The sequence below is a fragment of the Gillisia hiemivivida genome (assembly GCF_007997295.1).
Taxonomy (GTDB): domain Bacteria; phylum Bacteroidota; class Bacteroidia; order Flavobacteriales; family Flavobacteriaceae; genus Gillisia; species Gillisia hiemivivida.
Window position 1 is genome coordinate 57,672 of sequence record NZ_VORY01000004.1, and the last position, 57,671, is coordinate 115,342.

General features: G+C 36.0%; 42 protein-coding genes (2 of these 42 cut by a window edge). 10 read left to right on the forward strand and 32 right to left on the reverse strand.

Annotated features, from left to right (window positions below; translation table 11 throughout):
- The 27 genes from ilvA to ES724_RS05830 all read right to left on the reverse strand — a co-directional run.
- On the reverse strand, positions 1-1,068 hold the 5' portion of the coding sequence (gene ilvA, locus ES724_RS05700) for a threonine ammonia-lyase IlvA (RefSeq protein ID WP_146930780.1). Its footprint begins 207 nt before the window's first position; 1,068 of the gene's 1,275 nt are visible here — the first part of the coding sequence; it begins with the start codon at positions 1,066-1,068; its stop codon lies off the left edge, out of view.
- Positions 1,068-2,543: a ketol-acid reductoisomerase gene (gene ilvC, locus ES724_RS05705; protein WP_146930782.1), complete on the reverse strand. Its 1,476-nt coding sequence runs from the start codon at positions 2,541-2,543 to the stop codon at positions 1,068-1,070. The genes ilvA and ilvC overlap by 1 nt, the downstream gene beginning before the upstream one ends.
- Complete coding sequence (gene ilvN, locus ES724_RS05710) at positions 2,540-3,079, reverse strand: acetolactate synthase small subunit (protein WP_146930785.1); 540 nt, start codon at positions 3,077-3,079, stop codon at positions 2,540-2,542. The genes ilvC and ilvN overlap by 4 nt, the downstream gene beginning before the upstream one ends.
- On the reverse strand, positions 3,079-4,812 hold the full coding sequence (ilvB, locus tag ES724_RS05715; protein WP_146930788.1) for a biosynthetic-type acetolactate synthase large subunit: 1,734 nt from the start codon (positions 4,810-4,812) through the stop codon (positions 3,079-3,081). Before ilvB ends, ilvN begins: the two co-directional genes overlap by 1 nt.
- An 11-nt stretch (positions 4,813-4,823) precedes the next feature.
- Entirely contained in the window at positions 4,824-6,497 is a 1,674-nt protein-coding gene (gene ilvD / locus ES724_RS05720) for a dihydroxy-acid dehydratase (RefSeq protein WP_146930791.1), read from the reverse strand.
- A 638-nt stretch (positions 6,498-7,135) separates the two neighbouring features.
- On the reverse strand, positions 7,136-8,674 hold the full coding sequence (locus ES724_RS05725) for a bifunctional GNAT family N-acetyltransferase/carbon-nitrogen hydrolase family protein (RefSeq protein WP_026837996.1): 1,539 nt from the start codon (positions 8,672-8,674) through the stop codon (positions 7,136-7,138).
- A 370-nt stretch (positions 8,675-9,044) separates the two neighbouring features.
- Positions 9,045-9,674, reverse strand: coding sequence for a response regulator transcription factor (locus ES724_RS05730; RefSeq protein WP_026837995.1), 630 nt, complete (start codon positions 9,672-9,674; stop codon positions 9,045-9,047).
- Positions 9,671-10,456, reverse strand: coding sequence for a sensor histidine kinase (locus tag ES724_RS05735; RefSeq protein ID WP_246136827.1), 786 nt, complete (start codon positions 10,454-10,456; stop codon positions 9,671-9,673). Before ES724_RS05735 ends, ES724_RS05730 begins: the two co-directional genes overlap by 4 nt.
- A 69-nt stretch (positions 10,457-10,525) precedes the next feature.
- Complete coding sequence (locus tag ES724_RS05740) at positions 10,526-11,263, reverse strand: hypothetical protein (protein ID WP_146930794.1); 738 nt, start codon at positions 11,261-11,263, stop codon at positions 10,526-10,528.
- A gap of 87 nt (positions 11,264-11,350) precedes the next feature.
- Complete coding sequence (locus tag ES724_RS05745; protein WP_146930796.1) at positions 11,351-12,103, reverse strand: hypothetical protein; 753 nt, start codon at positions 12,101-12,103, stop codon at positions 11,351-11,353.
- A gap of 15 nt (positions 12,104-12,118) precedes the next feature.
- Complete coding sequence (locus ES724_RS05750; RefSeq protein ID WP_146930799.1) at positions 12,119-12,493, reverse strand: hypothetical protein; 375 nt, start codon at positions 12,491-12,493, stop codon at positions 12,119-12,121.
- Between the two features lie 734 nt (positions 12,494-13,227).
- A complete protein-coding gene (locus tag ES724_RS05755) occupies positions 13,228-14,088 on the reverse strand; it encodes a 5-oxoprolinase subunit C family protein (protein WP_146930802.1) in 861 nt (286 codons plus the stop codon).
- A complete protein-coding gene (pxpB, locus tag ES724_RS05760; RefSeq protein ID WP_146930805.1) occupies positions 14,081-14,815 on the reverse strand; it encodes a 5-oxoprolinase subunit PxpB in 735 nt (244 codons plus the stop codon). Before pxpB ends, ES724_RS05755 begins: the two co-directional genes overlap by 8 nt.
- 2 nt (positions 14,816-14,817) lie before the next feature.
- Complete coding sequence (gene pxpA / locus ES724_RS05765; protein ID WP_146930808.1) at positions 14,818-15,549, reverse strand: 5-oxoprolinase subunit PxpA; 732 nt, start codon at positions 15,547-15,549, stop codon at positions 14,818-14,820.
- 10 nt (positions 15,550-15,559) lie between these two features.
- The gene (locus ES724_RS05770) at positions 15,560-16,786 is read right to left on the reverse strand and encodes an Nramp family divalent metal transporter (protein WP_146930811.1); all 1,227 of its coding nucleotides are present in this window, start codon (positions 16,784-16,786) and stop codon (positions 15,560-15,562) included.
- The gene (locus ES724_RS05775) at positions 16,783-17,949 is read right to left on the reverse strand and encodes a DUF2891 domain-containing protein (RefSeq protein WP_246136828.1); all 1,167 of its coding nucleotides are present in this window, start codon (positions 17,947-17,949) and stop codon (positions 16,783-16,785) included. Before ES724_RS05775 ends, ES724_RS05770 begins: the two co-directional genes overlap by 4 nt.
- 72 nt (positions 17,950-18,021) lie before the next feature.
- Complete coding sequence (locus ES724_RS05780; protein ID WP_146930814.1) at positions 18,022-19,560, reverse strand: YifB family Mg chelatase-like AAA ATPase; 1,539 nt, start codon at positions 19,558-19,560, stop codon at positions 18,022-18,024.
- An 87-nt stretch (positions 19,561-19,647) separates the two neighbouring features.
- Positions 19,648-20,505 carry an N-acetylglucosamine kinase gene (locus ES724_RS05785; RefSeq protein WP_146930817.1) on the reverse strand — a complete coding sequence of 286 codons (858 nt, stop codon included), beginning with the start codon at positions 20,503-20,505 and terminating at the stop codon, positions 19,648-19,650.
- A gap of 72 nt (positions 20,506-20,577) precedes the next feature.
- Positions 20,578-21,576 carry a type I glyceraldehyde-3-phosphate dehydrogenase gene (gene gap / locus ES724_RS05790; protein WP_146930820.1) on the reverse strand — a complete coding sequence of 333 codons (999 nt, stop codon included), beginning with the start codon at positions 21,574-21,576 and terminating at the stop codon, positions 20,578-20,580.
- Between the two features lie 18 nt (positions 21,577-21,594).
- A complete protein-coding gene (gene pfkA / locus ES724_RS05795; protein ID WP_146930823.1) occupies positions 21,595-22,581 on the reverse strand; it encodes a 6-phosphofructokinase in 987 nt (328 codons plus the stop codon).
- A gap of 124 nt (positions 22,582-22,705) precedes the next feature.
- The gene (locus ES724_RS05800; RefSeq protein WP_246136829.1) at positions 22,706-24,136 is read right to left on the reverse strand and encodes an alpha-amylase family glycosyl hydrolase; all 1,431 of its coding nucleotides are present in this window, start codon (positions 24,134-24,136) and stop codon (positions 22,706-22,708) included.
- A gap of 29 nt (positions 24,137-24,165) precedes the next feature.
- The gene (locus ES724_RS05805) at positions 24,166-26,517 is read right to left on the reverse strand and encodes a glycoside hydrolase family 31 protein (protein ID WP_246136830.1); all 2,352 of its coding nucleotides are present in this window, start codon (positions 26,515-26,517) and stop codon (positions 24,166-24,168) included.
- 513 nt (positions 26,518-27,030) lie between these two features.
- A complete protein-coding gene (locus ES724_RS05810) occupies positions 27,031-28,872 on the reverse strand; it encodes a glycoside hydrolase family 13 protein (protein WP_146930832.1) in 1,842 nt (613 codons plus the stop codon).
- 43 nt (positions 28,873-28,915) lie between these two features.
- Positions 28,916-31,222 carry a glycoside hydrolase family 65 protein gene (locus ES724_RS05815; protein ID WP_146930835.1) on the reverse strand — a complete coding sequence of 769 codons (2,307 nt, stop codon included), beginning with the start codon at positions 31,220-31,222 and terminating at the stop codon, positions 28,916-28,918.
- On the reverse strand, positions 31,219-31,884 hold the full coding sequence (pgmB, locus tag ES724_RS05820) for a beta-phosphoglucomutase (protein WP_146930838.1): 666 nt from the start codon (positions 31,882-31,884) through the stop codon (positions 31,219-31,221). The genes ES724_RS05815 and pgmB overlap by 4 nt, the downstream gene beginning before the upstream one ends.
- The gene (locus tag ES724_RS05825) at positions 31,871-33,391 is read right to left on the reverse strand and encodes an MFS transporter (RefSeq protein ID WP_146930843.1); all 1,521 of its coding nucleotides are present in this window, start codon (positions 33,389-33,391) and stop codon (positions 31,871-31,873) included. The genes pgmB and ES724_RS05825 overlap by 14 nt, the downstream gene beginning before the upstream one ends.
- A gap of 134 nt (positions 33,392-33,525) precedes the next feature.
- A complete protein-coding gene (locus ES724_RS05830; RefSeq protein WP_146930846.1) occupies positions 33,526-34,548 on the reverse strand; it encodes a LacI family DNA-binding transcriptional regulator in 1,023 nt (340 codons plus the stop codon).
- Positions 34,549-34,764: 216 nt separating this feature from the next.
- On the opposite strand from ES724_RS05830, the gene ES724_RS05835 reads away from it, so the two are divergent.
- The 4 genes from ES724_RS05835 to ES724_RS05850 all read left to right on the forward strand — a co-directional run bounded on the left by ES724_RS05835 (position 34,765) and on the right by ES724_RS05850 (position 42,044).
- Positions 34,765-37,686 carry a SusC/RagA family TonB-linked outer membrane protein gene (locus ES724_RS05835; RefSeq protein ID WP_146930848.1) on the forward strand — a complete coding sequence of 974 codons (2,922 nt, stop codon included), beginning with the start codon at positions 34,765-34,767 and terminating at the stop codon, positions 37,684-37,686.
- A 23-nt stretch (positions 37,687-37,709) separates the two neighbouring features.
- Entirely contained in the window at positions 37,710-39,311 is a 1,602-nt protein-coding gene (locus ES724_RS05840; protein ID WP_146930851.1) for a RagB/SusD family nutrient uptake outer membrane protein, read from the forward strand.
- Between the two features lie 16 nt (positions 39,312-39,327).
- Positions 39,328-40,479 carry a SusF/SusE family outer membrane protein gene (locus ES724_RS05845; protein WP_146930854.1) on the forward strand — a complete coding sequence of 384 codons (1,152 nt, stop codon included), beginning with the start codon at positions 39,328-39,330 and terminating at the stop codon, positions 40,477-40,479.
- Positions 40,480-40,601: 122 nt separating this feature from the next.
- Positions 40,602-42,044, forward strand: a complete 1,443-nt coding sequence (locus tag ES724_RS05850; protein WP_146930857.1) for an alpha-amylase — start codon at positions 40,602-40,604, stop codon at positions 42,042-42,044.
- Between the two features lie 62 nt (positions 42,045-42,106).
- Here the strand turns inward: ES724_RS05850 and ES724_RS05855 are convergent, their stop codons facing one another.
- From ES724_RS05855 to gltB, 3 genes are all read right to left on the reverse strand, one after another.
- On the reverse strand, positions 42,107-43,096 hold the full coding sequence (locus ES724_RS05855) for an aldose epimerase family protein (protein WP_146930860.1): 990 nt from the start codon (positions 43,094-43,096) through the stop codon (positions 42,107-42,109).
- A gap of 207 nt (positions 43,097-43,303) precedes the next feature.
- The gene (locus ES724_RS05860) at positions 43,304-44,770 is read right to left on the reverse strand and encodes a glutamate synthase subunit beta (RefSeq protein ID WP_146930863.1); all 1,467 of its coding nucleotides are present in this window, start codon (positions 44,768-44,770) and stop codon (positions 43,304-43,306) included.
- A gap of 4 nt (positions 44,771-44,774) precedes the next feature.
- On the reverse strand, positions 44,775-49,283 hold the full coding sequence (gene gltB / locus ES724_RS05865; protein WP_146930866.1) for a glutamate synthase large subunit: 4,509 nt from the start codon (positions 49,281-49,283) through the stop codon (positions 44,775-44,777).
- Positions 49,284-49,750: 467 nt separating this feature from the next.
- Between gltB and ES724_RS05870 the strand changes: the two genes are divergently transcribed.
- Genes ES724_RS05870 through ES724_RS05885 form a run of 4 tightly spaced genes read left to right on the forward strand, consistent with a single transcriptional unit; the run spans position 49,751 to position 52,833 of the window.
- The gene (locus tag ES724_RS05870) at positions 49,751-50,896 is read left to right on the forward strand and encodes a porin (RefSeq protein WP_146930869.1); all 1,146 of its coding nucleotides are present in this window, start codon (positions 49,751-49,753) and stop codon (positions 50,894-50,896) included.
- A 16-nt stretch (positions 50,897-50,912) separates the two neighbouring features.
- On the forward strand, positions 50,913-51,251 hold the full coding sequence (locus tag ES724_RS05875) for a P-II family nitrogen regulator (RefSeq protein ID WP_026837968.1): 339 nt from the start codon (positions 50,913-50,915) through the stop codon (positions 51,249-51,251).
- Between the two features lie 26 nt (positions 51,252-51,277).
- Positions 51,278-52,516, forward strand: coding sequence for an ammonium transporter (locus ES724_RS05880; protein ID WP_146930872.1), 1,239 nt, complete (start codon positions 51,278-51,280; stop codon positions 52,514-52,516).
- 56 nt (positions 52,517-52,572) lie between these two features.
- Positions 52,573-52,833 carry a DUF1456 family protein gene (locus ES724_RS05885; protein WP_026837966.1) on the forward strand — a complete coding sequence of 87 codons (261 nt, stop codon included), beginning with the start codon at positions 52,573-52,575 and terminating at the stop codon, positions 52,831-52,833.
- A 74-nt stretch (positions 52,834-52,907) separates the two neighbouring features.
- On the opposite strand, the gene sucC is transcribed toward ES724_RS05885, so the two are convergent.
- Entirely contained in the window at positions 52,908-54,098 is a 1,191-nt protein-coding gene (gene sucC, locus ES724_RS05890; protein ID WP_146930875.1) for an ADP-forming succinate--CoA ligase subunit beta, read from the reverse strand.
- A gap of 367 nt (positions 54,099-54,465) precedes the next feature.
- On the opposite strand from sucC, the gene lysA reads away from it, so the two are divergent.
- Complete coding sequence (gene lysA / locus ES724_RS05895; RefSeq protein ID WP_146930878.1) at positions 54,466-55,704, forward strand: diaminopimelate decarboxylase; 1,239 nt, start codon at positions 54,466-54,468, stop codon at positions 55,702-55,704.
- Between the two features lie 31 nt (positions 55,705-55,735).
- Here lysA and ES724_RS05900 read toward each other — a convergent pair whose 3' ends face one another.
- A complete protein-coding gene (locus ES724_RS05900) occupies positions 55,736-56,770 on the reverse strand; it encodes a hypothetical protein (RefSeq protein ID WP_146930881.1) in 1,035 nt (344 codons plus the stop codon).
- Between the two features lie 284 nt (positions 56,771-57,054).
- On the opposite strand from ES724_RS05900, the gene ES724_RS05905 reads away from it, so the two are divergent.
- Positions 57,055-57,671 carry the 5' end (the start) of a TIGR00341 family protein gene (locus tag ES724_RS05905; RefSeq protein ID WP_146930884.1) on the forward strand. It continues 1,252 nt past the right edge of the window, so only the first 617 of its 1,869 coding nucleotides appear in the window; its start codon is at positions 57,055-57,057; its stop codon lies beyond the right edge, outside the window.

Here is a 57,671-nt window from a genome sequence, read left to right on the forward strand (position 1 = left end):
TTGCTTCAATGCTCCTGCCCGCTGAGGGAAAGGAACAATGAAATAATGTTTAAGTCCTGCATATAGCAGGGCTTTTTCTTTAATTTCAGCAGTTCGCGTAATATCGTTATTACTTCCACTTACAACACAAACCACATTTTTCCCTTTGATATCTTCTGCAAAAGTATCTAATGCCGTAATAGACATGGCTCCTGCAGGTTCTACTACAATCGCATCCTGATTGTACAAATCCAGAATTGTCTGGCATATTTTACCTTCCGGCACTGTTATCATTTCATCCAGAAAATTTTTGCATATTTCGAAATTTCTACTTCCTACCTTTTGCACAGCAGCTCCATCCACAAATCTATCTATCTCTTTGAGCTCTATAAGTTTGCCGATTTTTAGTGATGCACTCATAGAAGGGGCACCCTCCGGTTCCACTCCAATAATCTTGGTATTAGGAGATATTTGTTTAAAGACAGAAGATAGCCCGGCAAGTAAACCTCCTCCTCCAAGGGGTGCAAAAATATAATCTATTGGCCCGTCGGCTTGATCCAAAATTTCCAGACCAATAGTCGCCTGGCCTTCTATTACTTTTTCATCATCAAAAGGATGAATAAATACCATATTGTACTTGTCCCCATATTTTATGGCATTTTTATAAGAATCATCAAAAGTATCACCCTTCAAGATCACCTCAACCCATTTTCCACCAAACATTCTTGTTTGCTCCACCTTTTGTTTAGGAGTCGTTATTGGCATAAAGATCACGCCTTTCGCCTCGAGATTATTGCATGCAAAAGCTACACCCTGTGCATGATTCCCAGCGCTTGCACAAATCACGCCTTTGCTTAATTCATCCTTTGGCAAACTCGAGATCTTATTATATGCGCCACGAATCTTATAGGATCTAACCTGCTGCAAATCTTCCCTTTTCAAAAAAACATTGGCTTCATACTTTTTACTGTAGGTAAAAGATGGAGCTAATGGAGTCTTGATCACAACCTTTGAGATTCGTTCTGCGGCTTGCTGTACCGCCTCAATTTGTGGAATATAAATGTCTTTTTTAACTAAGGAATTACTCATTACACGTGTATCTTTTTCATTTCGGTCATTGCCTCTCTCAGCTGCTCCCCTATAATTTCTACTGGATGTTTTCTAATTGAGGCATTGACTTTGATTAGTTTTTTATTATCTACCCCGGAATCCTTTGTCCCATATGCTTTTCCTATTAATCCAGATTCTAAATTATCAATATAATCTTTGATCAATGGCTTACAGGAATGATCAAAAAGATAACAACCGTATTCAGCAGTATCAGAAATAATCCTGTTCATCTCATAAAGCTTTTTACGAGCTATGGTATTTGCAATAAGCGGAGTTTCATGCAAAGATTCATAATATGCAGATTCTGCAATGATTCCTGCTTCTACCATAGTTTCAAAAGCCAACTCTACCCCAGACTTCACAAAGGCAACTAATAAAAGTCCTTTGTCAAAATATTCCTGTTCTGAAATTTCTTCTTGAGTCGCTTCTGTTTTTTCAAAGGCGGTGTTTTCTGTGGCTGCTCGCCATTCTAATAATTCCTTATCGTCCTTGTCCCAATCTTTCATCATTCTGGTGCTAAACGCCCCAGATATGATGTCGTCCATATGTTTTTGAAAAAGAGGACGCATGATAGTTTTTAATTCTTCTGATATTTCCGCCGCTTTTATTTTGGCCGGATTAGAAAGTCTATCCATCATATTGGTGATCCCTCCATGCTTCAAGGCTTCGGTAATGGTTTCCCAACCATACTGAATTAATTTTGCGGCATATGCCGGCTCCATTCCTTCAGCAACCATTTTATCAAAACTTAAGATAGATCCAGTTTGGAGCACACCACATAAAATAGTTTGTTCTCCCATCAGGTCCGATTTTACTTCGGCCACAAAAGAGGAATCCAACACACCAGCCCTATGGCCTCCTGTTGCGAAAGCATATGCTTTTGCCCAATCGTATCCTTTTCCTTCAGGATCGTTCTCTGGATGAACGGCTATTAGGGTAGGAACTCCAAAGCCTCTCTTATATTCTTCTCTCACTTCAGATCCAGGGCATTTAGGAGCAACCATTATTACCGTAATATCTTCCCTAATCTTCATTCCCTCTTCCACAATATTAAAACCGTGAGAATAGGACAAAGCAGCACCTTTTTTGATAAGAGGCACTATTTTCTTTATAACTGAAGTATGTTGTTTATCTGGAGTTAAATTAATAACAAGGTCTGCAGAAGGAATAAACTCTTCGTAAGTGCCAACTTTAAAATTGTTTGAAGAAGCGTTCTTATAAGATTGTCTTTGATCTTTTATAGCATCTTCTCTTAAAGCATATGTGATATCTAGTCCGCTGTCGCGCATGTTCAAACCTTGATTTAAACCTTGGGCACCACAACCTACTATAACTATTTTTTTGTCTTTTAACGCGTTAATTCCTTCGCTAAATTCTTCACTGAGCATAAATCTACAAGTCCCCAATTGGGCTAATTGATCTCTTAAGGAAAGGCTATTAAAATAATTTGTCATGAGTTTATATTTATGGTATTAAAATCTTCAAGAATACTTGAAATTGGCATTTCATTTTTTGATACTGCAATTTTTCCGGAGCGAACAAATTGCATTAATCCATAGGGTTTTAATTTATCGTATAAATTATCTATTTCGTGACGTTTGCCTGTTTTCTCAATTACAAAGAATTTAGGTGTCACCGTAACAATTCGTGCATTGGTCTCTTTTATGAAATCCTGAATAGTTAGGTCTTCAACAAATTCGGCTGAATTCACTTTGTATAGTGCCGTTTCCTGAAAGATTAGCTCTTCGTCGGTATGATAATATGCGCGTATAACTTCTATTTGTTTCTCTATCTGGCCAGCGACTTTCTTCACTTGTTCTTCTGTAACCTCAACCACAATTATAAACCGCATCACCTCATTCACCTCGCTTTTGGAAGCTGTGATACTTTCTATATTGATGTGTCGCTTCAAAAAGATCGCTGCGATCCTGCTCAATAATCCTATGTTGTTTTCCGTATATATGGAAACTGTATAGTTTTTCTTTTCCATTATTCTAGTCTTATGTCTGAAACTGAAGCTCCCGTTGGAATCATAGGAAAAACATTTTCTTCTTGTTCTACTTTTACCTCTAAGAAATATGCCTCTGGAGAATCCATCATTTCCTTTATTGCTTCTTGTAATTGACTACGCTCAGTCACTTGTTTAGCTTTTATATAATATCCTTTGGCTATTGCCACAAAATCAGGATTTATTAACTCTGTGCTAGCATAGCGTTTATCAAAGAACATTTGTTGCCATTGCCTAACCATTCCAAGAAAACCATTGTTAAGCACTACAATTTTTACGGGAACTTTAGTTTGAAAAATGGTTCCCAACTCCTGAATGGTCATTTGAAATCCCCCATCTCCAATAATTGCCACAACTTGCCTGTTTGGCATTCCCATCTTTGCACCTATAGCGGCTGGCAATGCAAAGCCCATAGTCCCTAAGCCTCCTGACGTAACGTTACTTCTTGATTGGTTGAATTTAGCATATCTGCAGGCTACCATTTGGTGCTGGCCAACGTCTGAAACTATAATAGCATCTCCCTTAGAATAAGTATTAATTTCATCTATTACCTCTGCCATCCCAAGTTTCTCCTGTTTGCCGTTTAGTTCATTTTTAATGATTTTATCATATTCAATTTTATATAGATCCTTAAATTTCTGGTGCCAAGCATCATGATTCTTCGGCTGTAAAAACCCTAATAACAATTGCAAGGTCTCTTTTACATCTCCCAATACAGCAACATCTGCTTTTACATTTTTATCGATCTCAGAAGGATCAATTTCAAAATGGATCACCTTGGCCTGTTTTGCATAATGTTCAAGATTTCCAGTTACCCTATCGTCAAATCGCATCCCTATAGCTATAAGGACATCACAATCATTGGTGAGGACATTTGGCCCATAATTACCATGCATTCCAACCATCCCTACATTTAAAGGGTGATCTGTATCCATCGCGGATAGTCCAAGAATGGTCCATGCAGCAGGAATTCCTGCTTTCTCTACAACTTTTTGAAATAGGGCCTCTGCACCTCCTAAAATCACCCCTTGACCAAAAACGATCATCGGTTTTTTTGCTGAATTAATTAAATCTGCAGCTCGTTCTACTTGCGAAAGATCTACTTTGGGGAAAGGTTTATAGCTTCTAATCCCGGTACATTTTTTATAAGTGAAATCCAAGCTTGCAAACTGAGCATCTTTGGTAATATCTATCAATACAGGTCCCGGTCGTCCAGATCTGGCAATGTAAAATGCCTTTGCTAAAACTTCTGGAATCTCTGAAGCTTTTGTTACCTGATAGTTCCATTTGGTCACTGGTGTCGAGATCCCAACGATATCGGTCTCCTGGAAAGCATCACTTCCCAGTAGATGTGAACCTACTTGTCCCGTAATACAAACCATAGGAGTAGAATCTATCTGTGCATCGGCAATTCCAGTCACCAAATTAGTAGCTCCAGGACCAGAAGTGGCGATACATACACCTACTTTCCCGGTTACTCTTGCATAGCCCTGAGCTGCATGCGTAGCACCTTGCTCATGTCTGGTGAGCACATGATGTATTTTATCTTGATATTTATACAATTCGTCATAAACAGGCATAATTGCCCCTCCAGGATATCCATATATGGTATTTATCCCCTCTTCCAACAAACATTTTATCACAGCTTCTGCTCCAGTAACCGTGGTTGGAGCTTGAATGGCTTTATTCTCCTTTTTGGCTGTTTTAACTTCCATAATTCAACTAATTAAAATTCATCTGTAACACATCCCTGAGAGGCAGAGGAAACTGTCCTTGCATATTTATAAAGCACTCCTTTACTGAATTTAAGTGCCGGTGCCTCCCAATTTTTTTTCCTGTTCTCTATTTCTGAATCACTTAAATCCACACTTATAGTATTGTTTTCGGCATTTATGGTAATTTCATCTCCATCTTTAACAAATGCAATTAATCCTCCTTCCTGAGCTTCCGGGGTAATGTGTCCTACCACAAAACCATGAGTCCCTCCAGAAAATCTTCCATCGGTAATAAGAGCAACGTCCTTTCCTAATTTCGCACCCATTATTGCTGCAGTAGGCTTAAGCATTTCAGGCATTCCGGGTCCTCCTTTTGGGCCCTCAAAACGGATCACTATTACATCTCCTTTGCTTACTTTTCCTTGTGAAATTCCATCATTAGCTTCATATTCAGAATTATAAACCTTTGCTTTACCCTTAAATTTCAAGCCTTCTTTTCCCGTGATCTTTGCTACGGAACCTTCTGTGGCTAAATTCCCGTAAAGGATGCGGATGTGTCCAGACTTCTTAATAGGATTATTAATGGGAAAGATCACATCTTGTCCCTTTTCCAGATCTGGAACATTCTCCAGGTTTTCTGCCAATGTCTTTCCGGTTACCGTTAAGCAATCTCCATGAAGCATTCCTTCTTTCAGCATATATTTAAGAACGGCAGGAATTCCTCCAACCCTGTGTATATCTTCCATCAGATATTTTCCGCTAGGTTTTAGATCTGCTAAAAAAGGAGTGGAATCACATATTTTTTCAAAATCATCCATTCCAAATTCTACCTCTGCTGCTTTCGCTATTGCTAAATAATGAAGCACTGCGTTGGTAGACCCTCCAAGTACAGTAAGTAATCTTATGGCATTTTCCATAGATTTTCTGGTAACTATATCCTTTGGTTTTATATCTCTTTCTATCAATAAACGTATTGCCTTTCCGGCTTCTTTGCTTTCTTCTTTCTTTTCATTACCAATTGCAGGATTAGATGAGTTGTAAGGCAGCGCCATTCCCAAAGCTTCAATAGTAGAAGCCATCGTATTTGCTGTATACATTCCTCCACATGCTCCAGCTCCCGGACATGCTTTCTCTATTACCATATTATAATCCTCATCGCTAATATCGTCGGCAACCTTTGCTCCCCATGCTTCAAATGCTGAAACTACATCCAGTTTTTCACCTTTATGACATCCTGAAGCTATAGTGCCACCATATACCAAAATAGCAGGACGGTTAACTCGCAACATTGCCATCAAGGCTCCCGGCATATTCTTATCGCATCCTACCACGGTGATCATAGCATCATATGACATTGCTTGAACCACAGTTTCCATTGAGTCGGCTATAAGGTCTCGGGAAGGCAAGGAATATCTCATTCCTGGAGTGCCCATAGAAATTCCATCGCTTACTCCAATGGTGTTGAAGATAAGACCCACCATTTTATTGGAATTACACCCTTCTTTAACCAGTTTCGCCAGGTCGTTCAGATGCATATTACAAGGATTCCCCTCATAACCTGTACTTGCAATCCCTACAAAAGGCTTTTTAAAATCCTCTTTTGTTAAGCCAATGGCATGTAACATGGCCTGGGCTGCAGGGTTGGAATCGTTTTGTGTTAAAATCTGACTATATTTATTATCCATCGTTTTTTATCAATCAATATATTTAAATCAAGAACCTCGGGGCAAGCCTAGCAGTTGTGTCCTGACAGCTCGGGAGGAAATAATTTTAAAATTTCGAGGCAAGCCCGCCTGAATGAAATTCTTTTCGGGCAAGCCTCGGGGAATTAACCCCTCAATGAGGGATTAAAAGTAGTTTCTTAGGTGTAGAAGGATAGATATAGTCCTAGATGAAAATTAATTCCAAAGAAAGAATTAATATTTTAAAATATTGATTATCAGTATTTTAACCTTGGTTGTTTTACGATAGCTGAAGGATTCAAGTTTTTATGACACAAAAATCTGTGAATACAGCAAGATTCTCAACTTGATTAGACATCGATATTTCAATTATCTGTAATTTATTAGTCATGAAAATGAATAATTCCTTTTTTGAAGAGATGTTTCAGTTTTAAGCGATATCCGAAGTAAACTAATTTATTTACTTTTTTTATTTTTTGTAAACAATTCAGTTTACTTTGTAATGTTCCATTAGTTGAATTTGCTAAAAACTAAAGTCAACATCGGCTAACATTTTTTCACATAAAAAAGGGAACATCCTTAAATGTTCCCTTTAGCTTTACACCTAGCGGTAATAAAGTAAATTTAATTAATTAGTATAATTATTCAGAAATTTTAATATTCTTCCTTTTTAGAGAATAAAGATCCAATCTTCGGTCCTTCATGTTTCGTACACTTCCAAAACTGTGAAGTTCTTTTAGTAAATCTAGATCCACGTCTACCAATAAAGTACTTTCTGTATTTGGAGTAGCCTCAGCTTTAATTCCGTTTACGGGAAAAGCAAAATCTGATGGTGTAAATACAGCAGATTGCGAATACTGAATATCCATGTTGTTCACCTTTGGCAAGTTTCCAACAGATCCGGCAACAGCCACATAACATTCATTCTCTACAGCTCTGGCCTGAGCACAAATTTTTACACGAGAATATCCATTTTGAGTATCTGTCATAAACGGAACAAAAAGAATATTCATCCCATCTTCTGCCAATAATCTTGGCAATTCTGGAAATTCCACGTCATAACAAATAAGTACTCCAATCTTACCACAATCAGTATCGAAAGTTCTTAATTGCGTTCCACCTTTCATTCCCCATGCAGATTCTTCAGCTGGAGTAATGTGCAATTTCTCATATCGTTCTACACTACCATCTCTTCGGCATAAAAAGCCCACATTATGCATGTGTTCTCCCACAGCTTGCGGCATACTTCCGGTAATAATGTTAATGTTATAATTAATAGCAAAGTTTCTAAAGGTTTCCAGCAACCTATCTGTATAACTGGAAAGGCCACGAATAGCCTCGGCTTCATTTAAATGATTGAACTGTGCCATCAACGGAGCATTGAACAATTCTGGAAATAAAATGAAATCACTTTGGTAATCACTTACGGCATCTACAAAAAATTCGATCTGTTCCACCAAGGAGTCATAATCCTTAAATAAACGCATCTGCCATTGCACTAAACCTAGTCTTACCACCTTCTTCTTGGTGTTAATTAATCTTTCAGGTTTTGTATAGTAAATGTTATGCCATTCCATTAATGTAGCGAACTCCTTGCTTTCATGATCTCCTGGCAAATAACCTTTGATCACCTTTTTTACATGAAAATCATTAGACAACTGAAATGAAAGTACAGGGTCGTGGATCTCCTTTAATTTTACTTTATCTATGTATTTTTTTGGAGTTAATGTTTCAGCGTATTCCCCATAATTTGGAATTCTACCACCAAAGATGATAGATTTTAGATTTAATTGTTCACAAAGTTCTTTTCGCGCTTCATACAATCTACGTCCAAGCCTCATTCCGCGATAATCTGGAAGAATAAAAACATCTATCCCGTAGAGTACATTTCCATCTTCATTATGATTGGCAAATTCATGACCTCCAATAATATCATTGTATTTATGATCGTCATCATAATTATCGTAATCTACGATCATAGATAAGGCACATCCTGCAATTTTACCATCTATAACAATGCAAAATTGCCCGTCGGGAAACTTGTTTACCAAGGTAGAAATATCTGCTTTGCTCCAATAGGAATTGGACATCGCACTATATACCTGTACCATGGATTTTTTAAACTCTACATAATCTTTAACTCTTAAATTTCTTAATTCTATTGTAGCTGAATCTAACACAGGATTTTTTTTTAATTTATCGCGAAGATACTAAGGAAATCAATCAATTAGAAATGAATAACACGAATTTAGCAATGTAGGAAACGACTAAGAAAAATTCGAGATTGTCATCCTGATGGCAGCGAAGGATCTCAAAGGAGTAATAAATTTATTTAATAAGAGATCCCTCCTTCGTCGGGATGACAAAGTCAATGACCTTATTAGCGCAGCGAAGAATCTCAATTGAGCAGAATCAAGAACCTCGAGGCAAGCCCACGAGATACTGTCCCGATGGTTCGGGAGGAAAATACTTTTAAAAGTTCGAGGCAAGCCCGCCTGAATGTTTCGGGCAGGCCTCGGGGAATTAAACCCTCAATGAGGGATTAAAATCTTAAATCTTTACAATTTCATTTTTTACTGCGAAAAGTACCATTCCTACCCTACTTTTCACTTGAAGTTTAGAAAATAGGCTTTCACGATATCCGTCTATGGTCTTCGGACTTAGGTTCATTTCTTCAGCAACCTCTTTGTATGTTTTCTCTGAACAGGCATGATTTAAGAATTCCATTTCTCGATTACTCAGATCGCCATAATTTTTTGAGGAAGAATGATCCATTACTTCTACAATTTCCTCACTAAAATAAAAGCCACTGGTAGCAACAGATTCTAAGGCATATAGAAATTCCTCTGGCTCAATATCCTTTAATAAATAGCCTCTGCACCCCATTCTAATCATTTTAATAATGATCTCCTCATCATGCTCCATAGTAAGAGCCAATGTTTTTTGCTCAGGAAAATGTTCTTTTAACCAAGACATTGTAGCCATTCCGTCCATTACAGGCATTCTAATATCTAACAATAAAATATCCGGGCGTTTATGATTTGCGTTAAAATAATCTACAAGCTCCTGTCCGTTTTTTAAGACTTTTATTACCTCATATTCTTGAAAAGAATTTACAAGACCTTGGAGTGACAATGCAAATAATGTGTGGTCATCAACGATTAGTATCGTTTTCTTCATATAGCGAGGGGCTTTATTGGGTAATTTAAGATTAAAGAGGTTCCTTCTCCTTGTACAGAATTTAAGCTGAACTTAGAATTTATAAGTGCTGCCCGACTTTCCATATTTAGCAAGCCAGAACTTTTTTTAACTTCTTCCTGGTTGAATCCATCTCCATTATCTTTAATTTCTATGTGCAATTCTTCGGAAAGATATTCAATTAACACACTAATTTTAGTGGCATGTGAGTGTTTAATTATATTGGAGAAAAATTCCTGAATTATCCTAAAAAGTATTATTGAGTCTTTTTCGATAATATCAAAAGATTCGCCTTCAGTAAGTATTTCAGTTTTAAGATTATTAAGTCTTTCAAACCTTGCCAATTCATTATTTATGGAAGCTTCTATTCCTGTATAACTAATTACCTCGCTATTTAAAGATTTGGAAAGCGAACGTACTTCTTTTAGGGAATTGGAAACAACCTCTTTGATATCCTGTACAGATTGCTTTGCTGATGCATCTACAGTTCCAGATAAAATATTTAATTGCATATTGGCCACAGACAGTAATTGGCCAATATTATCGTGCAATTCCCAACCTACATTCTTCAATGTTTGCTCCTGAATCTCGATTTTGGATTGCGCCAGCTCATTTTCGAAACGAATTTCAGCTTCAATTTTTTCAAGTAGTAGTTTATTCTTACGCTTTTGGAAGGTAATAAAGAAGATTATTGCAAAACTGGTCAGAAATAGAATGACCACGATAAAATAAACTATTAATAAAAGTTCTTCCTTGGCAAGCATGCAATATTATTAGTTAATACAAGTTTACGCTATTTTTATTGACTTTTAAATAGATTGAAAAGTGAGATGCTATTTGACTACAGTTTTTAGCTTTAAATTAGACTTCCCATTAGCGCAATAGATAAAAGCAAATGAAAATAAACCGTACATAAAAATATTGCTATACCTTAAAATAGCAGCGTAGAGTAAAATAAAATCTTCATTTTTAGTGTTAAAATAACTATCATAAATAAATATGGGGGTTACACACAAATTCCAAACTAAATATCCTACCGCAATATAAAATGTTAAGTCTCTAGAAAAGTTTAAAACATCATCGCTTTGTGTTAGTTTTCGAAAATAAGCACCAACACAAATTAATAACAGAATAGTTCCCATAAAAATATTCTCGATGATATATGCATAAAACACCTTCCCCGAGAATAAAATCTCAGCCACACCTATTATAAAATATAAGACCACCGCAAAGTTCAATCTACTTTTAAGTTTTGAGGTTTCTAAGGAACTTATTAAGATAGAGCTTATAATTATGTAGGTAATCAGCTTCAAACAGTTATAAAGCCACTCATTTCGAACAAACACAGAATCTTCCAACCATGGAAAAGTTTCATAATCATCAAAATAATTCCAAATTGTATATCCGCCAAACATATCTACAAAAAAGATCAACCATAAAAACCATGCAAAAAATTTAAATCTGCGTGCTGCGTTTTTATTTTTTAAAAAATAATAACTGCCACTGAGCGCCGCTATAAATTCAAATAAATAACTTATATACAGCTTATAATGTAAAATATATTCTAGCAATTGTTTTGTTTGATTTGTTATTCTAAGGATGCCGATATAGCCGAATTTTTCAAATAGCTCTTGATTATTTGAAATTAGTCGACTCTTTCATTTATTTTCCGCATATTTTCCACCTTCTAATTTTTTCGAATTCCCTTCTCCTTTTGCACAATAGATAAAAGCAAATGAAAATAAGCCGTACATAAAAATATTGCTATACCTTAAAATAGCAGCGTAGAGTAAAATAAAATCTTCATTTTTCGTATTGAAATAACTATCATAAATAAATATGGGCGTTACACACAAATTCCAAACTAAATATCCTACCGCAATATAAAAAGTTAAGTCTCTAGAAAAGTTTAAAACATCATCGCTTTGTGTTAGTTTTCGAAAATAAGCACCAACACAAATTAATAACAGAATAGTTCCCATAAAAATATTCTCGATGATATATGCATAAAACACCTTCCCCGAGAATAAAATCTCAGCCACACCTATTATAAAATATAAGACCACCGCAAACTTCAATCTACTTTTAAGTTTTGAGGTTTCTAAGGAACTTATTAAGATAGAGCTTATAATTATGTAGGTAATTAGCTTCAAACAGTTATACAGCCACTCATTCCGAACAAATACAGAATCTTCCAACCATGGAAAAGTTTTATAATCATCAAAATAATTCCATAATGCATAAGATCCAGAAATATCCACAAAAAAGACAAACCATAAAAACCACACAAAATATTTGAATCTGCGTGCTGCGTTTTTACCTTTTAAAAGATAATAACTACCACATAAGCATGCTATTAATACAGACAGATTTCCTATATATAATTTTTGTTCTATAAAATAATCAAACATTATACATATAGAATATTAGTAAATAGTTGGAGGCCACTTTCCTTGTGTTTCATTTATTGGTTCTATCTCATCGTTGGCAACATCTTCAAATTCCATCTCCGGATCATCAGATTTTACTCTTTTGGTTGGTGCTAAAAATACCGTCGCCAAACTTGGTTTATCTGCTGTTTCATCATAAGCACCAAACCAAATATTAATTCCGGGAGTTTCCACTCCCTGCTGTAAAGATTTGGTCTTTACTTCAGCCAAATATGTCTGTAATTCTTCTACCGTAAAATAGAACTGGCAAGTGTCTTCATGTTCTTTACCATTTGTGGTAACCATAGATCTGGTATCCCACCATTTTTTTTGAAGTTTTTTAGCTTTCGCAACTGTGATTTTTTTACCCATTTTATCTAATTTCTATTAATTCAAGATTCATTAACACAGAATTTTGTTAAAAATAGATTTTTTATGCAACAATCTAGTATAATTGCTTCAAAAAGGGGCAAAACCCCCTTGAGGACATATAAAGCTATACTTACTTTTGAAATATTATTTTAGTTAATCTAAAATGTTGAAGACTAAAATGTGCTTAATGTGTGCGATTTATTATTAGGTAGGGCTTTTAATACTTCAATATGCAAATCGGCAGTTTTTTTTCTTTAAACTAATTTAAAAATTAATAATTGGAAGGAAATAGGATCTAAAGAAAAAGGGGGAAAATCCCCTTGTTAAGATCTAATTGCTGAAGTAATTTTGTTTAATAAGTTAAAAACTTGTTGTTGTTTTAAAAAAAAGTGTCGTTTAAGGTGTGATTTATTACTAGGTGGGGCTAATAATAGATCGAAGAACACTAAAACGACACCTTTTTATTTAAATTTCAAAATGAGTTTAGGATAGTCAATTTCTCAAAAAGCAGGTATAAATATCAATATTGTGAAAAAGGGGAAAAACCCCCTTGTGAGAATTTAGAGTCAAGCTTATTTTTGAGTATTCATTTAGTTAGCTTTTATAAGTTAAGGTTAAAAAAGTGTCGTTAAAGGTGTAAATCGATTTTTAGGTAGGGCTTTAAATCTTTTGACCACTATTAATTGACACTTTTTCTTTTTTAACCTTTTAGTGTTTTTTAAACGCTCATTGCTTCATTTTATTTCAATAAGCTTAAATAAAATCTGATCGCCTATTACTTTTTGAGCTATTGTATTAATTCCATTTTCAGAAAGCTGCAAAACCCTTGGATACCCCCCCGTGGTTTGGCAATCCCGCATCAACACAATTAATTTTCCCGATGGAGTTAACTGCAGCGTTCCAGGCAACACAGGGCCGGTGATAACAGGATCTAAATCGTTATCCAAAGGCTCTTTAATCTGAATAGCCATTCTATTATTGTTTATATCAATATGGAATGCGGATTCCATAAGCACCTTTTTCTGAAAAGAGGATAACAACTCATATTCTGGTCCTGGAAATACCTGAATAACATTTTCATTTAAATACTCGTCCTTCACTTTCACCGTTGCATTTAAACTATGTAATGAACGCTCTGCGCTGGAATACTTAATAGTACTTCCTTTTTTAAGCATCTCAAATTTAGTAATTCCGTTATACCAACTATAACTCCCTAAAACTTTTTTAGAAATGAAACCACCAACAATCGCAATATATGCCCTGCAACCTATAACTCTCTTGCCAAAAGACAAAACATCTCCTTTTTCAAGTGAGATAATTCGATTATTCCGAACCACAGATTCATTAATTTTCGGATTTAAATAAGCCCCACAAATTGCTAATTGAGTGGGTTCAGAAAATTTCAATTTAGGTCCTAATTGTGTAATTTCTAAAACGGGGGCAGCTTCTGAATTAGACAAAATAAGATTTGCTTTTTTAGCGGCATAAGAATCCATTACCCCACTTTGAGGCACTCCATATTTAAGGAAATTATGCCTCCCCAAATCTTGAAGAGAAGAGTATAATCCCGGATGTAGAACCTCGATTTTACCCATGATATTTTTCTCTTTTTAATTGAAAATTATTAACCTTTATCTCTTCAGAAATTTGAAAATATTGAGACTTGCTAACCGAATAAAATTTTACTTTATCTCCGGACGAAATTATACAAGGAGGATTCCTATTTTTGTCAAAAAAAGTCATTGGAGAATTTCCTATTATCTGCCATCCACCCGGACTGGTTTTTGGATAAATTCCAGTCTGTTTTTCACCTATGCCAACAGCCCCTTTTTCAACCTTCATTCTAGGGGATGATTTTCTAGAAATTTGAAGCTTTTCATCAAGACCTCCCAAGTATAAAAATCCGGGTAAAAAACCAGTAAAATAAACTGTGTATATTGGGGTAGTATGTAATTGAATTATGTCCGGAATTTTCAAATTATTCTCCATAGAAATGAGCTCAAGATCCAATCCAAATTCTTCGTCATAACACACTGGGATATGAAAAATTTGTGAGTTGATATTTTTTCCTATATTAGCCTTGGAAACAAGCTCTTTTAGTGCAAAAACCTTATCATAGATGTTTTCTATAGTGGATACATAAACAATTAATAATGAGTGATATGTATTAATCACCTCAACCTTATCTTCAATTAGTTCCTTTTCTATAATTTCCTTAAAACTTAGAAGTTTATTAAGGGATTTTTCATTGATTTCTGGTTGAAACTCTATCAAGATAGCTCTATCCCCCATCGGTTTTATTTGTGGGTATTTATGTTTCATACTTACGCTATTTTAATATTCAAAGTATTAAATTTTTCAACTAAAAATTCTAATATTTCTATCGAATTTGGGGTGTCACTATGAAGACAAAAAGTAGCTGCAGCAGATGATATTTTTAGGTTATTTTCACAGGCTATTTCACCTTCAGAAAACATAGAAAAAAGATGCTTAAAAACAGCTTCTTTTTGAGTGATCAAGGCATTGTTTTTTGTTCTAGAAACTAGACTGAAATCAGGGTTGTAATTTCGGTCTGCAAAGGCTTCGAAAACAACTTCTATTTTGCCATTTGCAAGCTCTGAAATAGTAGAATTCTGAGGAGCATAAAGCTTCAAATCTAAGTCAGATTCTGCTATAGAATTCAAAATTATCTGAGCTATTTTTTCATCCTTTGCGGCATCATTATAAAGTGCTCCATGAGGTTTAATATGAGTTAATTTACCACCCTCTTTTTTTACTATTTCATGAAGCGAAAAAAGCTGTTCCTGGATGGATCTTTTAAGTTCATTTTCTGAGATCTTTAAAGACCGTCTTCCAAAATTTTCTTTGTCCGGATAAGAAGGATGTGCTCCAATTTCTACATTAAATTCCATAGCCAACAAGACTGTTTTCAGCATCGTTTCCTCATCTCCAGCATGCCCTCCACAGGCGATATTACATGCCGAGATATGTGGCATCAATTGGGCATCATACTTTCCACCCTCTCCTAGATCGCAGTTAAGATGAATTGTTTTCATAGTATTAGTTTTAGAAATTTTGAAGCACTGAATAAATGGACTTTGCACCCAGGAATATAGAAATCACAATAATTATGGTACCTAAAATATTTTGGAGTAAGGAGTTCTTATACTTTCCCATTACAGATGTTTTGTTAACTATCCAGAAAAGGAACATCGCAATAACGGGTAATAGTAAACCATTAGCTATTTGCGCAAACCGAATGATCTCTATAGGACTAAACCGCAGTGAGGAGAACAACACTCCTAAACTTAATATACTTATCCATACAGCTCTAAATTTAGCAGATTTAATTCCACTCTCCCAACCAAAACATCCCTTTACCACATAGGCAGAAGCCAATGGTGCTGTGATAGCAGAGGTGATTCCGGCTGCTAACAAACCAATTGCTATAAACCAAGTGGCATATTCTCCAAACAAAGGGTTTAAACCAACTGCCAGATCTGCTGCAGAAGACACGTTTACCAGATTTGGAGCAGCGGCACAGATTACGATTGCCATAGACACAATTCCGCCCAAAATTATGGCGGCTGTAAGCTCTTTTCTTGCTGTTTTAATTTTAGAAGCATCCTTCCATTTCTCACTAACCAAAGATGCGTGTAAAAATAAATTATAAGGAACTACAGTAGTTCCAACAAGGGCTATTACAGTTAAGATTCCGTCGGTCCCCATTTTTGGAACGAACATTCCTTCTAAAATAGCCGAAAAATCAGGCTGAGTAAGAAAAGCGGTGATTATAAAAGATATGCTCATTAGAGCCACCAATCCTATAAAAACCCGTTCTAAAATTTTATAATTACCTATATAGAGCAAACTAAAAGCAATTGCACCTATCAAAACGCTCCAAATATTAAGGCTAAATGAAGAACCAAGCTGAACTTCTAAAGGAGACAAAACTGCTGTAATACCTAAAACCGCACCGGTAATATTTCCAGCTTCATAAGCTGCATTTCCTATTACAATAGCTGAAAGTACCAAGGTTATGGCTAAACCTCTAAGAATTGGGTGCTGAATTTCTTTTCTTATGCTTTCACTTAAACCAGCTTGAGATACAATCCCCAATCTCGCAGCCATTTCTTGAAGCACAATACATGAGATAATTGATAATAATAGTGCCCATAATAATGCAAATTGAAAATTCACACCGGCCAGTGTACAAACGGTAACAGTTCCCGGACCAATAAATGCAGCCGACACCAAAACTCCCGGACCTACATTTTTAAACCAATTTTTCACTTTTGCGCCTTAGATTCCTGCAAGGCGTATAATGCAAAACTACCTAACCAATGACCTCCTTCATAACTGTCCCCCACTAAATTAGGGAACGATTTGGAGACGTGACGATCTGCTACTGCTCTTAAATGGGAATATTTATCTGGGTATTTATTAGCAAGTCCATATAACACCCATGCTCTGCTAAAATTAAGTCCATCTAGATGCACCAACTTTCCATCGGTTCTATCAGACACTTCTCCAACAGCCATATCGAAATCTTTATTCTTTAATTCTGGCATAAAATCTTCTATCCATAATGGAAAAGCAGCATTTGGCAATACCTTTCGCATAATATCTATCTCTTGTAAACAAGGAGATAAAAAGTCAAATCCGCTTGGCTCCCAGGTTACAGGGCAATTATCATCTTTTAGATAAAACTCCTTTGCTCTCACCGATATTAGTTCTTGAAATTCAGAATTTTCAACTGCTTCAGCATAATCGTAAGCAAAACTTAATGCGAATGCTGTGTTGGTATGCTCTCCAACTCGAATAGGATAGATCAGCTTCGGAAGAAATTCCGTGAAATTAGCAACCATAAGATCTGTTAACGGCTTTAAGTTTCCGGCCAATTCATTTCCTAAATCAGAATCCCAAGTTTGAAGCTCTTGAGCCAATTTAAGCAACCAGGCCCATCCATAAGTACGTTCGTAATCCTTATTGTTTTCAGTTTTAAAATACTTTACCTCTGCTGCGATATTCTCTTTAGAGAGAGATTCTTCTAATTTCGCCTTGATCTCCTCTGCTTTTTCAAGTTTAGGGAATTGTTTCAACAATTTTACTAAAGTCCAATGCGCATGTACCGAAGAATGCCAATCGAAACATCCATAAAATGCAGGATGTAACTCTTTTGGCGTTTTAAGATCTTGTTTACTACCTAAAGTTTGACCTAACTTGTTAGGATATTCGGTATTGATGCAGGCTAATGGTAAAGCCGCAAGTTTATTTGCCTGATCGAGGTTAAGTTCTACACTTTCTGTACCCAGGATAGAATCCATTGAAATATCCGAATTATTGACACTATCAGATTCTTCATTTTTGTTTATATCTGCCTTATTTCGCTCTTCTCCTTTGCAACCTATCAAAAAGATAAGCAATAGACTCAATAGTGTTATTTTTGTTTTCAAGTAGGTGTGTCTTTAAGTATATTTCTCAAATGTATTAAAATCTTATGTAAGCGATAGTTATGTAGGAAAATTTTAACCTAACCAACCTTCTCTATCTAAACTTCTATATTGAATAGCTTCGGAAATATGACTTCCTTGAATGTTTTCACTTTCGGAAAGATCGGCAATAGTGCGAGAAACTTTAAGTATTCTGTCATAAGCTCTTGCTGAAAGATTTAGACGTTCCATTGCGGATTTCAGGAGCGCTTTTGAAGAATCCTCCAGTTTGCAATATTCGGAAATCTGCTTCACACTCATTTGAGCATTGTAATGCACTTTTTCATTATCTTTAAAACGCTCTGTCTGAAGCTGCCTGGCCTGAGTAACTCTTTTTCTTATATCTACGCTTTTTTCTCCCGTACGCTCCTCACTTAATTTTTCAAAAGGAACTGGAGTTACTTCAATATGGATATCTATCCTGTCTAATAATGGGCCGCTTATTTTACTAAGGTAGCGCTGCATTTCTCCTGGAGAAGAAGACATAGGAGAACCAGGATCATTAAAGAAACCACTAGGACTAGGATTCATACTTGCCACCAACATAAAACTTGAAGGATAAGTTACCGTAAATTTCGCTCTGGAGATTGTCACTTCCCTATCTTCTAATGGTTGCCTCATAACCTCTAAGACACCTCTTTTAAACTCAGGTAATTCATCCAGAAATAAAACTCCATTATGGGATAGAGAAATTTCACCAGGTTGTGGGTACGCACCGCCTCCAACTAATGCTACATCCGAAATTGTATGATGCGGACTTCTGAAAGGTCTTTGAGACATCAATCCAACATGCTCTTTCAACTTCCCAACCACACTATGAATTTTAGTTGTTTCCAGTGCCTCTTGAAGCGTCATTGGCGGAAGAATACTAGGTAGCCTTTTAGCTAGCATGGTCTTTCCCGCTCCCGGAGGACCAATAAGAATTATATTATGCCCACCCGCTGCTGCGATCTCCATGCAGCGTTTTATACTTTCTTGGCCTTTTACATCGGCAAAATCATGCTCCAAATGATCCAGATTATTATAGAATTCCTTCTTAGTGTCTATAATGGTTCTTTCCAGCGGAGTTCCTTTATCGAAGTAATTTATCACCTCCAAAATATTTGAAACCCCATATACTTCAAGTCCGCTGACAATAGCAGCTTCCTTTACATTTTGGATTGGCAGAATAAATCCTTTATAACCTTCCTCTTTTGCTTTTATCGCGATTGGCAAGGCTCCTTTAATGGGTTGTAAGCTTCCATCTAGAGAAAGTTCTCCCATGATAAGAAAATCTCCAATATCTGTGGCTTTAATTTGATTGGATGCTGCAAGAATACCCAGTGCTAGGGTTAGATCATAAGCAGATCCTTCTTTGCGAAGGTCGGCTGGTGCCATATTAATGGTGATCTTTTTACCTGGGAATTTATAAGAATTGTTTTGAAGTGCAGCAGCAATTCTAAAACTGCTTTCTTTAATGGCGTTATCTGGAAGACCTACCAAATGATAACCGATACCAGTTGCTACATTTACTTCTACAGTAATTGTGGTAGCCTCTACTCCAAAAACAGCGCTACCATAAACTTTTACTAGCATCTAATATCATTTTAATCACTCATTGATGGTTTAATTCCCCGAGGTTCCTGATTTTAAATATAGTAAAAATTTATGGTAGATTGACTGTTAGTTATTTAACACGTTTTTTCTATAGTGTTCAATAAGAGCATCTATAGGTCTGCGAATAATATTTCCTATTTCAAGATTATAAGGTTGGGCAACCGCTTTAATAATATCCTGACTAAAATAGGCGATGCTTCCTATAAAATGAATGGGCACTGTTTGAGCTTGTTTAAATGAAAGTACACGTGTATGCATAAATTCCTTTATTCCCTCATGTACTAATTTGTAGAAATACCCATTTCGCTCATTAGTAAAAATGAATTCAGCAAAAGAAGCTAAATACGTATTTGGATTTTCTTTCTTGTAAAGATTCCTCTTGATCTCGTCACTATTCAAATTGAAATCTTTTTCAAATTTAGCAGCGATATCTGGTGGCATTCTTTTGTAGTAATAATCTCTTATTAAACGTTTTCCGAAGTAATTCCCACTAGCTTCATCCATAAGGATATATCCTAAGGATTCTACAGCCATGTGAACATCTTTTCCATCGAAATAACAGCTATTAGAACCCGTACCCAAAATACAAACGATCCCGGGCTCAGTGGTAGCGGCATATGCTGCAGCAACCATATCTTCTTTAACCATTACATCAGAAGCATTGGTAAAGAAATTAGCAATTATATCTTGCAAAAGTTTACGCGGAATTTCAGTTCCGCAACCTGCTCCAAAAAAATGAACTTTTTCAATCTCATTCCTAACTTCAAATAAATCAGGGTTTTCTTCAATTCTTTGTTCCAACATCGCTTCTGGAAAAACAGCAGGATTTAATCCTTTAGTTCGAGTTTGGAAAACCAATTCTCCCTTATTATTCAGCAGGATCCAGTCACATTTGGTGGAACCACCATCAGCAATTAATATCATTTTAATTTCTTTATAAGATAAAATTCGCCATTTATTTTCAACTTATCGCATTAATAAATGGCAAATTATAATTTAAATTGAAGCTACGTGTGCTGCAAGTTCAACTAATTTAGCAGAATATGCATATTCATTATCATACCAAGCTATTAACTTAAAGAAGTTATCGTTTAGAGCTATCCCTGCTTCAGCATCAAAATTACAAGTGTAAGGATTAGATACAAAATCTTGAGAAACTACCATGTCTTCAGTATAAGAAACGACACCTTTGTAAGCTCCTTCTGAAGCCTTTCTGAATACAGCTTTTATCTCTTCATAAGTAGCAGATTTTTCAGTTCTCACTGTAAGATCAACAACAGAAACATCTACCGTAGGTACTCTAAAAGCCATTCCAGTAAGTTTTCCTTTTAAAGAAGGGATCACTTTAGTTACCGCCACGGCCGCTCCTGTAGAAGTAGGAATAATGTTATTTAAAGCACTTCTTCCTAATCTATGATTCTTCTTATCTGGAGAATCTACTGTATACTCAGATGCTGTGGTTGCATGAACAGTGGTCATTAAACCTTCTATCAATCCAAACTCATCATCTATAATTTTAGCTAAAGGCGCTAAACAGTTAGTTGTACATGATGCATTAGACACAATAGTATCTTCCGCTTTTACGTCCATATGGTTAACTCCCATTACAAACATTGGTATATCCTTAGATGGTGCAGAGATCACAACCTTTTTTGCTCCTGCTTTAAGGTGTGCTCCAGCAGATTCTTTAGTTGTAAATATTCCAGTACAATCTAGAACTACCTCTACTTTTGCTGCATCCCATTTCAAATCTTCAGGGTTGCGCTCTGCAGTAACTCTAATTGTCTTTCCATTAACCACTAAATGACCATCCTTCACTTCAACTTCTCCGTCAAATCTTCCGTGAACAGAATCGTACTTTAATAGGTATGCCAGTTGATCTACATCTAAAAGATCATTAACAGCTACCACTTCTACTGCATCATTTAAAATAGCATTTCTAAAAGCTATTCGTCCAATTCGGCCAAAGCCGTTTATTCCAATTTTAGTACTCATAATATGTGTTTTCAATTATTATACTGAAGTAATATCAGCGACTCTTCTTAAATTCTTATCGTATTTAGCACCATTTTTGATTGCTATTTCCAATGGTACCGAAACTACTTTTTGATGATGGATTCCAACCATAATGGTACGTTCTCCATTTATAAGTGCGTCAACAGCGCCAATTCCTAGTTTACTTGCCAAAACCCTGTCAAAACAACTTGGAGATCCTCCACGCTGAATGTGCCCTAGCACAGAAACTCTAATTTCATAATCTTCAAGGTGCTCTTCTATGTACTCGGCGAGTTCAAAAATATTTTTCCCACTTTTGTCTCCTTCAGCTACCACAATGATACTAGAGGTCTTTCCTGATTTTCTGCTTTTCTTCAGAGATTCTACTAAACGCTCTATCCCTCTATCTTCCTCCGGAATTAAGATTTCCTCTGCTCCTGCTCCAATTCCGCTATTCAAGGCTATATCTCCTGCGTCTCTCCCCATTACCTCAATCAAGAATAATCTATTATGGGAGCTAGCAGTATCTCTAATCTTATCTATTGCTTCTACTACGGTATTTAAAGCCGTATCGTACCCAATCGTAAAATCGGTACCATTAATATCATTATCTATTGTTGCAGGAATTCCTATTACCGGAAAATTGTGTTCTTCGTTAAAGATCAATGCTCCTGTAAAAGTTCCATCTCCGCCAATAACCACCAATGCATCGATATCAGCATTTATTAAATTCTCGTATGCTTTTCTTCTTCCTTCTTTGGTTTGAAATTCCTTTGACCTGGCAGATTTTAAAAAAGTACCACCTCGGCTTATAATATTTCGAACAGATCTCGCATTTAGCTCTTCAAAATCATTCTCTATTAAGCCTTGATATCCTCTATAAATACCTACGCATTCAATTTCTTGAAAGGCACAACCTCGCACCACCGCGCGGATTGCGGCATTCATTCCTGGAGCATCGCCCCCTGAAGTAAGTACTCCTATTTTCTTAATTTTTACTTGCATTACTGTAAAGCTATCTGATTTGTTCCTTAATTCCTAATGAACTCTTTTACTAAAACGTTTTCGGTTAATAACTCATAAAAAAAGCCTCAATATTGAGGCTTTTTTAAAGATTTTGTAAAATTACTTAGTTGTTTATCAATATTTTGTATTCCCAAGGCTTAAATTCCAATTCCATATCCTTCTCAAGTTCTACCTCTCCAGAGCTCATATAATCCTGAAATTTACCATCCAACTCCATCTTGAATTTTACAGGAGCTTTTGTAAGATTTGCAACATAGATCAACATATCATCTCCACTTCCTCTTGAGAAAGCTAATACTTGATCATCTTTTGTTGTTTTTAATCTAGTGTACGCTGCAGCTTCTTTTCCACCAGCAAGAGCTGAGTTGGTGTTTTTAAGCTCACCAAATTTTACCATTAACGGCCAAACTTTACCCTTAGTTTTTGGAATACTATCTTTTTCAAAGAATAATAGTCTGTGATCCATGTCATATTCCTGCCCACTATAGATCAATGGCATTCCCGGCAATGTGTAAGAAAGTGCCAACATAGCTTCTCCTGCGTCTCCCATTCTTTCGTTAACCGTACCATTCCATGAATTCTCATCGTGATTGGTGATAAAGTTCATTAAGAAATCGTCTTTTTGATATAAAGTGTCAATTTTGGTCATATACTCGTCCCAAGCGGCAACAGTTTTCTTTCCTTGAGCCATCTCATTCATGATATGATGTCCTTCCCAGTTGTATCCCATATCGAAAGCATCATGAAAAAGATCTTTCTTTTCAGATTCTGCCAACATAAATACCGGCTTTACTTCCTTAATAGCTGATACCGCTTGTTTCCAGAATTCCGTTGGAACTTCTCCGGCAACATCTGCTCTAAACCCATCTATACCATGATTCTCTACCCAATATTTCATTTCCTTTGTCATAGCTGTCCAAAGCTCTTTATTGTCGTAGTTAAGATCTGCAGTATCTGTCCATCCCCAAGATTCTCCAGTTTCCGGGTTTAGAGGATCTACAATTTCTCCCGCTTCATTTTGAGTATAATATTCTGGATGCTGCTCAATCCAAGGATGATCCCATCCTGTGTGATTTGCTACCCAATCCATGATCACGAACATTCCATTCTCATGAGCTACGTCTACCATGTTTTGAAAATCTTCAATAGTTCCAAACTCAGGATTCACTTTAGTGTAGTCTGCAATCGCATAATAACTACCTAAATATTTCTCACGTTCCTTTTCATCCTCAATTTCACTAACCATTTTTCCACCTGTAGCTTTTCTATTCTTCATAGAAATAGGATATACCGGCATTACCCAGATCACTTTTACACCTAATTCTTTCAACTTCGGAATATCTTGCGTAAATGCATTAAAAGTCCCTTCTGGAGAATATTGACGAATATTCGCCTCATAGATCACAGCATTCTCAAGATCGCTGTCTTCAATACTAACTTTTTGCTCCTCGTTTGGAGTTTCTGAATCTCTCTTTTCTTTATTTTCATCTTTACAAGATGCCATTACAGCAACCATGCAAAATGCTAATGCCATTTTTTTAATCATAGTATATTAAGTTTAAATTAATTGAATTCTATTTTTATAATCGTTTCGTTTTGATCAAATCTCACAGGGATGTTTAATTTTTCTAAGTGCATATAATTCTTACCTGTATATTTTATTCCGTTCACATAAACAAACTGCACTTCTTTTTCAAGGTTCTCTATATGGAGATCTATTAATTTTATTTCTGAAGTGGCATTTTTCCCTACTTCCTTTTTAATCTTAATAGTTACTGCATCAACATCTAATTCAGATTCCAATTTCACTAATTCGAACATGCCTTTCTCGAATGCATCCGGAGTTTTACCGTCGTCATTAAATATAACAGCATCGCTTTTTTTAGCCTGCTCATCGTAATAAAAATAAACATCTAGAGTTGAAGCATCATAGTTCGCAGTGGTTTGCATAGGCCTTGCCATAGGAATAAAAGCGCCACCTCTAACAAATACCGGAATATGATCTTCTACTACATTTACAGAAGCTACCGTTCCTTTTGCATATTTCTTGCTCGTATAGAAATCGAACCAATTATTGGTTGATGGAAAAATCACTTCCTTGGAAGTAACTCCCGGGTTTAAAACTGGTGAAACCAAGAAACTATCTCCCCATAAATAGGTGTTGGAAACAGCATACATCTTATAATTTTCAGGCTCTTCAAAGAATAAAGGTCTCATTAATGGTTTCCCTGAAATATGATTTTCGAAGGCCAAGCTATAATTATAAGGCAATAATTTATATCTCAATTCAATGGCTTTTTTAGCCAATGCTTTAGTCTTCTCATTTTTAAAAACTGGTTCCGAAGCCACGTCTTCTTGCGCATGTGGACGGAATATTGGCTGAAAAACTCCATACTGTAACCATCTGATATATAACTCATCATCTTCAAGAGCACCAGCAAAACCACCCAAATCGGAGTGCATATATGCCAAGCCTTGTAATCCCATTTGTAAGCTTATCTCTGGTTGTGGTTTCAAACCATTCCAACCTCTATTAACATCTCCAGACCAAGGTATTAATCCGAAGCGTTGTGATCCTGCTGCACCCGCTCTCATTAAAATAAAAGGACGCTCTTCAGGAAAATCGGCTTCAGATCCTTCCTTTATCATTTTCGCCCAATAATGTCCGTAGATATTATGAACCTCATCTGCAGATCCAATACTGTGTTGTAGTTTTGTTGGATGTACCTCTGGTTCTCCAAGATCTCCCCACCATCCAGCTACTCCCAAAGATTTAAGATCTTTATAGATATTCCAAAACCAATCTTGTGCTTTTGGTTTAAAAATATCTACCAATCCTGTATTCCCAAAGTAAAAATCGTATTTGAACGGATTCCCTACAGAATCTGTAGCTAATACATTTTTCTCTACTGCCTCGTCCCATTTTTTGGAAGTGGTTAGGATAAATGGCTCTGTAACTAGGATCGTTTTTACTCCTTGATCTGCTAATTTTGAGATCATTTGTTTTGGTTCCGGGAAAGAATCTTTCACAAACTCCAGATTTCCCATGGTCCCTTTTATATCGTGTCCAAACCAATAAAGATCAAGAATAACGGCATCTACCGGAATGCTGTCTTTTTTGAATTTAGCAATCGTTTTTTCGACTTCTTTTTGGGAATGATATCCAAATCTACTTGAGAAATTACCAAAGGCCCATCTTGGTGGTAATGGCTGGCGCCCGGTTAAAAGTGTATAATTCTCAATGATCTTCTCCCATGTTTTCCCAACAATTAGTTGATAGGTCTTTCTCCCACTAATCGTTTCATAGCTTAAGGTGTTAGAATGATCACTATCCAGATCTAAAAATCCTATAGGTGCATTATCAAAATGCAACATATATTTTTCTGAAGACAACACGATTGGTAAGGTATAGTTCAGTAAAGCAGATTTTGTACCGTAGCCATAATCTGCTCGGTTGTATAATTCTAATCTATTTCCCCTTCTGTCCATGCCCAAAGCGCGGGCTCCTCCTCCAAATAGCATTTCATATTCCGCTATATTGAAATCGAGCTTTTCATGAGTTTCAGATTTGGAATAACCGGTTTTTTCTGAAATTACCTCTTCTCCTTCATAGAAATACTTTACCTGAAAAGGTTTTTTATTGATAATCACTGTAATACCAGAAGTTGCAATTTTAATTGAATTAGCTTCTTCTGTAACCGTTGGTGCTATTTCTGAAGGCTTTAGAACTACAGAATATGAATCTTCGGTATAGGTTTCTCCAGATGGGATAAAACTCGTTTCCAGAATCTCTGGCGTGAATGCCTGAAATCTATAAGTTCCATCATTGGTACTAACCTTTACAACATCTGAATTCTGTTGGATACTCTTAAAAGTTCTATTTGCATTTTGAGCAGAAATAAACCCTGAATTCATTCCAATGAAAATCAAAAGAAACAGGCATTTTATATGTTTTAGATGGATCTTCATGACCTTATTTCAGTTTTATAAATTATTATAAATGTCTTTTTATCGATACTAATTTGAACAAATCGTTACCCTGTCTTTAACTACCAAGACATTGTGTTGTCATCCCGACGGAAGGAGGGATCTCTTATCGAAGAGATTCTACTCCATTGAAATCCCTCGACCTTAGTTTACCCTGAGCGAAGCAGAACGGCTCGAACTCATATTAATCTGTTTTGAGCGTCACCCTGTCCCGAACTATCGGGAGTTTCAGGGTCTCCCCCCGAAGGAAGAAGGGATCTCTTATCGAAGAGATTCTGCTCCATTGATCTTTCTAGACTTTAGTTTATCCTGAGCGAAGCCGAACCGCTCGAACATACATTGATCTGTTTTGAGCGTCACCCTGTCCCGAACTATCGGGAGTTTCAGGGTCTTCCCCCGACTTACAGGAATGCTGAAACAAGTTCAGCATGACGTAAAAAATTATCTCAATTCTATCACCATCGAAGATTTCCCTTCAATTTTCAAAGTCTTATCTAAAGAGATCTCACTACCAGACAATATTTCCTTTCCAGTAGTTATTCCATCTAAACCCTCAGCATAACGAGTGAGCTCTAATTCCTGTGCTTCAGGATTATTATTTATCACCACCATAACCCGCTCATTTTCATCATATCTAAAATAAACGTACACGTTGTTTTCTGGTAAGAACTGGAGCAATTTCCCGAAGTGCAGCACTTCCTTCTCTTTTCTATAATTCAGTAATTTCTTGGTAAAAGCATGATAAGCTTCTTGATCCTGATTTCTTCCTGTTTCAGTAAAAGCATTGTTATCGTCTCCTATCCAGCCTCCTGGAAAATCTCTACGAATATCGCCATCACCAAGTTTTTCTTTATTTCCAACCATCCCTATTTCATCTCCGTAATACAATTGTGGAATTCCATGTGTAGTCAGCACCAAAGTCATTACTAGTTTGTATTTATTAAGATCGCTTTTGTAAATCCCATTAATCCTATTGGTATCATGGTTTCCGGCAAAGACCAACAAATTATTGATATCGGCATATAAAAAATCATTCACGAAATTCTCGTAAACCTTGATCATTCCGGTGTCCCAGCCAGGATTTTCTTCATCAAAAACCGTCATCAAGGCATCATGCAAAGTGAAATCCATTACAGAGGGTAAATTGGAATTATAGCTTTGGATCGCTCCAATTGGGCTATCTTTTTGCCAATAAGAGATTTGTGCCTGATCGTGCATCCAAACTTCCCCAACAATATTGAAATTAGGATATTCATCCATGATTGCTTTTGTCCACTTGGCAATTCCATCTTTATCATTAAAAGAATAAGTGTCCACACGAAAACCATCCAAATTGGCATACTCAATCCACCAAATAGCATTTTGGGTAAGATAGTTCAACACCAATGGATTACTCTGATTTAGATCTGGCATAGTACTTACAAACCAACCATCTACACAGTATCTCCAATCTATCTGAGACCTATTGGGATCATTCTGAGTAGACATTCTGTAGTTAGAATTCGCATATCCGGGGAATTGATGGATCCAATCGTAAGTTGGAAGATCCTTGATCATCCAATGCTCTGCCCCCCAATGATTGGTAACATAATCCATTACCAGTTTCATATCGCGCTTATGCATCTCTGCAGCCAATTTTTTATAATCCTCATTAGAACCATATCTCGGATCTATATTATAAACATCACTTTGTGCGTAGGTATGGTAAGAATAAGCTTTATCATTATCTTCTAAAAGAGGTGTGCTCCATAAAGCTGTCACTCCCAGGTCTTCCAAATAATCCAAATTATTGATCACTCCTTGAAGATCCCCACCATGGCGACCTCCGGGTAATTCCCTATTTGCTTTTTCTGTAAGATTAACGTTAGAATCGTTATCTGGATTTCCATTCGCGAAACGATCTGGCATAATTAAATACATCGCATCGCTGGCATCAAAACCTTTTCTGATAGTAGATCCTTCCCTTCTTTCTTTCAACTCATAAGCCTTAGAAAATCCTTTAGTTCCTTTTTTGCTGAAATTAAAAGTATAAGAACCTGTGGGAAGATCTTTAGTTTTGATAGTTACAAATATGTAATTAGAATTCTCTGTTTTAAGCACATTTTCTATCACCACATCTTTTGGAGCAGACACTTCATGTTGCGAAATATCTTTACCATAGAACATGATTTGTAGATTCTCCTGATGCATATCACTCCACCAAAATGGAGGCTCTACTTTATCTATCTGTGCAAATGTTGAAAGGCTAAAAAATACCGAAAAAAGAAAAAATAACTGCTTCATTAAATTGATTTAATATTATAACGGACTCACTTAAAAAATCTACCTATACCTCAACCTCGTTATTTGGCTGAACTTCTATAGATTTACCTTTTACTAAAATATTAATCGGCTCGGTTCCTTCTAATTTAAAAGTAGTTTTCGCCTTGGTTACATTAACTTTTACAATCTGGTTTCTAAAATTCACTTTAAAAGAATAAGCATCCCATTGGTCTGGAATTCTTGTATCAAAGGATAATTGATCATTCACCACACGCATTCCGCCAAAACCTTCAACAATGCTTATCCAGGTGCCGGCCATACTAGTGATATGACAACCTTCTTTTACTTCATTATTATAATCATCCAGATCCAGTCTAGAAGTTCTCACATAAAACTCATAGGCCTGCTCCATTCTTCCCAACTTGGCAGCCTGTATACTGTGAACACAAGGAGAAAGTGAAGATTCATGAACCGTTAGCGGCTCGTAGAAATCGAAATGTTTGGCTAGTTCTGCATCATTAAAACGATCTTCAAAAAAGTAGAATCCTTGTAATACATCTGCTTGCTTTATATAGCAAGATCTCAAAATCCTATCCCAACTCCATTTCTGGTTTATAGGTCTGCTTGTTTTTTCTAATTTTTCAACAGGAATTAATTCCTTATCTAAAAATCCATCTTGTTGCAGAAATACCCCAAATTCTTCTGAATATGGGAAATACATGTTTTCAGCAACTTCTTTCCATTTCATCAATTCGGCTTCAGAAAGATTGGTTAAACCATAAATTCTGTCATAATCCTCTGAATGTCCATCTTTTACTTTATTCAATGTTTCCAAACAATATTCGATACACCATTTAGCTAGATAATTGGTATACCAGTTGTTATTCACATTGTTCTCATATTCATTAGGACCTGTAACCCCAAGGATCACAAACTTATTCTTGTCTTTACTAAAGTTTGCTCGTTGTTGCCAAAATCTAGCAATCGCAATCATCACTTCAAGTCCTTTTTCCGGGATATAATCGAAATCGCCAGTATATCTCACATAATTATAGATAGCGAACACCATTGCGCCATTTCGGTGAATTTCCTCAAAAGTGATCTCCCATTCGTTATGGCTTTCTTCCCCATTCATAGTAACCATAGGATACAATGCTGCTCCATTAGTAAAACCTAATTTTTCGGCATTTTCAATAGCCTTATCTAAATGATTGTATCTATAGGCCAACAAATTTCTTGCTACCTGTTGATCTTTGGTAGCCATATAAAATGGAATACAATAAGCTTCGGTATCCCAATAAGTACTCCCTCCATATTTCTCTCCTGTAAAACCTTTTGGACCAATATTCAAGCGTTCATCTTTCCCTGAATAGGTCTGATTTAGCTGAAAAATATTGAAACGAATTCCTTGTTGGGCTTTTACGTCTCCAGAAATAGAGATATCTGCCATTTCCCAAGTTTTGGCCCAAGCATCTTTTTGATCCTGAAGCATGCCGTTATATCCTTTGCCAACCGCTTTGGATAATACATTTTTGGCAGCAACGACTAGATCATTTCTATCATGATTCATATCTGTAACATAACCTGCAAATTTCTGCAAACTCACTACATCCCCTTTTTCTGCTGAAATCTCATAGGTGAAGATAATCTTATCCTGCTCTTTCTCTTCTTTATGATCAAGCTCAACTTTTTTACCATTTAGTAAAATTTCAGACTGCATGAAGGTACAAGCATGAAATTCTGTCTTTAATGTTTTTGAAACTATAAAGCCTTGATTTTCTGTAGAACTAATCTCAATGGTTTTCCAGAATTTCTCTTCCCAGTTAGCATCGATGTTGGAAACACCACTATCCAAGTAGGGTTGGAAAGTGATTTTTGCGTCTCCAGAAATTAATTCTACTTGATAATCTATAGCTCCAGTTTCATCCAATTCTAAAGATAAAAATCTGGTTGCTATTACTTTAATTGTAATGTCATTTGGTAAGGTGGCAACAAAACTACGTTGGTACCAACCTTCCTTCATATTCAGCTCCCTGCGATAATCTGCAACCTTAGTACACGTGTTTAGATCTAGAGCTTCTCCATTTACAAAGACATTGATCCCAATCCAGTTGGGAGCATTCAGCACTTTTGCGAAATATTCTGGATAGCCATTCTTCCACCAACCAACTTTGGTTTTATCTGGATAATAGATTCCTGCGATATAGCTTCCTTGGAAGGTTTCTCCAGTATATTGTTCTTCAAAATTGGCACGCTGGCCCATTTTCCCGTTTCCTATACTGAATAAACTTTCTGAAGATTCTACTCGATCCTTATCGAATCCTTCTTCTATGATAGACCAATTGTCTGGTTTTATATAATCTTGATTCATGCTTTTGGTGTCAATAAATTTTTTATAAAGTCTATTTCAATTTCTTCAAAACTGCTAAAAACATAATCTGCTCCATGCAGAACATCTTTATCACCAATTCCTATACTTAGCATTTCTGCAATATTAGCAGCTTGTACTCCTGCAACAGAATCTTCAAAGACGAGGCAGTTTTCTTGAGCCACTCCAATTTTTTCAGCAGCAATAAGGAATACCTCCGGATCTGGCTTGGCTTTACTTACATCGTTCCCATCTACAATCGCTTGAAATTTTTCCATCAATCCTGTTTTCTTTAAGATTGGACGTGCATTTTTACTTGCAGAGCCTAATGAGATTGGAATATTTTGTTCAGAAAGAAAATTTATAATTTTGGGAACTCCTGGCAAGATATCTTTACTGTTAAGATTGGTGATATAAGAAAGATAGTTGTCATTCTTCTCCGCCATTTTCTCCTTGAATTCATCTTCAGATAAACTCGTGTTTCCCCATTTTAATATTTTCTCAAGAGATCGCACTCGACTAACCCCTTTTAGTTCTTCATTTTGAAGCTCTGTAAAATCGAAACCCAGATCATTAGCCAGTTTTTTCCAAGCTAAGAAGTGGAATTTCGCAGTATCTACAATTACTCCATCCAAATCGAAAATTACTCCTTTAATTTTGCTCACTGATATTAATTTTTCGTTGTGTTTGAACTCTTAGGGTTAAGATTCCCGCCAAGATCATTGAGAAACCTCCTATTAACAAAGCGTAGATAGGTTCGTTCCCAAAAAATTCTTTTACTAAAAATCCTAAAATTGTGGCTGCCACAATTTGAGGTATCACTATAAAGAAGTTAAAAACTCCCATATAATATCCCATTTTATTAGAAGGTAAAGATCCAGACAACATAGCATAAGGTATAGATAGAATACTCGCCCAAGCGATCCCTACTCCTACCATAGCTAACAATAATCCTATTTTATCTGAAAGAAAATAAATAGAAATAAGTCCTAAACCTCCCGCACAAAGTGCTAGCATATGGGTGAATTTATTGCTTGTTCTTCTTGCCAATACTGGTAATAGAAATGCTACAGCTGCAGCAACTCCATTATAAACAGTGAACATTACTGTTACCCAGTCTGCTGCATCGTTGTAAAGTTCTGAAGTAGTGTCTGAAGTATTAAATACATGTCCTGTCACGGCTTGAGTAGTATAGATCCACATAGAAAATAATGCAAACCAAGAAAAAAATTGTACCCATGCCAACTGCTTCATAGCACGTGGCATATTAAGCATATCGGTAATAATTACAGTAAATCCATTTCGGACCTGTTTTTTGCGCAGCTGAGAAGCTATCATAAACAGAATTCCAGCTATTAATAACCCTATAAAAAGGATATATAGCTCTTTAGTTAAATCTTCAAAATAAATAATGCCTGAGAATAAAGCTCCTATTACAGACATACCAAAACCTATCTTAAATTGGGATTTAATATTTTTCTGCTTGTCAACAATCTCATCATTTATAGTCGAAATTGCCTTATCGGCTTTATCGAAAGCAGCTAATTCCTCTGGTGAGTATTCCTTAGATTTAAATACCGTCCAGAGTACTGCGAGTAAAAATACCACGCCACCTACATAGAAAGACCATTTTACAGAATCAGGAATAATTCCTTCTGCTGCTGTATTGCTTACACCAAACCAGTTGGTAAACATATAGGGTAATAAAGAACCTACTACGGCACCTATCCCAATAAAGAAACTTTGCATGGAAAACCCAAGGGTGCGCTGCCTTTCAGGAAGATTATCACCTACAAAAGCCCTAAATGGTTCCATAGAAATATTTATGGAAGCATCCATGATCCATAAAGTTCCTGCTGCAACCCAAAGCGTTGGGGAATTGGGCATAATAAATAAGGCTAAAGAAGAAAGAATTGCTCCAACTAAAAAATATGGGCGTCTCCTCCCTAGTTTTGTCCAAGTTCTATCGCTAAAATATCCAACTATTGGTTGTACTATTAGTCCGGTTACCGGGGCAGCTATCCATAGAATGGGAATATCCTCTACTTGTGCTCCAAGAGTTTCAAAGATCCTCGAGGTATTAGCATTTTGTAAAGCAAATCCAAATTGAATCCCTAGGAATCCAAAACTCATGTTCCAGATCTCCCAGAAACTAAGATTGCGTTTTTGCATATCGTAAGATTAAATTTCTACTACGACAAGCGCTATGACTCGTCAAAACGTATTAACAGGAAGTGAAAATATCAGTTTTGACTAAAATTATAAGGTGGTAAAGATATATAAAATTTTAAATGTTCAAAGAGAAATTAGCGTTTTGTAGAATTGCGCTCTACCAAACCAGTCTCAATTATGATCGTTTCAAAAGGCTCATCTTCAGAATCATCATTCTCCAATTTCTTTATAAGCAATCGGGCTGCCTGTGCACCCATTTCTTCTCCATGCTGATTAATAGTGGTTAAACTTGGAATAAATCTTTTGGAAAGCTCTCCATCTGTAAATGCAATTACCGAAACATCCTTTGGCACATCTAAGCCTTGTTCCTTAAAGGCTTTTATGGCATAAATCGCAAAATGCTCATTCACGGCAAAGACTGCATCCATTGATTTATCACTTAAAAATCTGCTTATTTCTTCTTCACTTTGATCAAAGTCATCCACCTTTAAGATCAAAGATTCATTTAGCTCTAGATTGTTTTCAGATAATGCTTCTAAATACCCCTGAGTTCTAAGCTTTCCAACACTTACGTAATCTATGGTACTTATAAGTCCAATTTTTTTACAGCCTAAGTTTACCAAGTGTTGCACTGCTTTTTTAGCACCCAAGGTATCATCAATAATAACCTTATCACAGTTGATTTCTTCTATAACCCTATCAAACATTACCAAAGGCATCCCCTGTTCTATGACTTCAGTTAAATGATGATAATCCCCTTTTTGCTGAGTCTCCTTTGCTACTGAAAGAATGAATCCATCTGTACTCCCATTCGCCAAGATTTCCATATTTATCACTTCTTTATCGAAGGAATTATTGGAGGTGCAAATTATTACATGATAGCCCTTTTCATTGGCTACTTGCTCTATTCCGCTTATCACAGTAGTAAAATAATGATGTACGATTTCAGGAATAATTACTCCAATGGTTTTTGATTTCCTGTTCTTTAAGCTTAGTGCTATATTATTTGGCTTGTAATTATACAACTTAGCAAAGGCCTTTATTTTTTGACGGGTATCTTCACTAATTTCAGCACTATCACGCAAAGCTTTAGAAACGGTAGAAATTGAAACGTCCAACTCTTTGGCAATTAATTTAAGGGTTAATCTTTTTTTCATAGGGTATTAATAGTAGGACGTGGTAGTTTCTTGTAATCTACAACAAAATTACAAAAAACCGCTTAATTCAATTAAATACAAAAGTTGTCAACACGAAAACGTTTTCGTGGTGGTCATCAAGCAAATACGCAAGAAATTAACATATCGTTTACATACATTTAACCCCAGGAAGTGATAATATACAGTTAAATTTTATTCAAATCAATCAAATTATTTATGGAAAAATTACTTAAAAGTTCGTTGTTTTTGCTGTTAATGCTACCGATGAGCTTTTTTGCCCAACAAAGCGTAAGCGGTACTGTCACTGAAAGTGCAACCGGATTACCAGTGCCCGGGGTGAATATAATCGTAAAGGGAACTAATAATGGAACAATTACCGATTTTGATGGTAATTACACTTTAACTAGTGTTGAAAGCGAAAACGTTTTAGTATTCTCCTTTTTAGGATTTACTACTCAAGAAATCCCTTATCAGGGGCAATCTTCGATTAATGTGCTTTTAGACGAAAGTCAGAATGCACTGGAAGAAATCGTACTTATAGGATATGGTTCTACTACAAAGCAAGATGCAACTGGAGCTGTAGAAAAAATAAATCGTGAACAATTCAACAAGGGAGCCGTTATCTCGCCAGAACAACTTATAGCAGGTAAATCCGCTGGGGTTAGAATTACACCAAGTAGTGAACCAGGTGGTGGTGGTGAAATAAGAATTCGTGGAGGTTCTTCCTTATCTGGAAACAACTCCCCATTAATTGTTGTTGATGGAATTCCATTGGACCAAGGAGGTGTGCAAGGTGTAAGAAATCAGTTAAATGTTATTAACCCAAATGAAATAGAAGATTTTGTAATACTTAAAGATGCCGCCGCAACTTCTATTTATGGTTCGAGAGCTTCCAACGGTGTTATTCTAATCACCACTAAAAAAGGAACTATAAATTCAGAGTTTACTGCTGAATATGATCTTAAATTTTCTGGAGGAGAAATTACAGACAAAATTAATGTACTTAACGCTGCACAATTCAGAAATATTATTGAAAGCACTGCAGGGACAGACGTAAGCCTTTTAGGAACCTCTGATACAGATTGGCAAGATCAAATATACAGAAGAGCTTATGGAGCAATACATAATATTACTGTAGGACAGGGATTTGATAATTTCACCTATCGCTTGAATTTTAACCATACAGAACAACAAGGAGTTTTAAAAACAGATTTTTATGAGCGTAATGCCTTGAATTTAACTCTGACTCAAAACTTTTTAGATAACAATTTAAAAGTTACGTTGAACTCTAAAGGAATTTTAGACGACAACAGTTTTGCAGATCAAGGTGCAATTGGGAGAGCGGTAGCTTTTGACCCTACTCAATCTGTTTTTGATCCTACAAGCCCTTTTGATGGTTATTTTGAATTTAGAGGAGGAGATACTACCGATGATGAATTTAGACAGGCTACAAGAAATCCATTAGCTTTATTAGAACAAAGGTCTAACGATGCTCAGAATAAAAGAAACATCTCAAATCTAAATATAGATTACAGGTTTTCTTTCTTACCTGAGTTAAGATTCAATTTGAATGCCGGATTTGATTACGCAGAACTAGAAGGTTATGAAACACGGCCTATAACTTCTGCAGAAAATAATCAGTCTGTGCGTTTCGATAATTTTTATGGAGGAATAAATAGAAACACATTATTAGATTTTTATTTTAACTACAATAATAGCCTAGATGCCATCAACACAAAGCTAGATTTGACTGCAGGGCATTCTTATCAAGAATTCTATGTAAACAGTAGAACTAGAACTACTCAAAATAATGCACTCATTACCAATCCTACAAACATTAACCGTAACTCTTTAGAGTCTTATTTTGCGAGAGCTAGTTTTGATATTGCAAATAGATATTTGATATCTGCCAGTTACCGTAGAGATGGTTCTTCTAGATTTTCTGAAGATAATAGATGGAGTAGTTTCCCTTCTTTATCTGTTGGTTGGAAAATCATGAACGAATCTTTCATGGAAAACAGTAGCGTTTTTAGCAACTTAAAATTAAGAGCCGGATACGGTATTACCGGGAATCAAGAGATTGGAACAAATTATGGGTATTTAGGAATTTATACTCCTAGTCAACGTGGTGCATTGGTTCAATATGGAAATACTTTTGTAAATACCCTAAGACCTGAGGAATTTGACGAAGATCTTAAATGGGAAGAATTAAAAACTTATAACGTTGGATTGGATTTCGGATTCTTCGACAATAGGTTATCTGGTAGCGTAGATGCTTACTACAGGGAAACTGAAGATCTTTTGGCAACAGTGCCAGTTCCTGCAGGAGCAAACCTTTCAGATCTTTTGACAACCAATGTTGGTGAAACTGTAAGTCGTGGTTTAGAAGTTGGACTAGATGCCGCAATAATTAGAACTGAAGATTTTAACTGGAATGTTAATTATAACATTTCTTTTCAAGATTTAGAAATTACAGCTTTATCTTTAGGGAACGACCCTAATTTCTTTATTCCTCAAGGAGGCATTGCAGGTGGTACTGGAAATAATATCCAGATCTGGAAAGAAGGATTCGACCCAACTACATTCTTTGTATACCGCCAGGTTTACAATGAACAAGGACAACCTATAGAAGGTGCATATGTAGATGTGAATGGAGATAACCAAATTACAGAAGCAGACCGTCAGGCGTATAAAAAAGCAACACCAGACTATTTTATGGGATTGACAAATACTATTAATTATAAGAATTTGGATTTCAGTTTTACTTTTAGGGGAAATTTTGGAAACTATGTATATAACAACACACAGTCCGGAATCGGATTTGTGGGTGCTGGAACGGTTACTCCACAAGCCTATTACTCTAATCTAAATGCAAATGTTTTAGAATCTAATTTTGAAGCTGCTCAACTATTTTCAGATTATTATGTGAGAAGTGCAGATTTTGTGAGACTAGACAACGTTTCTTTGGGTTATTTATTCCCTGGAGATGAAGTAGATGTAAGAGCAAGTATTACAGGTTCTAACTTATTTGTAATTACAGATTATGAAGGTTTGGATCCTGAAATTGGAAATGGGATAGATAATAATTTTTATCCTAGAACAAGAAGTGTTGTGTTAGGACTTAATCTTTCTTTTTAGAAAATAAAAAAATAAATACTACTATGTATAAAAAAATTAAACCAGTCTTATTTCTTTTTGTGAGTACAGTGTTACTGTGGTCATGCCAAGACGACTTAGAATTAAAGCCCGAAGATAATCGGGAAACTTCTGCAACGGTTTTTGATGATCCAGCTTCCTATAGAGAGTTTTCAGCAAAATTGTATGCTGGCCTTTCACTAAGTGGACAACAAGGACCTTCAGGAAATGCAGATCTTGCAGGACTGGATGAAGGCTTCTCAAATTATATGAGACTTTTCTTCAAACTTCAAGAATTAACTACAGATGAAGCTGTAATTGGATGGAATGATGGTACAATTAAAGATCTTCATTCTCAAACTTGGACTTCAGGAAATGAGTTTATTAGAACTATGTACAGCAGAATAATGTATCAAATAGCTCTAACAAATGAATTCTTACGCCAAACTACCGATGCTAAATTAGATGGTCGTGGAGTGAACGGAGATTTAAAATCTGAAATTGCTGAATATCGCGCTGAAGCAAGGTTTTTAAGAGCCTTGAGTTATTATCATGCGATGGATCTTTTTGGAAATCCTCCTTTCGTAACAGAGGAAGATCCAATTGGAGCTTTCTTACCACAGCAAATACAGCGAGCAGATCTATTTAGTTATATTGAAGGTGAGTTGTTAGCAATTGAGAGTACGATAGTACCAGCAAGACAAAATGAATATGGAAGGGCAGATCAAGCAGCAGTTTGGATGTTACTTTCTAAACTATATTTGAATGCTGAGGTATATACAAGTCAAGATAGATACGCAGATGTAATTAATTACACAACTAAAGTAATTCAAGCCGGATATTCTATTCCAGATGTACCTTACCAGTACTCATTTTTAGCGGATAATGATTCTAATGGTGCACAAGATGAGGTAATCTTCACTATACCTTTCGATGGATTAAACACACAAGCTTATGGAGGGATGACCTTTATCATCCATGCCTCTATTGGAGGTTCAATGGATCCTGATAATTTTGGAGTAAGTAGTGGTTGGGCCGGTTTAAGAACCACTCCACAATTTGTAAATCTTTTCCCTGAAGGAGCAGAATCTTTAGATAGTAGAGCTATTTTTTATACAGAGGGTCAGAAAAAAGAAATAAATAATATCTCTGTATTTACAGATGGGTATGCAGTAGCAAAATTTAAAAATGTTACAGTAAATGGAGAGCAAGGAAGCGATTCTACAGGAGAATTTCCAGATACAGATTTCCCAATGTTCAGACTTGCAGATGCTTACCTGATGTATGCTGAAGCAGTACTAAAAGGTGGTGGAGGAAACGAAGGTCAGGCGGTTACTTATATTAATGAACTTAGAAAAAGAGCTTATGGAGATGCTAGCGGAAACATTTCTGCTTCCGATCTTAAAGAAGAAGATTTTATATTAGATGAAAGAGGCAGAGAATTATATTGGGAAGCTCATAGAAGGACAGACCTTGTAAGATTCAACAAATTTACAGAGAATGGTGTTTGGGCCTTTAAAGGAGGAGTTCCACAAGGAACTACGACAGCACCTTTCAGAAATATTATGCCTATCCCTGCTTCAGATCTAGGGGTAAACACCAATTTAACACAAAATCTAGGTTACTAATTTTAAAAAAATAAAAATGAAAAAATTATTAATGTTATTATTTGCCGTTGTTGCTTTAGTTGGATTAAATTCCTGTTCAAGTGATGATGATGTAGTTTTTATTGCCCAACCAGACCCGGAAGGCATTAATTTCATGAATTCTTTTAATGATACTTATGTATTAACTCCTGCTACTTCTGGAAATGTAGCAGAAAGATTTGTGTGGAATACTGTGAACTTAGATGTTCCAACTAATATCACTTATGAACTTCAAGCATCAACTGACGGAGATTTCACGAGTTTTGATGTTATCGGGAGCACCGGTGAAAATAACTTAGCTGTTAAAGTAAGCCAATTGATCACGCTTGCAACAGATGCAGGTTTAGATGCTGATGCAGAAACGGATTCTCCTAACACAGGTCCAGTTTATTTTAGAATAAAAGCTTATGCAGGGAATGATGGAGGAAATGCTCTAAATACTACTTCAGAGATAAAATCTATTACAGTACTGATGCCTGAAGCTGCTGTAGAAGAAGAAGTAATACCTGCTTTCAAACAACTTTATTTAGTTGGAGATGCTACCGCAGCAGGATGGAATCCAGACAATAATAACACTCCATTGTTTAGAGATTCTGAAAACCCAAATATCTTCTACTTTACAGGTATATTCAATGCCGGTTCATTCAAAATAGTTGGTGGACAAGCTTGGGCTCCAAGCTATGGTAAGGATGGTAATTCTTTACAATTTAGAGAAACTGAAGATGATCCAGATCCAGCGAATTTTGATGTTGCAACTGCAGGATACTATAGTCTAACTGTAAATATTGATGACTTAACTTATACTTTTGAGCCTTACGATGCTAGTGGAGCAACTGCATACACAGTGATTGGTATAGTTGGTGACGGAACAACTGTTGGATGGCCTGGTGATGATAATCCTACACCAGATATTCAAATGACTCCATCTTCTATAAATCCTCATATCTGGAATGCACAAAACGTAGAGCTTAATGGAGCTAATGCTAAATTTAGAGCTAACTTGGCGTGGGATGCCGCATGGGCTGGACCATTCCCGGCTGGGCAAGGCGTTTCTGATGGTGATATTCCAACCGTAGAGGGAACTTACAATGTTTGGTTTAATGATATCACTAAGAGATATGTTTTTATACCTATAGTAGTGACTGAATAATTTTCAGAATTCAATAATACTAAAGCTGTCTAAAGATTAAGGCTTAACCTATTTCTAATTACTAGAAGTTAAGTTAAATCTTAATAATCCATAGACAGCTTTTTCATTTTAAAAATTAAAAGATGATAAAAAAAATAATATTTGGTGCTGCAGTTTCTGTATTAATATTTGGGACTTCATGTTCTTCAGATAATGATCCTGTAAATCCTACAGACGATGTAATTGGTGTTGGAACACCAGAGCCTGCGACGTCTAAGCCTTTGAATTTATCCAGCTACGATAATGGATCTGGTGTTATGATGCAGACTTTTTATTGGGATGTAGAGCCAAGAGGAGAATGGTGGAAAATATTGAACGATAAAGTTGCTGGATGGGCAGATGCAGGAGTAGATAGAATATGGTTACCAGTGGTAAGCAAAGGACAATCTGGAGGGTATTCTATGGGGTACGATCCTTCAGATTATTTCGATTTCGGGGAATATTTTCAGCATGGTACCACACCAACTAGATTTGGAACGCGTGTAGAATTGGAAACTTTAATTGCCAGTGCACACAATGCTGATCTAGAAGTAATAGCAGATATCGTTTTAAATCATAACTCTGGGGGTGGAAATGAATTGAACCCTTTCAGAAACAAGGATACTTATACCCTATTTAACGAAACGAATGGAAATGCTTCAGGGATGTTTAATCGTGATTTTAACGATTATCACCCTAACGATATTCATGAACGGGATGCAGGAGATCTTTTCTTTTCTGAACAAGATGTGTGTCACGATCAGGAACACGTTCAACAGTGGTTTTGGAAAAAAGAAAATTCTGTTGCCAAGTATTACAAGAATGTAATGGGGTTTGACGGTTGGAGATTCGATTACGTCAAAGGTTTTGCTCCCTGGGTAATCAAAGAATGGATGGCCTCTGTTGGCGGTTTTGCCGTTGGAGAAAATTTCGATGGTAATTCAGCTGTACTAGAACAATGGGTTGAGGACACCGGTGTATCTGCATTCGATTTTGCCTGTTTTTATAAAATGGAAGAAGCATTCGATAGAAACAATGATCTCACCTTATTAGGGCAAGATATGTTACGTAAAACCTATCCAGAGAAGGCTGTAACTTTTGTTGCCAATCATGATACAGAAAAAGATGATAATGAAGATAACCGTATAGAAGAGAGTAATAAAATGAAAGCCTACGCCTATATTTTAACGCACGATGGCTATCCTACTATTTTCTATTCAGATTATGAAAATGCTGATTTCCAAGAGGAGATCAAAAATATGATCTTATTGCATAATACTTTAGCAACTGGGGATGTAGAAGTGCTTTATAATGATAATGATGAATATATAATGAAACGAGCTGGAAATACAAATAATCCGGGTTTGATCTTATATATAAATACAAGTGGAAATACAAAACGCAGAGAAATAGTAACTAATTGGACCTCCAAAAAGTTAATGGATTATGGAAATAATTCTTCCTATTCTCCTACTACTGGTGGAGATGGCACAGTGAGTTTAGAAGCTCCTGCTAATTCTTATAGCATCTACTCCATTATGGAGTAAGTTGATAAATTATTTATAATGCAAAGGCCGGATGAAATATCATCCGGCCTTTATTTATTGAATTAATCTTTTACTAAATTGAATTTGTATGAGATCTTATTTAAATATGTTTCACCAGCATTTAGAATACTAGAAGGGAAATTTGAATGATTAGGAGCATCTGGAAAGTTCTGTGCTTCCAAGCAAAAAGACGGAAATTTCTTACTTATTTTGGTATTATATTCCCAATGATCTGGTAATTGGACTGGTATAAAAGTTACTACCGCTGGCTGATTGGTTTTTAAGATCATCTCAATTTTAGATTTAGATGAATAAATTCTTGCGGCAATATTATTATGTTGATTCAAAACATAAGTATCGTCCACATTAATATTTTTAATCCTTTTGGAAACTAAAAAGTCCTTCTCTTCTGAAATCAGATCTCTCAGCGTTCCAGTTGGTCTTAATTTGGAATCTACCTCGAGAATTTTTGGAGCATTGATTTGTAATTTGTGATCCTTGACACTCCCTTCTCCATTTAAATTGAAGTAGGTGTGATTGGTAAGATTTATTATTGTTTGCTTATCACTTTTAGCAGTGTACTCTATTTTTAATTCATTCTCTTCAGTAAGCTTATAGAAAACCTCAACATTTAAATTTCCGGGATAACCTTCCTCTCCATCTTTAGAAGAACAGCTTAGTCTAATAGAAGGATTTGCACCTTTTGTTTGAGATATCATATCCCAAACCTTGTGCTGAAGCCCTTTCTTACCTCCATGTAAATGCACTCCATTCTTTTGAAACAGTTTTAAAGCTTTTCCATCAAGTATAAACTCTCCTTCAGAAATTCTTCCTGCATACCTCCCTATAGAAGCTCCAAAACACATGTTTTTTTGCCGGTATTCCTCAGTTACGTAATCTTCTTTATTCTTTGGGCCAACCACAACATTTATCAAATTTCCTTCTGCATCTTTAATTTTTAGGCTGAAGATCGTAGCGCCTAAATTCAGAATTTCTAAAGATGTTCCGGCTGTATTAGTAAGTGTAAATAATTGAAGATCTTCTGTAAACATGAAAATTATTTCTGAGTCAAATAAAAATTTAAAGGAACTTCAAAGATCGGAATTATTTACTTCTGAATATTTCGCTTTGACCAACAGATCTTCTTATTATTTGTTTAATACTTTAAAAACCCGAGTGATTGCTCACTCAGGGTTTAATTATAATGTTTTTGATTATTCAGAAACTCAGGGAATGAAATCCTCAATGAGGATGAGGAATTAAATTCTAGGTAGATCTCCTTCTCCTTTAAGTGGCAGTTCTGAAGTGCCCATTAAATATTTATCTACATAATACGCAGCCTCACGTCCTTCTGAAATTGCCCAAACTATTAAAGATTGCCCCCGTCTCATATCTCCGGCTACAAAAATTCCGGGTACATTGCTCTGATAATCGTCTAAAGAAGCATGAATATTGGTTCTGGCATCCATCTTTAACCCTAGTTGTTCTGCCAAAGTTGTTTCACTCCCTGTAAAACCCAAAGCCAACAAAGCAAGATCACAATCCCATCGTTTATCTGTCCCGGGAATTTCCTCTAACAGAGGTCTTTCTCCTAGTTTATGAGTCCATTCTACCTCTGTGGTGATCAAGCCAACAAGGTTACCTTGTGCATCCCCCAAAAACTCTTTGGTAGAAATACTCCATTCTCTTTCAGCACCTTCAGCGTGAGAAGAAGTTGTTCTAAGCTTCATTGGCCAATATGGCCAAGGCTGATCTGCTGTGCGATCTACGGAAGCTTTTTTCAAAATTTCGAAGTTAAGAACGCTTTCTGCTCCTTGCCGGAATGATGTTCCAATACAATCGCTTCCCGTATCTCCTCCCCCAATAACAACTACATTTTTACCTTTAGCTGAAATTTCATTTTCAGAAAATTTAAGCCCGTCTACTCTTCTGTTATTTTGGGAAAGAAAGTCCATCGCTTGATGTACTCCTTTTAAATGTGCTCCTTTAATTGGTAGTTGCCTGTTAACCGTGGCACCTCCACAAAGCACAATTGAATCATGATTTAATTTCACCTCCTCTATAGCAATATTCTTGCCTACATGAGCATTAGTTATAAATTTAATACCTTCCTGCTCCAAGACTTCCAGACGACGATCTATGACATTTTTCTCCATCTTAAAATCTGGGATTCCATAACGAAGTAAGCCCCCAACTTTCTCATCCCTTTCATAAACCGTCACCTCATGTCCAGCTCTATTTAGTTGTTGTGCTGCAGCTAATCCGGCCGGTCCAGACCCAATAACTGCTACTTTTTTTCCGGTTCTATGCTCTGGAATTTGAGGCTTCACCCAGCCATTTTTAAAGGCTTCTTCAGCAATGTTCTTCTCTATATTTTCAATAGTTACCGGATCTTCGTTGATGTTAAGCACACATGCTTCTTCACATGGAGCGGGACATAATCTTCCTGTAAACTCCGGAAAGTTGTTGGTACCATGTAAAATCTCGGCTGCTTTTTGCCATTTACCCTGGTAAACCGCATCATTAAAATCTGGAATTAGATTACCTAAAGGACATCCACTATGGCAAAAAGGAATACCACAATCCATACATCTGGCTCCCTGATCTTTTAATTCAGACTCTTTTAGCTTTACCGTAAATTCTTTATAATTCTCAACTCTTTTTTCAACCGGTTCATAATCTTCTGACTTACTTTTGAATTCTAAGAATCCTGTTATCTTTCCCATTATCTTACTCCGTTATATCTGTTAATTTTTCCTCTTCCAGCCTTATCAATGCCAGTCTATATTCTTCAGGAAGTACTTTCACGAATTTACTCAGACTGCCTTCCCAGTTCTCTAAAATTCTTTGAGCATGCCTGCTTTGTGTATAATTGTAATGATTGGTAATCAAGAGATGTAATTGCTCCTGATCTTCACTTTCAGTAACTGGCTCCAAGTTTAGATCGCTTAAATTGCAATTCTTTTTAAACGAATCATTTTCATCAAAAACATATGCAATTCCTCCACTCATACCTGCTCCAAAGTTCCTTCCTGTTTCACCTAGAATAACAGCAACTCCTCCGGTCATATATTCACAACCATGATCTCCAATTCCTTCAACTACAGCCTGGGCTCCACTATTTCTCACACAAAAACGCTCTCCTGCCATGCCGTTAAAATATGCTTCCCCCTCTATGGCGCCGTATAAAGCAACATTACCAATAATGATATTTTTCTCCGCTTGTAGCGTGGATTCTTCTGGGATCTTTACAATTATTCTACCTCCAGAAAGTCCTTTCCCTACATAATCATTGGCATTACCATCTATTTTTAAAGTTAAACCTCGGGTTGCGAATGCTCCAAAACTTTGACCGGCAGCACCTTTAAAATTGATCTTTAAAGTATTGTCAGGCAAGCCCTGTTCTCCATAGATCTTAGAAATCTCATTGCTTAAGATAGCACCTACAGCTCTGTCTGTATTATGAATTTCAAGATCCAATATTGTCTTTTCTTTTCTAAATAGAGCGGTATGTGCCAACTCGATAATTTCAAAATCAATAGATTTTTCCAGTTGATGATCTTGAGATCCTGTATTGTAAATATCTACACCTTTTGGAGCTTCAATTTTATGAAGAATCGGAGAAAGGTCTATTCCTGCTGCTTTAAAATGATCAATTGCTTTATTTCTATTCAATTTATGCACCTGACCCACCATTTCATCTACAGTTCTAAAACCGAGTTGTGCCATGATCTCTCTTAATTCTTCAGCAATAAAGTACATGTAGTTCACTACATGCTCTGGTTTACCCTTAAATTTCTTTCTTAAGTCCGGATTTTGAGTAGCAATACCAACCGGGCATGTATTTAAATGACAAACTCTCATCATTATACATCCTGAAGCTACCAGCGGGGCTGTTGCAAAACCAAATTCTTCGGCACCTAAAAGACAAGCTACAGCTACATCTCTCCCGGTTTTTAACTGTCCGTCACATTCAAGTCTTATTCTGCTTCTAAGATCATTCAAAACCAAAGTTTGCTGAGCTTCAGCAATTCCTAATTCCCAAGGTAAGCCTGCGTGCCTAAGTGATGTCAAAGGAGCTGCACCGGTACCACCATCATAACCTGAAATCAAAATTACATCTGCTTTAGCCTTAGCAACTCCAGCAGCCACGGTTCCAACCCCGACTTCAGAAACCAGTTTTACGTTTATTCTAGCTGCTCTGTTAGCTGATTTTAGATCGTAAATCAATTGTGCCAGATCTTCAATAGAATAAATATCGTGATGAGGTGGCGGCGAAATAAGACCTACATAGGGCGTACTATTCCTGGTCTTAGCAATAAATTTATTCACTTTAGATCCTGGCAAATGCCCTCCCTCTCCTGGCTTCGCACCTTGAGCCATCTTGATCTGAATTTCGGTGGCATTGGTAAGATAATTACTTGAAACTCCAAATCTTCCTGAAGCCACTTGCTTTATAGCACTATTTGCCCAATCTCCATTGGCGTTCTTATAAAATCTGTTAGAATCTTCTCCTCCTTCTCCACTATTGCTCTTTCCTCCTATTCTATTCATCGCAATAGCAAGATTCTCATGAGCTTCTTTACTTATGGAACCATAAGACATAGCGCCGGTTTTAAACCTTTTTACGATCTCTGTCCAGGGCTCCACTTCAGCTAACGGAATGGGATCATAATTTGAGAATTCGAACATTCCTCTAATAGTCATTAACTGTTTAGACTGCTCATTAACAAGTGCCGCATATTCTTTATAGGTTGCTGGATTGTTGGTCCTCACAGATTCCTGCAATTTTGCAATGCTAATTGGATTAAACATATGCTTTTCACCATTTCTTCTCCAACGGTAATCACCTCCTATTTCCATTCCTATAGAACCAGGGATGTTTCTCTCTTTAAATGTCCTTAAATGTCTTTTTGCTACTTCTTTTTCTACTTCGTACAAGCCAATACCTTCAATTCTACTTGGGGTGTTTGGAAAGTATTTGTCTATTAGTGGAGAGTTAAGTCCTAAAGCTTCAAATAACTGAGATCCTCTGTAAGAATTAAGGGTGGAGATACCTATTTTATTCATGATCTTCACTACACCTTTTCCAACTGCCTTGTTATAATTCTCTACAGCATCAACAAAACCTATATTATTAAGATTTTTTTCTTCAATTTGCTCTTGAATGATCTCATTTACTAAATATGGATTGATAGCACTCGCTCCATATCCAAATAACAAGGCAAAATGATGCACCTCTCTAGGTTCCGCAGACTCTATGATAAAACTTATTTTAGACCTTTTTCCCAATTTAAACAAGCCATTATTTAAATAAGAACAAGCTAATAAAGCTGGTATTGGAGCCATTTCTTTATTCACACCTCTATCTGAAAGTATCAATATTGAATAAGCCTGATCAATTTTTTCTGAAGCAGTTTTCAACATAATTTCAAGCGCCTCTTCCAATCCGTTCAGCCCTTTTTCGGCTTTATATAAAATAGGAATGCTCACCGACTTAAAATCTGGATGCTCAAAATATTTGATCTTATCCAGATCTTCTTTTGAAATTACCGGATTATGGATCATGATCTTTTTACAGTAATCTGGAGAAACCTCCATTAAATTTGAATCTCTTCCTAAAGTAAGACTAAGATCTGTGATCAACTCTTCCCGAATACCATCTAAGGGAGGGTTGGTAACCTGAGCGAACATTTGTTTGAAGTAATTGTACATTAATTGTGGCCTTTCAGATAGTACCGCCAAAGGGGTATCTGTTCCCATAGATCCAATAGGTTCTTTTGCTTGACCAGCCATTGGTAAGATTATAGTTTCTATATCTTCTTCTGTATATCCAAAAATATTTTTTCTTAAGTTGATTGGAGTTTTTTCAATTTCTAGAGCCTCACTTCTGTATGGAATCTCCTTTAGGTGAATTCTGTTTTGTGACAGCCATTTTTTATAATCATGATTTCCAGCTATTCTTTCCTTGATCTCTTCATCGTTTATAATTCTGCCTTCTTTCATATTTACCAAGAACATACGCCCTGGTTGCAACCTTCCGTGATAGGCAATATTCTCTGGTTTTAGATCCAGCACTCCTGTTTCTGAAGACATAATAACGTAATCGTCTTTGGTTACAGAATATCTTGAAGGTCTTAACCCATTTCTGTCCAGAACTGCACCTATATAATCTCCATCTGTAAATGGTACCGAAGCTGGCCCGTCCCAAGGTTCCATGATGCAACTATTGAATTCATAGAAAGATTTTTTGGTTTCACTCATTTCCTTATGCTTTTCCCAGGCTTCAGGGATCAACATCATCATGATCTCAGGGAGCGATCTACCAGACATTAGCAATAATTCTACAACCATATCCATAGATGCAGAATCTGATTTTCCTTTTAATATTATAGGAAATAGCTCTTTTAAATCATCATCAAAAAGATCACTTTTCAATAACTCCTCTCTACTTCTCATTCTGGCAATATTCCCTCTCAAGGTGTTTATCTCACCATTGTGGCACATATACCTAAAAGGTTGGGCCAGATCCCAGGTTGGAAAAGTATTGGTTGAAAATCTTTGATGTACCAGCGCGAGTCTTGTAACTACCGTTGGATCTAAGAGATCTTTATAGTAGAACTTGATATCTTCTGGCATTAAAAGCCCTTTAAAAATGAGGGTTTTAGTTGAAAGACTTGGCAAGTAAAAATATTCACTTTCAGATAATTTTGATTTTAAGATGATATGCTCTGTTACCTTTCTGGCAGCAAAAAGTTGGATCTGAAATTTTTGATCTCCAAGTCCGTCTTCAGGTTTACCAACAAATATTTGCTCTATAAAAGGCTCTACTTCTGCAGCGATGGCTCCAAGGTGTTCATTATCTACCGGAACTTTTCTCCAGCCCAATAAAACCAATCCTTTAAGTATAAGTTGCTCTTCAAAAATCTTTTTACAATATTCACGTTGATTTAACTTTCTGGGCAAGAACACATTTCCCATGGCATATTCGCGAGATTCCGGAATTTCAAAATCGCAATTCTCTACAAAAAAATCATGCGGTATATCTATTAAAATTCCCGCTCCATCGCCGGTTTTTCCATCACTACTTACAGCACCTCGATGCTCTAACTTTTCTAAAATTTCTAAAGCCTTATGTATAATATCATTAGATTTCTTTCCTTTCAGATTGCATATAAACCCCGCACCGCAATTTTCATGTTCAAATTCGGGTGAATATAATCCCTGTTTCTCTTTCATATTTTCTTCAATTTTTCATCTTTATTCTTCCTAAAGTAAAGAATAAACTCAATATTGAATAATATTTAATAAACTGATTTCTACATTTAATACTTTCTTAAAAAATCAATTTTTTAATACTAAATTCATAATTAAAAACCTCTTTTTTGCCATATCTGCAACAAATTTTTCGTGTCCATTTCCTGAAAATGACTTTTTATGGACTTTAATAATAGATTGAAAATCAGAATCTGACGTTTTTATCAGTTTTTGAAGGTGTTTTTTACCTCATATTCATGAAAACAAGTAATATTTCATCATGAATACAATAATTTCTTAGCTTTTTTATGTAAAATAATTATTACCCCCTAAAATATAGGGGGTAATAATTATTAAATACACAAATATCAATACCCGCCCCCTATTTTTTTAATTGAGTTGCTCAAAATATACATAGATTAGTGACCAACTAATTAATTGTATATCAAATGAAAAAAATCTACCTACCCCTTGTTCTGCTTTTTGCGCTCAATTCTCATGCGCAAGAAGAGGATTCTCCAACAAACAGTTTTAAAATATCAGGATCAGTTGATGTATATGCACGTTTCAATTTAAACTCCTTTAACAGGAATTATGACGATATAGATGCACCGGCACCTGCAACATCTTTCGCTAACGACCCTGGCTTTGCAATAGGTATGGCTAATGTTATTATGAGTTACGAGACAGGAAAGGTAGGTGCAGTTGCAGATCTCGTATATGGACCTAGAGGAGAAGATGCCGTATTTAATTCTATAGGTAGTCCGAATATCGTAAATCAGCTTTATGTATACTGGAATGTCAGTGATAAAGTAACATTAACGCTTGGTAACTGGAACACTTATTTAGGTTATGAGGTTATATCACCCGCAGCAAACTTTAACTATTCCACTTCTTACATGTTCTCTTATGGGCCGTTCTCTCATACGGGTATAAAAGCAGATTTTGAGTTAAGTGATGAATTTAGTGCTATGGTAGCGGTAATGAACCCCACAGATTATACTGAGTTTAATCCTGTAGGCACCTATACTCTTGGAGCACAACTTGGATACGCTAAGGATACCGGAAGTGCATTTTTGAATTTTCTCTACGGAGATCAGGACGGAAATCTTGACGGAATAGGCAATAATGGCGGAGATGCTTCTGCTGGTTCAACTTTTCAGGTAGACCTTACTGCAGGTGTTGATCTATCAGATGAATTTTATTTAGGCTTCAATACTACTTACAACATTACCTCTACCGGGGAAGCTTATACAGATACTGGCATACGAGATATTGATGGAGATGATTTCGGCTTTTATGGTGCAGCGGTATATCTGCAGTATAGCCTAAGTGACAGTTTTGCGCTAGGTACAAGAGGTGAATATTTTAAAGAATTTAATGGCGGGGCAGGAGCTCTAGGTGTTTATGATGCCGATGGCGATGCCGGAGTCTTTGCTTTAACTGTTTCAGGAAATATTGCAATAGGTGATCTTATGTTAATTCCAGAAATACGCCTTGATTCAGCCAATCAAGATATATTCCTTAATAAGGATATCGACGGAACACAAGACAGCTTAGCATCTGTTCTTCTTGCAGCAGTTTATAAATTTTAATCTAAACATATAAATCATGAAAAAAATAGAAGCAATAATCAGGAAATCAAAGTTTTCTGCAGTTAAAAAAGCTTTACATCAAAAAGGTATCAACTTCTTCTCCTATTGGGATGTAACTGGATTGGGAAATGAAAAAATGGGTAGTGTATACCGAGGAGTATCCTATAGTACTAGTGATATTCAGCGTAGATATTTATCGATTGTGGTAGATGATTCTTTTGTAGAATCCACTATCGAAGCTATTCTTACAGCAGGTCGTACAGGAGAAGTCGGCGATGGAAAAATATTTGTTTCCGAGATCAGTGAAGCATATAGAATTCGTACCGGAGACAAAGGAAAAGAAACTCTAAACTAATTATTAAAGCATAAAATGTTAATTATATGGACTCAGGATTATTTACAGTAAACAATGTATGGATGATGATATGTACCGGGCTGGTATTTTTTATGCACCTCGGTTTTTCATTGCTCGAAATTGGACTTACCAGGCAAAAGAATACCATCAACATACTCTTCAAAAATCTATTTATAATTTGTGCGGGATTACTTATGTACTATATAGGAGGATTCAATTTAATGTATCCGGGATTTGAAGAAGGATCTGCAGGGATCTTGAAATTTGCAGGTTTCGGAATAGCAGCACCAGAAAATGGAATGCTGCCCGAATATGCCAGCGGAGGATACACTTGGTGGACTGATTTCCTTTTTCAAGGAATGTTTGCAGCCACTGCAGCAACCATTGTATCTGGAGCTGTCGCAGAACGAATTAAGATTGGAGGATTTATGATATTTGTTGTTATTTACGTAGGACTTATCTATCCAATAGTAGGCTCATGGAAATGGGGTGGTGGATTCCTTGATGCTATGAATTTTTATGACTTTGCCGGATCTACCTTAGTTCACTCTGTTGGAGGATGGGCCGCGTTAGTAGCTATATTTATATTGGGACCTCGTATTGGTAAATTCAGTGAAAACAACAAACCTCAACCAATTCCTGGTCACAATATTCCCTTTGCAGCCGCAGGAGTACTTATATTATGGTTAGGATGGTTTGGATTTAACGGAGGTTCTGTGTTATCTGCCGATCCTGCCATTACCTCTTTGGTTCTTGTAACAACATCTTTGGCAGCAGCAGCTGGTGGAATTTCAGCTTTTTTGACATCTACTTTAATGTATAAAAATTATGACCTTACTATGTTCTTAAACGGAATTTTAGGAGGGCTCGTAGGTATTACTGCTGGCGCCGATTTAATGTCTCCAAATGAAGCTGTGGTAATTGGCTTGATTGCAGGAGTTGTTATAGTTCTGGGTGTAGCGCTTATAGATAAATTGAAACTGGATGACCCAGTAGGAGCAGTTGCTGTACATTTAATTTGTGGAATTTGGGGTACACTAGCCGTAGGAATATTTGGAAGCATGGCAGGAATAGATCAATTCTTTATTCAATTAGCTGGTGTTGGAATCGTGGGCGCATTTTGCGTAAGTAGTACTTTCATAATTCTTAAAATCATTAAAGCTGTAGCTGGATTAAGAGTTTCTGAAATAGAAGAACTAGAAGGATTAGACAGACATGAACATGGAATGGATGCCTATCCAGATTTTAGATCTAACGAGCACTAAGAATTTTTAATACAGCAATTTTTCGGCGTACTCATTAAAATGTTTATTTTTGCCCTATGGGATTAACAAACAACGACACATTTAAAAAACTTAGAGTTGCGCTAAAATTGCGTGATGAAGATATAGTAGAAATCTGTGCACTGGTAGATTTTAAAGTTACCAGAAGTGAGCTTGGGGCAATCTTTAGAAATGAAGATCACCCAAAATATGTTGAATGTGGCGATCAATTCTTAAGAAATTTCTTGAATGGGCTCGTTATTCACATGCGTGGTCCAATGCCTAAAAAAAACAAACCAGAACCAAAAAGCGATAGTTAAAAGCTTTGGAAAAATTATAAACGAAAAAAGTCCCAAGAAATATCTTGGGACTTTTTTAATTCTATAAGAAAAGTTTAAGCTAGAACCGCTTGAACTTTATCTGCAGCTTCTTGGAATTCTATAGCACTCTGCACATCCAATCCGCTGTTGTCTATAATTTCTTTTGCAATATCTGCATTAGTACCTTGTAGACGAACAATTATAGGCACATTTATGTTCCCCATGTTCTTATATGCATCTACAATTCCTTGCGCAACACGATCACATCTAACAATACCACCAAAGATATTAATAAGGATCGCTTTTACATTTTCATCCTTTAAGATAAGTCTGAAAGCTTCTTCTACCCTTTTTGCATCTGCAGTTCCACCAACATCTAAAAAGTTTGCTGGTTCTCCACCTGCCTGCTTAATAAGATCCATAGTTGCCATTGCAAGTCCGGCACCGTTTACCATACACCCAACGTTTCCGTCTAGATCTACATAGTTAAGACCAACTTTTCTTGCTTCAACTTCTACCGGATTTTCTTCACGGATATCACGCATTTCTGCATAATTCTTATGTCTGTATAAAGCGTTGTCATCTAAAGTTACTTTAGCATCTACCGCCATAATCTTATCGTCACTTGTTTTAAGAACAGGATTGATCTCAAATAAAGCTGAATCAGATTCTACATATGCAGTATAAAGAGCAGTAACGAATTTAATCATTTCTTTAAATGCCATTCCGCTTAAACCTAGGTTGAAAGCTATTCTTCTTGCCTGAAAACCTTGCAATCCAACTGAAGGATCAATTTCTTCAGTAAAGATTAAATGCGGAGTTTCTTCTGCAACTGTTTCGATATCCATTCCACCTTCAGTAGAATACATGATCATATTACGTCCTGTATTTCTATTTAAAAGCACAGACATGTAATACTCTTCTGGCTCACTATCACCAGGATAATAAACATCTTCTGTAACTAATACTTGGTGAACTTTTTTCCCTTCAGCAGAAGTTTGAGGAGTAACCAGGTTCATCCCGATTATTTGTCCTGCAATTTCTTCTACCTCTTTAAGGTTTTTGGCAAGTTTAACTCCACCACCTTTACCTCGGCCTCCGGCATGCACCTGAGCTTTGATTACGTGCCATCCGGTTCCGGTTAGCTCGGTGAGTTCTTTTGCAGCATCTACTGCTTCTTTTGCATTATGAGCAACAATACCACGCTGAATGCGTACGCCAAAGCTGTCCAAAATTTCTTTTCCTTGATATTCGTGTATGTTCATAATCTGCTTTTCTTCAGTATTAATTACGGAACGCAAAAGTAATAAATGTAATAGGATGTACCAATATTTTTTGAATTTATAAACTTTGTAGATATGCTTAACTTTTAAAATCAAAATAAAACAATATGCTGCTCCTATAGCTATCTATATCATCTCAGCATCTAAAGAGATTAAACATTAGAAATATAGTTGAAGAATCCCAGATTTATCCTGATGTCTCGAGACAGTTGAAGTAATATTTATAATGATTATATTCATAAAATTTAAATATCATAAAATGCACAATTTGCTAGAATGTGTTATATTTTCATAAAATTTATAGCTTACTAATAATCTAAAGTATTTTTGCCCGCAATTTAATTTCTATATGAATAATCAAGACCTTTTAAACATAGCTGCAGAGTTTGGCAGCCCAGTATACGTTTATGATGCTGAAAAAATTGAGTCTCAGTACAATAGACTTACTTACGCATTCAATCAAGTGGATAGCCTTAAGATTAATTATGCGGTAAAAGCATTATCTAATATTTCTGTCCTAAAGTTATTTAAAAAATTAGGAGCCGGACTAGATACTGTTTCTATACAGGAAGTGAAATTAGGTTTAAAGGCTGGATTTGATCCGTCAAAAATCATCTACACTCCTAATGGGGTTTCTTTGGAAGAAATTGAAGAAGCAACTACTTTAGGTGTTCAAATAAACATAGATAACCTTTCTATTTTAGAGCAGTTTGGAACCAGACACCCTAAAATTCCAGTATGTATCAGGATCAATCCGCATGTGATGGCTGGTGGGAATAGCAATATTTCTGTAGGGCACATAGATTCTAAATTCGGGATCTCGATACATCAAATTCCACATCTATTGAGAATTATAGAGAATACCGGAATGCACATCAATGGAATCCATATGCACACGGGTAGTGATATTTTAGATATTGAAGTCTTTTTATATGCTTCAGAGATCTTATTTGAAACCGCAAAGCACTTTCCAGATCTGGATTTTATCGATTTTGGGAGCGGATTTAAAGTGCCTTACAAACCAGGCGATATTGAAACCAATATTGAAGAATTAGGCGAAAAATTAAGTGAACGCTTTAATGGATTTTGTAAAGAATATGGCAGAGACCTAACACTCGCCTTCGAACCTGGTAAATTTTTGGTGAGTGAAGCCGGGAAATTTGTAGCAAAAGTGAATGTGATAAAACAAACTACCTCTACTGTCTTTGCAGGGATAGATTCTGGTTTTAACCATTTAATAAGACCGATGCTATACGGATCTCAACATGAAATAAAGAATATTTCCAACCCCGATGGTAAAGAGCGATTTTATTCGGTGGTAGGATATATTTGTGAAACCGATACTTTCGCTACTAATAAAAGAATTCCTGAAATTAAAGAAGGAGATCTTCTAAGCTTCAACAATGCCGGGGCGTATTGTTTTAGTATGGCCAGCAATTACAATTCCAGATATCGTCCTGCTGAAGTATTATGGTATAATGGAGAAGCTCATTTAATACGTGAGCGGGAAACCTTTGAAGATCTTACCAGACATCAGATCGAGTTGGAATTTAATCATTCTAAAAAAGAACTCTCAGATGAAAATTAGATAGAAAAAGGCAGCCAATTGGTTGCCTTTTTTATTCATTAACAGTTTCAGTCACATTACCATCTTCGTCATAATACTCTATATAATCCAGATCTCCATTCTCATCATACTTTTCATATTTTACAAAATAAAATTTACCTTCACTTTCGGAAAAACTATATTCATATACATGTGCTAGTTTCTCGTAAGATTGATAATATTCTACAATAATTTGTTCTCCATTATTAATATAGATCTCACTTTCTCCATTTTCATAATCTGTTATTCGCTTTATATAAGACTCATCATTAGCGTAGGTAAATAAATTATTTCCAGCATTTTCTGATCCATAATCAAAAGATCCTTCAAGTCTTTCCAATGTATTATCACTTCGATAAAAATAATCTGCCTCACTAAATTCGCCCTGAGTATTTTGAAAAAAATAGGATTCCAAGTCTCCAAATTCTGTATAGGTATATGTAACAGTAGATTTTACAACTAGTTCAGTATCATAAACAATATACTTGAGTATATTCCCTTGCTCATCATATTCATACCCGACGTATTCATCTATTAAACCATTCTTCAAAAGGACGATCCGTTTATTATCATCTAGTTTTTCAAAAACAGTAACTTCACCTGGCTCATTTTCATATTTTGATGTGATGCTTTTTAGGATATAACTTTCATCAAAAATTAATTCATATGATTCAGAATCCAACCTAGCTAATGTGAAATAATTAAATGTGGTAACATTTAAACTAACTTTATTCTCTTCACTATCGTAATCTGAAAAAATAATTTCTTTTAAGATCCTACTCGGATATTTTTCAAGTAGCTCCGATTTAAGCAATCTGCCTTTATCGTCAAATTTATGAATCCAGTTTCCAGAACGAGTAGAAGATCTATAGGTGACTGTACCCCGGTCTTTACTAAAATAGTTCTCAATAGTTGGAATAAAGTTAAGTTCAATTAAATTTTTGGTTCCCGTCAAATTTTCGGTTTCGGTTTCAATTATGGAATCATCATCTGAACATGATGACATTGCTGCTAGCAATATGCTAAACAGAAAAATAAACTTTTTCATGATTTAATGATTTATGAAGACTTATAGGGAGGCCATCTGGTTAAATAAATGAACTCTAAGATAATAAATTAAAACTTAAATACCTAAAAACCAGTTATTTAAAAATATAAATTACTTTTTTTATTAATTTAAAATAAAACTGAAATAGCCTTCATTAAAGTATGTTGAACCAGAAAAAATATTTCCCAAAAATGGCAAAGTCCTCGAATTCCCTAAGATTTGGTTAAATAATAATTGAGATTTTGCTAAAATGATAACTTGCAGTGTAATCGAGCTATCCAACTATGTTTTATTTAGTGCATCATCCAGATGATTTTGAGAAAATTACAGAAACCGTAATCCCGTTTTTCGAAGAATCTAATTTCACTTTACTTACATTTCCAATATCCCAAGAATTTGAACCAGAAGAAGAGTCGGTGCTTGTCTCATACCTCTCTAATTTAGATTTTAAAGAATTATTACTAAAGGCTGCAAAAAATAAGTGGCCTATAGCAATATTACCACACCCTGAGGGTCAAAAAGCCACTAAATGTTTTGGAGTTTCAGGAAAAATGGAAGAGGCTGCCAAGGAGATCTTAGCGCTAAACGAAGTAAATGAATTGGATTTACTTTACTGCAATGAGGTCCCTGTACTACAATCTGTAAATGTGGGAGATGTCCTTATTTTTTCAGAACAAAAAGGTGCTCGAGGTTTTTTTGCTGAAGTATTTCAATTTTTGAAGAATATTAGAAGATTACCTGGATTATCACATAAGGCCTTTCTTTTTAGCGCAGACGAAGAAGAAATTATTCATACTTCTGCCTTAGGTATTATCGCTGTAGAACATCCTTCGGCTTCGGTGATCTCTAAAAGATTGCTAGGAAACCTTGTGATGAACGATGGGAAATTTCAAGTACTCAT

Coding starts and splice junctions, on each gene's coding strand:
- pxpB (WP_146930805.1), bottom strand. CDS start 14,815: ATGAAACATAAATACCCACAAATAAAACCGATGGGGGATAGAGCTATC.
- ES724_RS05735 (WP_246136827.1), bottom strand. CDS start 10,456: ATGCTTGCCAAGGAAGAACTTTTATTAATAGTTTATTTTATCGTGGTC.
- pxpA (WP_146930808.1), bottom strand. CDS start 15,549: ATGAAAACAATTCATCTTAACTGCGATCTAGGAGAGGGTGGAAAGTAT.
- ES724_RS05875 (WP_026837968.1), top strand. CDS start 50,913: ATGAAAAAAATAGAAGCAATAATCAGGAAATCAAAGTTTTCTGCAGTT.
- ilvB (WP_146930788.1), bottom strand. CDS start 4,812: ATGGAAGTTAAAACAGCCAAAAAGGAGAATAAAGCCATTCAAGCTCCA.
- ES724_RS05855 (WP_146930860.1), bottom strand. CDS start 43,096: ATGTTTACAGAAGATCTTCAATTATTTACACTTACTAATACAGCCGGA.
- ES724_RS05785 (WP_146930817.1), bottom strand. CDS start 20,505: ATGATATTAATTGCTGATGGTGGTTCCACCAAATGTGACTGGATCCTG.
- ES724_RS05835 (WP_146930848.1), top strand. CDS start 34,765: ATGGAAAAATTACTTAAAAGTTCGTTGTTTTTGCTGTTAATGCTACCG.
- ES724_RS05880 (WP_146930872.1), top strand. CDS start 51,278: ATGGACTCAGGATTATTTACAGTAAACAATGTATGGATGATGATATGT.
- ES724_RS05755 (WP_146930802.1), bottom strand. CDS start 14,088: ATGGGTAAAATCGAGGTTCTACATCCGGGATTATACTCTTCTCTTCAA.
- ES724_RS05750 (WP_146930799.1), bottom strand. CDS start 12,493: ATGGGTAAAAAAATCACAGTTGCGAAAGCTAAAAAACTTCAAAAAAAA.
- gltB (WP_146930866.1), bottom strand. CDS start 49,283: ATGAAAGAGAAACAGGGATTATATTCACCCGAATTTGAACATGAAAAT.
- ES724_RS05780 (WP_146930814.1), bottom strand. CDS start 19,560: ATGCTAGTAAAAGTTTATGGTAGCGCTGTTTTTGGAGTAGAGGCTACC.
- ES724_RS05815 (WP_146930835.1), bottom strand. CDS start 31,222: ATGAATCAAGATTATATAAAACCAGACAATTGGTCTATCATAGAAGAA.
- ES724_RS05870 (WP_146930869.1), top strand. CDS start 49,751: ATGAAAAAAATCTACCTACCCCTTGTTCTGCTTTTTGCGCTCAATTCT.
- sucC (WP_146930875.1), bottom strand. CDS start 54,098: ATGAACATACACGAATATCAAGGAAAAGAAATTTTGGACAGCTTTGGC.
- ES724_RS05900 (WP_146930881.1), bottom strand. CDS start 56,770: ATGAAAAAGTTTATTTTTCTGTTTAGCATATTGCTAGCAGCAATGTCA.
- ES724_RS05860 (WP_146930863.1), bottom strand. CDS start 44,770: ATGGGAAAGATAACAGGATTCTTAGAATTCAAAAGTAAGTCAGAAGAT.
- pfkA (WP_146930823.1), bottom strand. CDS start 22,581: ATGCAAGTAAAAATTAAGAAAATAGGAGTACTTACTTCAGGGGGCGAT.
- ES724_RS05800 (WP_246136829.1), bottom strand. CDS start 24,136: ATGGCATTAGCATTTTGCATGGTTGCTGTAATGGCATCTTGTAAAGAT.
- ES724_RS05825 (WP_146930843.1), bottom strand. CDS start 33,391: ATGCAAAAACGCAATCTTAGTTTCTGGGAGATCTGGAACATGAGTTTT.
- ES724_RS05805 (WP_246136830.1), bottom strand. CDS start 26,517: ATGAATTCAGGGTTTATTTCTGCTCAAAATGCAAATAGAACTTTTAAG.
- ES724_RS05850 (WP_146930857.1), top strand. CDS start 40,602: ATGATAAAAAAAATAATATTTGGTGCTGCAGTTTCTGTATTAATATTT.
- ilvN (WP_146930785.1), bottom strand. CDS start 3,079: ATGGAAAAGAAAAACTATACAGTTTCCATATATACGGAAAACAACATA.
- ES724_RS05845 (WP_146930854.1), top strand. CDS start 39,328: ATGAAAAAATTATTAATGTTATTATTTGCCGTTGTTGCTTTAGTTGGA.
- ES724_RS05840 (WP_146930851.1), top strand. CDS start 37,710: ATGTATAAAAAAATTAAACCAGTCTTATTTCTTTTTGTGAGTACAGTG.
- gap (WP_146930820.1), bottom strand. CDS start 21,576: ATGAGTACTAAAATTGGAATAAACGGCTTTGGCCGAATTGGACGAATA.
- ilvD (WP_146930791.1), bottom strand. CDS start 6,497: ATGGATAATAAATATAGTCAGATTTTAACACAAAACGATTCCAACCCT.
- ES724_RS05830 (WP_146930846.1), bottom strand. CDS start 34,548: ATGAAAAAAAGATTAACCCTTAAATTAATTGCCAAAGAGTTGGACGTT.
- ES724_RS05885 (WP_026837966.1), top strand. CDS start 52,573: ATGGGATTAACAAACAACGACACATTTAAAAAACTTAGAGTTGCGCTA.
- ilvC (WP_146930782.1), bottom strand. CDS start 2,543: ATGACAAATTATTTTAATAGCCTTTCCTTAAGAGATCAATTAGCCCAA.
- lysA (WP_146930878.1), top strand. CDS start 54,466: ATGAATAATCAAGACCTTTTAAACATAGCTGCAGAGTTTGGCAGCCCA.
- ES724_RS05810 (WP_146930832.1), bottom strand. CDS start 28,872: ATGAAGCAGTTATTTTTTCTTTTTTCGGTATTTTTTAGCCTTTCAACA.
- ES724_RS05745 (WP_146930796.1), bottom strand. CDS start 12,103: ATGTTTGATTATTTTATAGAACAAAAATTATATATAGGAAATCTGTCT.
- ES724_RS05730 (WP_026837995.1), bottom strand. CDS start 9,674: ATGAAGAAAACGATACTAATCGTTGATGACCACACATTATTTGCATTG.